This is a genomic window from Photobacterium piscicola, assembly GCF_046058925.1.
GTDB lineage: Bacteria > Pseudomonadota > Gammaproteobacteria > Enterobacterales > Vibrionaceae > Photobacterium > Photobacterium piscicola.
This window is the reverse complement of the sequence record NZ_CP175535.1, coordinates 230,686-288,356: the sequence shown is the minus strand read 5'-3', so window position 1 is coordinate 288,356 and position 57,671 is coordinate 230,686. Positions and strand designations below refer to the sequence as shown.

At 36.6% G+C, this 57,671-nt stretch carries 47 protein-coding genes and 1 pseudogene (1 of these 48 running past the window's edge); 39 read left to right on the top strand and 9 right to left on the bottom strand.

Annotated elements, in window-relative coordinates; translation table 11 throughout:
* Positions 1-326 precede the first annotated feature (326 nt).
* The 9 genes from ACJZU6_RS16010 to ACJZU6_RS15970 are packed head-to-tail and all read left to right on the top strand — an operon-like array spanning position 327 to position 7,219.
* Positions 327-725, top strand: a complete 399-nt coding sequence (locus ACJZU6_RS16010; protein WP_408901377.1) for an ATP synthase subunit I — start codon at positions 327-329, stop codon at positions 723-725.
* Position 726: 1 nt separating this feature from the next.
* Entirely contained in the window at positions 727-1,494 is a 768-nt protein-coding gene (gene atpB, locus ACJZU6_RS16005; RefSeq protein ID WP_080155448.1) for a F0F1 ATP synthase subunit A, read from the top strand.
* Positions 1,495-1,545: 51 nt separating this feature from the next.
* Positions 1,546-1,782, top strand: a complete 237-nt coding sequence (gene atpE / locus ACJZU6_RS16000; RefSeq protein WP_036791577.1) for a F0F1 ATP synthase subunit C — start codon at positions 1,546-1,548, stop codon at positions 1,780-1,782.
* A gap of 52 nt (positions 1,783-1,834) precedes the next feature.
* A complete protein-coding gene (atpF, locus tag ACJZU6_RS15995) occupies positions 1,835-2,305 on the top strand; it encodes a F0F1 ATP synthase subunit B (protein ID WP_080155449.1) in 471 nt (156 codons plus the stop codon).
* A 14-nt stretch (positions 2,306-2,319) separates the two neighbouring features.
* Positions 2,320-2,868: a F0F1 ATP synthase subunit delta gene (locus ACJZU6_RS15990; RefSeq protein ID WP_080155450.1), complete on the top strand. Its 549-nt coding sequence runs from the start codon at positions 2,320-2,322 to the stop codon at positions 2,866-2,868.
* Between the two features lie 12 nt (positions 2,869-2,880).
* Positions 2,881-4,422 carry a F0F1 ATP synthase subunit alpha gene (gene atpA, locus ACJZU6_RS15985; RefSeq protein ID WP_080155451.1) on the top strand — a complete coding sequence of 514 codons (1,542 nt, stop codon included), beginning with the start codon at positions 2,881-2,883 and terminating at the stop codon, positions 4,420-4,422.
* Positions 4,423-4,479: 57 nt separating this feature from the next.
* Positions 4,480-5,352, top strand: a complete 873-nt coding sequence (gene atpG, locus ACJZU6_RS15980) for a F0F1 ATP synthase subunit gamma (protein ID WP_080155452.1) — start codon at positions 4,480-4,482, stop codon at positions 5,350-5,352.
* Positions 5,353-5,373: 21 nt separating this feature from the next.
* Positions 5,374-6,759 (top strand): F0F1 ATP synthase subunit beta, encoded by a 1,386-nt coding sequence (atpD, locus tag ACJZU6_RS15975; RefSeq protein WP_080155453.1) that lies wholly within the window; start codon positions 5,374-5,376, stop codon positions 6,757-6,759.
* A gap of 16 nt (positions 6,760-6,775) precedes the next feature.
* Entirely contained in the window at positions 6,776-7,219 is a 444-nt protein-coding gene (locus ACJZU6_RS15970; protein ID WP_408901376.1) for a F0F1 ATP synthase subunit epsilon, read from the top strand.
* Between the two features lie 182 nt (positions 7,220-7,401).
* On the opposite strand, the gene ACJZU6_RS15965 is transcribed toward ACJZU6_RS15970, so the two are convergent.
* Positions 7,402-8,391, bottom strand: coding sequence for a helix-turn-helix transcriptional regulator (locus ACJZU6_RS15965; RefSeq protein ID WP_408901375.1), 990 nt, complete (start codon positions 8,389-8,391; stop codon positions 7,402-7,404).
* Between the two features lie 185 nt (positions 8,392-8,576).
* Here ACJZU6_RS15965 and ACJZU6_RS15960 point away from each other — a divergent pair, with 185 nt between their 5' ends.
* Complete coding sequence (locus tag ACJZU6_RS15960) at positions 8,577-9,338, top strand: EAL domain-containing protein (RefSeq protein WP_080155456.1); 762 nt, start codon at positions 8,577-8,579, stop codon at positions 9,336-9,338.
* Between the two features lie 399 nt (positions 9,339-9,737).
* Here ACJZU6_RS15960 and ACJZU6_RS15955 read toward each other — a convergent pair whose 3' ends face one another.
* The 3 genes from ACJZU6_RS15955 to ACJZU6_RS15945 form a co-directional block, all read right to left on the bottom strand.
* Positions 9,738-9,998, bottom strand: a complete 261-nt coding sequence (locus tag ACJZU6_RS15955) for a hypothetical protein (RefSeq protein ID WP_408901374.1) — start codon at positions 9,996-9,998, stop codon at positions 9,738-9,740.
* Positions 9,999-10,579: 581 nt separating this feature from the next.
* Positions 10,580-11,341: a helix-turn-helix transcriptional regulator gene (locus ACJZU6_RS15950; protein ID WP_408901373.1), complete on the bottom strand. Its 762-nt coding sequence runs from the start codon at positions 11,339-11,341 to the stop codon at positions 10,580-10,582.
* 1,513 nt (positions 11,342-12,854) lie between these two features.
* On the bottom strand, positions 12,855-15,122 hold the full coding sequence (locus tag ACJZU6_RS15945; protein ID WP_408901372.1) for an Ig-like domain-containing protein: 2,268 nt from the start codon (positions 15,120-15,122) through the stop codon (positions 12,855-12,857).
* A gap of 309 nt (positions 15,123-15,431) precedes the next feature.
* Here ACJZU6_RS15945 and ACJZU6_RS15940 point away from each other — a divergent pair, with 309 nt between their 5' ends.
* The 7 genes from ACJZU6_RS15940 to ACJZU6_RS15910 all read left to right on the top strand — a co-directional run bounded on the left by ACJZU6_RS15940 (position 15,432) and on the right by ACJZU6_RS15910 (position 25,421).
* Positions 15,432-16,013, top strand: coding sequence for a hypothetical protein (locus tag ACJZU6_RS15940; RefSeq protein ID WP_408901371.1), 582 nt, complete (start codon positions 15,432-15,434; stop codon positions 16,011-16,013).
* Positions 16,014-16,091: 78 nt separating this feature from the next.
* Positions 16,092-16,637: a hypothetical protein gene (locus ACJZU6_RS15935; protein WP_144396125.1), complete on the top strand. Its 546-nt coding sequence runs from the start codon at positions 16,092-16,094 to the stop codon at positions 16,635-16,637.
* Entirely contained in the window at positions 16,634-19,432 is a 2,799-nt protein-coding gene (locus ACJZU6_RS15930; RefSeq protein WP_080155461.1) for a CS1-pili formation C-terminal domain-containing protein, read from the top strand. The genes ACJZU6_RS15935 and ACJZU6_RS15930 overlap by 4 nt, the downstream gene beginning before the upstream one ends.
* Before the next feature lie 2 nt (positions 19,433-19,434).
* Positions 19,435-20,154, top strand: a complete 720-nt coding sequence (locus ACJZU6_RS15925) for a hypothetical protein (RefSeq protein WP_065194313.1) — start codon at positions 19,435-19,437, stop codon at positions 20,152-20,154.
* Positions 20,117-21,208, top strand: a complete 1,092-nt coding sequence (locus ACJZU6_RS15920) for a hypothetical protein (protein ID WP_408901370.1) — start codon at positions 20,117-20,119, stop codon at positions 21,206-21,208. The genes ACJZU6_RS15925 and ACJZU6_RS15920 overlap by 38 nt, the downstream gene beginning before the upstream one ends.
* Before the next feature lie 654 nt (positions 21,209-21,862).
* A complete protein-coding gene (locus ACJZU6_RS15915) occupies positions 21,863-22,954 on the top strand; it encodes a NapC/NirT family cytochrome c (protein ID WP_408901369.1) in 1,092 nt (363 codons plus the stop codon).
* Positions 22,955-22,967: 13 nt separating this feature from the next.
* Positions 22,968-25,421 (top strand): molybdopterin guanine dinucleotide-containing S/N-oxide reductase, encoded by a 2,454-nt coding sequence (locus ACJZU6_RS15910; protein WP_080155465.1) that lies wholly within the window; start codon positions 22,968-22,970, stop codon positions 25,419-25,421.
* A 613-nt stretch (positions 25,422-26,034) separates the two neighbouring features.
* Here the strand turns inward: ACJZU6_RS15910 and trpS are convergent.
* Together trpS and ACJZU6_RS15900 are read right to left on the bottom strand one after the other, a co-directional pair.
* Positions 26,035-27,066, bottom strand: a complete 1,032-nt coding sequence (trpS, locus tag ACJZU6_RS15905; RefSeq protein ID WP_408901368.1) for a tryptophan--tRNA ligase — start codon at positions 27,064-27,066, stop codon at positions 26,035-26,037.
* A 429-nt stretch (positions 27,067-27,495) separates the two neighbouring features.
* Positions 27,496-27,717 carry a GntR family transcriptional regulator gene (locus ACJZU6_RS15900; RefSeq protein ID WP_080155468.1) on the bottom strand — a complete coding sequence of 74 codons (222 nt, stop codon included), beginning with the start codon at positions 27,715-27,717 and terminating at the stop codon, positions 27,496-27,498.
* A gap of 1,041 nt (positions 27,718-28,758) precedes the next feature.
* Here ACJZU6_RS15900 and ACJZU6_RS15895 point away from each other — a divergent pair.
* From ACJZU6_RS15895 to ACJZU6_RS15825, 15 genes and pseudogenes are all read left to right on the top strand, one after another.
* The gene (locus tag ACJZU6_RS15895) at positions 28,759-30,222 is read left to right on the top strand and encodes an MFS transporter (RefSeq protein WP_080155469.1); all 1,464 of its coding nucleotides are present in this window, start codon (positions 28,759-28,761) and stop codon (positions 30,220-30,222) included.
* Positions 30,223-30,466: 244 nt separating this feature from the next.
* Positions 30,467-32,329, top strand: coding sequence for a potassium transporter Kup (locus tag ACJZU6_RS15890; protein WP_408901367.1), 1,863 nt, complete (start codon positions 30,467-30,469; stop codon positions 32,327-32,329).
* 107 nt (positions 32,330-32,436) lie between these two features.
* Positions 32,437-33,903, top strand: a complete 1,467-nt coding sequence (locus ACJZU6_RS15885) for an ATP-binding protein (protein WP_408901366.1) — start codon at positions 32,437-32,439, stop codon at positions 33,901-33,903.
* Positions 33,896-34,591 (top strand): response regulator, encoded by a 696-nt coding sequence (locus ACJZU6_RS15880; protein ID WP_408901365.1) that lies wholly within the window; start codon positions 33,896-33,898, stop codon positions 34,589-34,591. The genes ACJZU6_RS15885 and ACJZU6_RS15880 overlap by 8 nt, the downstream gene beginning before the upstream one ends.
* Positions 34,592-34,716: 125 nt before the next feature.
* The gene (locus tag ACJZU6_RS15875; protein WP_107275948.1) at positions 34,717-34,989 is read left to right on the top strand and encodes a hypothetical protein; all 273 of its coding nucleotides are present in this window, start codon (positions 34,717-34,719) and stop codon (positions 34,987-34,989) included.
* 1 nt (position 34,990) lies between these two features.
* Positions 34,991-35,098, top strand: a pseudogene (locus ACJZU6_RS15870) (twin-arginine translocase TatA/TatE family subunit); the annotation flags it as partial.
* 214 nt (positions 35,099-35,312) lie between these two features.
* The gene (locus tag ACJZU6_RS15865) at positions 35,313-35,654 is read left to right on the top strand and encodes a hypothetical protein (RefSeq protein ID WP_408901364.1); all 342 of its coding nucleotides are present in this window, start codon (positions 35,313-35,315) and stop codon (positions 35,652-35,654) included.
* Between the two features lie 261 nt (positions 35,655-35,915).
* A complete protein-coding gene (locus ACJZU6_RS15860) occupies positions 35,916-37,631 on the top strand; it encodes an NAD-dependent malic enzyme (protein ID WP_080155475.1) in 1,716 nt (571 codons plus the stop codon).
* 369 nt (positions 37,632-38,000) lie between these two features.
* On the top strand, positions 38,001-38,420 hold the full coding sequence (rbsD, locus tag ACJZU6_RS15855; RefSeq protein WP_327762157.1) for a D-ribose pyranase: 420 nt from the start codon (positions 38,001-38,003) through the stop codon (positions 38,418-38,420).
* Between the two features lie 95 nt (positions 38,421-38,515).
* Positions 38,516-39,838, top strand: a complete 1,323-nt coding sequence (fucP, locus tag ACJZU6_RS15850) for an L-fucose:H+ symporter permease (RefSeq protein ID WP_080155478.1) — start codon at positions 38,516-38,518, stop codon at positions 39,836-39,838.
* A gap of 53 nt (positions 39,839-39,891) precedes the next feature.
* A complete protein-coding gene (locus ACJZU6_RS15845; RefSeq protein WP_408901363.1) occupies positions 39,892-40,908 on the top strand; it encodes an aldose 1-epimerase family protein in 1,017 nt (338 codons plus the stop codon).
* Between the two features lie 172 nt (positions 40,909-41,080).
* Positions 41,081-41,998 carry a ribokinase gene (rbsK, locus tag ACJZU6_RS15840; protein ID WP_408901362.1) on the top strand — a complete coding sequence of 306 codons (918 nt, stop codon included), beginning with the start codon at positions 41,081-41,083 and terminating at the stop codon, positions 41,996-41,998.
* Between the two features lie 32 nt (positions 41,999-42,030).
* Positions 42,031-43,038 (top strand): substrate-binding domain-containing protein, encoded by a 1,008-nt coding sequence (locus tag ACJZU6_RS15835; protein WP_408901361.1) that lies wholly within the window; start codon positions 42,031-42,033, stop codon positions 43,036-43,038.
* A gap of 213 nt (positions 43,039-43,251) precedes the next feature.
* On the top strand, positions 43,252-44,199 hold the full coding sequence (locus ACJZU6_RS15830; RefSeq protein WP_408901360.1) for an alpha/beta hydrolase: 948 nt from the start codon (positions 43,252-43,254) through the stop codon (positions 44,197-44,199).
* Positions 44,200-44,499: 300 nt separating this feature from the next.
* On the top strand, positions 44,500-44,796 hold the full coding sequence (locus tag ACJZU6_RS15825) for a SemiSWEET transporter (protein WP_408901359.1): 297 nt from the start codon (positions 44,500-44,502) through the stop codon (positions 44,794-44,796).
* A gap of 87 nt (positions 44,797-44,883) precedes the next feature.
* Here ACJZU6_RS15825 and ACJZU6_RS15820 read toward each other — a convergent pair whose 3' ends face one another.
* Positions 44,884-47,982: a chondroitinase family polysaccharide lyase gene (locus tag ACJZU6_RS15820; RefSeq protein WP_408901358.1), complete on the bottom strand. Its 3,099-nt coding sequence runs from the start codon at positions 47,980-47,982 to the stop codon at positions 44,884-44,886.
* A gap of 278 nt (positions 47,983-48,260) precedes the next feature.
* Between ACJZU6_RS15820 and ACJZU6_RS15815 the strand changes: the two genes are divergently transcribed.
* The 7 genes from ACJZU6_RS15815 (at position 48,261) to ACJZU6_RS15785 (ending at position 56,256) form a co-directional block, all read left to right on the top strand.
* Positions 48,261-49,550, top strand: coding sequence for an anaerobic sulfatase maturase (locus tag ACJZU6_RS15815; protein WP_408901357.1), 1,290 nt, complete (start codon positions 48,261-48,263; stop codon positions 49,548-49,550).
* 70 nt (positions 49,551-49,620) lie between these two features.
* Positions 49,621-51,240: a sulfatase gene (locus ACJZU6_RS15810; protein ID WP_408901356.1), complete on the top strand. Its 1,620-nt coding sequence runs from the start codon at positions 49,621-49,623 to the stop codon at positions 51,238-51,240.
* Between the two features lie 85 nt (positions 51,241-51,325).
* On the top strand, positions 51,326-52,885 hold the full coding sequence (locus ACJZU6_RS15805) for a DUF2264 domain-containing protein (protein WP_080155486.1): 1,560 nt from the start codon (positions 51,326-51,328) through the stop codon (positions 52,883-52,885).
* Positions 52,886-53,001: 116 nt separating this feature from the next.
* Positions 53,002-53,856 (top strand): tagatose bisphosphate family class II aldolase, encoded by an 855-nt coding sequence (locus ACJZU6_RS15800; RefSeq protein WP_045036245.1) that lies wholly within the window; start codon positions 53,002-53,004, stop codon positions 53,854-53,856.
* Positions 53,857-54,047: 191 nt separating this feature from the next.
* Positions 54,048-55,028 (top strand): sugar kinase, encoded by a 981-nt coding sequence (locus tag ACJZU6_RS15795; RefSeq protein ID WP_408901355.1) that lies wholly within the window; start codon positions 54,048-54,050, stop codon positions 55,026-55,028.
* A complete protein-coding gene (locus ACJZU6_RS15790) occupies positions 55,015-55,659 on the top strand; it encodes a bifunctional 4-hydroxy-2-oxoglutarate aldolase/2-dehydro-3-deoxy-phosphogluconate aldolase (RefSeq protein ID WP_408901354.1) in 645 nt (214 codons plus the stop codon). Before ACJZU6_RS15795 ends, ACJZU6_RS15790 begins: the two co-directional genes overlap by 14 nt.
* Before the next feature lie 9 nt (positions 55,660-55,668).
* Positions 55,669-56,256: a DJ-1/PfpI family protein gene (locus tag ACJZU6_RS15785; protein ID WP_080155489.1), complete on the top strand. Its 588-nt coding sequence runs from the start codon at positions 55,669-55,671 to the stop codon at positions 56,254-56,256.
* Between the two features lie 142 nt (positions 56,257-56,398).
* Here the strand turns inward: ACJZU6_RS15785 and ACJZU6_RS15780 are convergent, their stop codons facing one another.
* Together ACJZU6_RS15780 and ACJZU6_RS15775 are read right to left on the bottom strand one after the other, a co-directional pair.
* Positions 56,399-57,082 carry a type 1 glutamine amidotransferase domain-containing protein gene (locus ACJZU6_RS15780; protein ID WP_327766586.1) on the bottom strand — a complete coding sequence of 228 codons (684 nt, stop codon included), beginning with the start codon at positions 57,080-57,082 and terminating at the stop codon, positions 56,399-56,401.
* 268 nt (positions 57,083-57,350) lie between these two features.
* Positions 57,351-57,671, bottom strand: the final stretch of a protein-coding gene (locus ACJZU6_RS15775; protein ID WP_080155491.1) for a YebC/PmpR family DNA-binding transcriptional regulator. 402 nt of this gene lie beyond the right edge of the window; the window shows 321 of its 723 coding nt (coding positions 403-723); the start codon falls outside the window, past its right edge; it ends in the stop codon at positions 57,351-57,353.

Below are 57,671 nucleotides of genomic sequence, written 5' to 3'. Positions count from 1 at the left end.
TTGTTTGCATTTATTTTAATGGCTATCGCAAAATTGTTCACGTAGATTTCATAACACATTCGGTAGGCCTAAACGTATTGAAAAATAAGCCTATTAGTGAAAATACTTATTATATATAACTTGGTTTTATATATTTAAGGAAGTGCAAAATTAATATTTTATTGTGATATGAAAATATTTGAAATATATATTCAGTTTTTATACAGGCTCAATGTGTAGCCTGATATAAACAGAAAATAATTAATGATTTTATATTTTCTGTAATAAACATTGCAAAACTAAGGAGTCATAATAATTACGATACAGTCGGTGTAGAGGATTTAAATATGAAAGCAGACTCAGGTTGTAACGATATTATTTCTGCAGCAAAAAGCATATTACTCGGACAGTTAATACTTGGATTTTTATTTATAATATTAATTTGTATTACAAAAAATACGTTTGGTGTGAAATCTGCAATTATAGGTGTGGCGATTGCGATTATTCCTTCATTGCTCGGACTTGGTAGTGCGGCATATAAATTGAAGATGAATAGAGACATTAGTATCAGATATTTAGCCAAGCTTAACTCATTAGTTAAATGGGTTTATACCGCGTTAATGATACTCGCTGTGGTTCGTTTTATACCCGTCGATAACAAAATTATGCTATTGGCGTATAGCGTTACATTTTTAGGGTGCTTTTTAACTCCGATACTTAACAAACCTCAATTTAGGATGACGTAAGGTGGAATCAGTAACTACCGCTCACGATTATATTGAGCACCATCTAACATTCTTCACTGTGGGTAAGGGTTTTTGGAGCATTAACATTGACTCCATGCTCATGGTTTGGTTGTTAGGTTTACTGTTTATCGGTGTCTTTCGATATGTTGCTTCACGAGGAACCAGTGGTGTTCCGGGTAAGTTGCAATGTTTCATTGAGATCACTTATGAATTTGTAAATGACCTTGTTAAGGAAATTTTTCAAACTAAAGATAAGTTAATAGGGCCATTGGCTTTAACTATTTTTGTTTGGGTTTTCTTAATGAATACCATTGACTTACTACCGGTTGATTTTATTCCAGCACTTGCTCGTCTACTTGGTTTTGAGCATTTCCGTGAATTACCTTCAGCGGACGTCAATGTGCCGATGTCGATGGCGCTTGGTGTATTTATGTTAATCATAATTTATACACTAAAAGCAAAAGGACTTAGTGGCTTTATTAAAGAACTCACTACACAACCTTTTGAAAGTCCATGGCTTTACCCTGTGAATTTAGTTTTGGAGTTAGTGACATTAATATCAAAACCAATTTCTCTCGGTCTTCGGTTGTTCGGCAACATGTACGCAGGTGAAATGATTTTCATCCTAATAGCATTGATGCCGTGGTGGATGCAGTGGGCACTTAGCGTTCCATGGGCATTATTCCACATTCTTATTGTGTTCCTTCAAGCCTTTATCTTCATGGTACTAACCGTTGTGTACCTTGCGATGGCAACAGAAGAACATTAATAAACTAAGTTCGATTTACGTTTTAACTATTTAATAATTTTGGAGTCATTCATGGATATTGTAAGTGCAGTTCTTTATGTTGCTGGTGCACTACTGATTGGTTTGGGCGCTGCAGGTGCGGCGGCTGGTATTGGTAACTTAGCAGGTAAATATCTTGAAGGTGTTGCACGTCAACCTGATCTTATGCCGATGTTACGTACGCAGTTCTTTATCATGATGGGTCTTGTCGATGCGGTTCCTATGATTGGTGTTGGTATTGGTCTTTACATCATCTTTGCTGTGGCTTAATAGCTAAAACTACCGTTATTTATCATAACGTTATTTAAATAGTGAGGATGGTATGAATTTAAATGCAACCATGCTTGGTCAAGCAATCTCCTTTGTGATTTTTGTTTGGTTATGTATGAAATATGTCTGGCCGCCGCTTACTGCGCTAATAGAACAACGCCAGCGTGATATTGCAGATGGGCTTATTCATACTGAAAACGCAGCGAAAGAACTTGATATCGCAAAAGCGAATGGTGCCAAAGTTCTTGAAGATGCGAAGAAAAGTGCGAGTGAGTTAGTTGAGCAAGGTAATAAGCGTCGAGCACAAATTATCGAAGATGCCCATGCAGAAGGCGAGAAAGAGAAAGCCCGTCTTGTAGCGCAAGGTCAAGCAGAGTTAGAAAGCGAACGTAATCGCATTCGTCAGGAACTACGTGCTGAAATGTCCGATATGGTCATTGAAACAGCAGAGAAACTGATTAATCGCAATTTGGATACTGATGCTAACCGCGATCTCGTTAATAAACTTATCACGGATATGTAAGCGGAGAGCACATTATGTCAGATCCACTAACCATTGCTCAGCCCTATGCCAAAGCTGCATTTGATTATGCAGTTGCTAATCAGGCATTGGAACAATGGGAGCAAATGTTGACCATCGCAGCAACGGTTGCTAGTCAACCAATCATTGCTCAACAGATTGAAGACAGTGAACAGTTTGGTGCTAACGATTCAGCAGCGTTTACTGACATGTTCTTGGGCGTTTGTGAAGGTCTACTGGATGAACATGGCCAGAATCTGATCAAAGTAATGGCTGAGAATGGACGTCTAAATGTGATCGTTCAGGTTGTTGAATTGTTTCGTGAGCTTAAAGATGATTATGAACGCATGGTTACTGCGCATGTCACCACAACTGAGCCATTAAGCATTCAACAACAAGCCAATTTAGTACAGGCGCTGCAGAAAAAATTAAATCGTAGTGTTGAGCTTGATTGCCACATCGATGAAACGCTAATAGGCGGCATACTGATCAACGCTGGAGAACTGGTGATTGACGGCACGCTTAAAAGCTCTATCAACCGACTCGCAACGAGCCTTCAGGCGTAATAGGTAATAGATATGCAACTAAACTCGAACGAAATTAGCGATTTAATTAGACAACGAATCGCAACCTTCAACGTGACAAGTCAAGCACGTAACGAAGGGACTATCGTCTCTGTAAGCGACGGTATTATTAATATCAATGGTCTTGCTGATGTTATGCAAGGTGAGATGATTGAACTTCCTGGCAACCGTTATGCGTTAGCACTTAACTTAGAGCGTCACTCTGTAGGTGCGGTAGTGATGGGCCCTTATGCTGACCTTGCAGAAGGCATGAAAGTAACAGGTACAGGTCGTATTCTTGAAGTTCCTGTAGGTAAAGGTTTATTAGGGCGTGTAGTTAATACCCTTGGCCAACCTATTGATGGTAAAGGCGCTATTGATAATGACGGTTTCGCACCGGTAGAAATCATTGCTCCAGGTGTTATTGACCGTAAATCGGTTGATCAGCCTATTCAAACAGGCTACAAAGCAGTTGATGCAATGGTACCAATCGGCCGTGGTCAACGTGAACTTATTATCGGTGACCGTCAAACAGGTAAAACAGCGATGGCGATTGATGCCATTATCAACCAGAAAGATTCTGGTATTTATTCTGTTTATGTTGCGATTGGTCAAAAAGCGTCAACTATTGCGAACGTAGTACGTAAATTAGAAGAAAATGGCGCCCTACAAAATACTATCATCGTGGTTGCTTCTGCTTCAGAAGCTGCAGCACTACAGTACCTAGCACCGTATGCTGGTTGTACGATGGGTGAATATTTCCGCGACCGCGGTGAAGATGCACTAATTGTCTATGATGATTTGTCAAAACAAGCAGTAGCTTACCGCCAAATTTCACTATTGCTTAAGCGTCCACCAGGCCGTGAAGCCTTTCCTGGTGATGTTTTCTACCTTCACTCACGTCTACTAGAGCGTGCATCACGTGTAAATGCTAACTATGTTGAGCGTTTCACTAATGGTGAAGTAACAGGTAAAACTGGTTCATTAACTGCGCTGCCAATTATCGAAACTCAAGCAGGTGACGTATCAGCTTTCGTACCCACTAACGTAATTTCAATTACTGACGGTCAAATTTTCCTTCAGACTAACCTGTTTAATGCAGGTTTACGTCCAGCGGTAGATCCTGGTATTTCAGTATCGCGTGTAGGTGGTGCAGCTCAGACTAAAATCATCAAGAAGCTGTCAGGTGGTATTCGTACCGCGCTAGCACAGTACCGTGAATTGGCAGCATTTGCTCAGTTCTCATCTGATCTTGATGATGCAACACGTAAGCAGCTTGATCATGGTGAAAAAGTAACGGAATTGATGAAGCAAAAGCAATATGCACCGATGTCAGTTGCGGAGCAAGCACTTGCTATTTTCTCTGCTGAGAAAGGGTATTTAAACAACGTTGAGTTATCTCAAATTGGTGTGTTTGAAGAGGCATTAATGGCGTTTGCTAAGAGCCAACATGCTGAGTTGCTTGCATCAATTAATGAATCAGGTAATTACAACGATGATATCGAAGCAAGTCTGCATCAGCTTCTAAAAACATTCGTTGATACGCAGTCGTACTAAGTAACGAGAATACTTTCCGTCCAAACGACGCAGTATGAATGTAGATAGGAGCTAACCATGGCAAATGCAAAAGAGATCCGCACTAAAATCGCTAGCGTACAAAATACGCAAAAGATCACTAGTGCAATGCAAATGGTTGCCGCAAGTAAGATGCGTAAAGTTCAACATAACATGGAAGCTACCCGCCCTTACGCAGAGAATATGCGTAAGGTGATCGGACACTTAACTTCCGGTTCGTTGGAATATAAGCATCCCTATCTTGAAGAGCGTGAAGTAAAACGAGTCGCTTACATCATCATTTCCTCAGACCGAGGATTATGTGGTGGTTTGAACATTAATTTGTTCAAGAAAGCCATGGCCGATATGCGCCAATGGCGAGATCAAGGGGTTGATGTAGATACCACCTTGATCGGTTCAAAAGCAATTTCGTTTTTTCATCGCTTCGGCAACGTAATTGCACAAACATCAGGTATTGGTGATGAGCCAAAATTAGAAGATATTTTAGGCCCGGTTAATGCCATGTTGGAGTTTTTCGACGAAGGCAAAATTGACCGCTTGTTCCTGGTTTACAACCAATTTGTAAACACCATGGTGCAAATGCCAAAGGTAACCCAGCTGTTACCTAACCCGGAACTTGAAGAGACTGCATCTGAAGATGCGAATAAAGCAAGTCGCTGGGATTATATCTATGAACCTGATCCTAAACCGATCCTCAATGAATTGATGCTTCGTTATATCGAATCACAAGTCTACCAAGGCACCGTTGAGAGTATCGCTTGTGAACAAGCAGCACGAATGGTTGCAATGAAAGCTGCAACAGATAATGCGGGTGAGCTGATTAATGATCTTCAGCTTGTATATAACAAAGCCCGTCAAGCAGCAATTACCCAAGAGCTAAGTGAAATCGTAGCTGGGGCACAAGCCGTTTAAACAGAATTTTAAGGACATCAAATGAGTATTGGTAAGATTGTCAAAGTCATCGGCGCTGTCGTTGACGTTGAATTTGATCAAGATAGCGTGCCTCGAGTATATGATGCGCTTACCTTAAGTGATAGTGAGCATGCAGCATTAGTATTAGAAGTGCAGCAGCAAATTGGTAGCGGTGTTGTTCGTTGTATTGCAATGGGTTCATCAGACGGTCTTCGTCGTGGTTTAGAAGTGGTTAATACTAATGCGCCAATTTCTGTACCGGTAGGTGAAGAGACCCTCGGCCGTATCATGAACGTATTGGGTACCCCAATCGATGAGTGTGGTGAAATCGGTGAAAAGAAAAAATATGCTATTCACCGTGCTGCACCTTCATATGAAGATCAATCAAACAGCTCTGAATTACTAGAAACTGGCGTTAAGGTAATTGACCTTATTTGTCCGTTTGCGAAAGGCGGTAAAGTGGGTTTGTTTGGTGGTGCGGGTGTAGGTAAGACCGTTAACATGATGGAGCTTATCAACAACATCGCCAAAGCACACTCAGGTCTATCAGTATTTACCGGTGTCGGCGAACGTACTCGTGAAGGTAATGACTTCTACTTCGAGATGAAAGAAGCCGGAGTGCTTGATAAAGTTGCCATGGTTTACGGTCAGATGAATGAGCCCCCAGGTAACCGTCTACGTGTAGCGCTAACTGGTTTAACTATCGCAGAAAGTTTCCGTGATGAAGGCCGTGATGTTCTTTTATTTATCGATAACATCTACCGTTACACACTTGCGGGAACGGAAGTATCTGCATTGTTAGGCCGTATGCCATCAGCGGTAGGTTACCAACCAACATTGGCTGAAGAAATGGGTGTACTACAAGAGCGTATTACCTCAACTAAAACAGGTTCTATCACCTCTATTCAAGCGGTATATGTACCAGCCGATGACTTGACTGACCCATCACCAGCAACAACCTTTGCTCACTTAGATGCAACCGTTGTACTGTCTCGTAATATCGCTGCATTAGGTCTATACCCTGCGATTGACCCATTGGATTCAACTTCACGTCAGCTTGATCCATTGGTTGTTGGTCAGGAGCACTATGATGTTGCTCGTGGTGTGCAGACAGTACTTCAGCGTTATAAAGAATTAAAAGATATTATCGCTATCCTTGGTATGGATGAGCTATCTGAAGAAGATAAGCAAACCGTATCGCGTGCACGTAAGATTGAACGTTTCTTAACGCAGCCTTACCACGTAGCGGAAGTATTTACCGGTCAAAAAGGTATTTTCGTTTCTCTTAAAGAGACTATCGCAGGCTTTAAAGGTTTATTAAGCGGCGAGTATGATGATATTCCAGAACAAGCATTCTTGTACTGTGGTGGCATTGAAAATGTACTTGAAAAAGCGAAAACCTTATAAGGCTTGAGGAGGCATTATGGCTATTGGCGTTACCGAGAACACGTTCCAGCTTAATATCGTAAGTGCTGAAGGACCGTTGTTCTCTGGTCCAGCTCACGCGCTGGCAGTTTCAGGCTCCGATGGTGAGTTGGGTATTCGCCCTGGTCACTCTCCTTTATTGAGCCGACTAAAACCTGGTGTAGCAAGCTTTGTCACAAATCTGAAGGATCCTGAAGAAATCCTTTATATTTCTGGCGGTATAGTTGAAGTTCAGCCCAACGTAGTAACTGTACTTGCCGATACGGCAATGCATGGGAAGGACATCGATCAAGCCCGCGCTGATGAAGCTCGTCGCGCCGCTGAAGAAAACATCAACAGGCATGCTGATGATGTTAACTTCGCAATGGCGGAAATGGATCTGGCAAAAGCAATGGCACAATTACGTGCAGTTGAATTGACCCAGAAACAGATGCGTCGTTAAATCAGTTGGAATAAAACGCTAACCGTGTGTTATGGCTAAATCACCATAGCGATAACATGTGGTTATTGTCTTATGCTTACTGGTTCCCGTCTCTATAGGTCTCCAGCCTAATACCAAGGGACAAAGTAATAGATATACAGGATGTTATTTATTATTGGTGAACGTAAGTTTACCGTCACTATCTAAAGCCCCTGCTCTGTACCGAGAGCAGGGGCTTTTTTTGTGTTTTTTAATGTTTGAGCGTGAATTGATGTTTCATAGATCTTGTTTAATAGTAGAGGATTATTTTTTTCTAAATCGTAATAACATTTTAGACAAAAGAATAAAAAATCTTTATTCGTTAATAATTTTATAGCGTCAATTTTTATTACACATAAGAATTTCAAATCCATATGTTCATTTAACACCGAATCAGGCTCAGTAATTGTTGCTACTGCTTCAAAGCCAAGGGAGAGTGCTAATTTTAAAAAATAGTCAGTACGAACATAAGAAAAGACATATTTTAGGCTGTCATTTTTAATAAGAGTATCAAATAAGCATAAGGAACATAGTCTATAAAAATCTCTAGTTGATGATATTTGTTCTAATAATAAAATGCTATTTATTTCACCATCAATGTTTTTTTTATATAATTGGCTCCAGCTATCATAATGACCATAAGTAAATATTTCGTTATTTGTATATAAATGTATAAAAAAAGCTTGCACTTGATTATCTAAATACCAAGTTCCTATATTGATTGGCCATTTATCGATTAGAGAAAGATACCCAATGTCTTGTTTTTCTAAAAAATCAGTTATATTTTTACCAAGATTATGTTTTTTATTTGAAAAATCAAAAGATATTTTTTTTGAGTTATTTAAACTATTTATTTCCTTATATCTATTAAGTTCTATTCCAAATCTAATGTTCATTGATTTTTCTATTTTGGTCTTTATATTAAAATCATTAATTGAATATATATAGGGTACAAGTAGCTTTAGCTTTCGCATAATTCTTACTTTTTTTTCCAACGAAGGTGAGGTTTTTTCATTCTCCCAACGACTTAAAGTAACCACATCTAATTTAGATAAAAAATCATCATTTAACGTTAGTATGTCAACAAGATCATTTTGAGATAACTCATTGTCATTTCTGTGTTTTTTTATAAGCGTAATAAAATTATCTTGCACTTTTTACCTCTAACATAAGATAAGCATAGTATTAACATAAGTAATATTAATGCTAATTACATGTGAAAATCAAATGTTTTAGTTATAATTTATAGCATTAAATTATCTCTTAAATTAAGGATGCTATTACGATGCGATATGCATAAGGGTAAGGTGTGTTTACTAACTCTAATGGTTGATTTTATATGTGTAGTCAAAAAATTGTAATAACAAAAGATACTATAATTGATGGTCTGAGTAATAATTTTTTCACTAATAATTATCAACCAATTTATAATGTAGAGGATAACTCACTGAATGGTGTTGAAGTTTTATTAAGATATAAAAGCCCATGTTTAGGGGATGTCAGCCCTGATATTTTTATCGCAAGTGCAGAACGAGATAATTTAATTAGTGAACTTTTTTTCTTTTCCGCTAATCAAGCGATAAAGGATTTAACCTATAACAATAGGCTAAAAAAAATATCTATTAATATTTCTCCAAGTACATTAAATGTTCCTTACCTATACCAGTGGTTAGATAATAAATGTAAAGAAAATTGTATTCCAAACAAAAATATAACGTTAGAAATAACAGAAAATGTTGAATATATTGAAACAAAAACATCATTAGAAAATATTGAAAAATTAAATTTTCTCGGCTTCGGCCTATCTATAGATGATTTTGGTACTGGATATTCTTCTTTGTCTCGGTTAAGAGCCATACCATTCACTGAGCTGAAAATAGATAAAATGTTTATTGAAAACATTACTACAAATTATTCAGATAGAAAAATAATAGAGCATTTAGTTGATTTAACACAAAGCATGGGGTTACAAACGGTTGCTGAAGGTATAGAAAATTTAGAAACCTATCGCATAGTTAAAGAGTTGGGTGTAAATTTATGCCAGGGTTATTTCTTTCATAAACCAATGGCTATAGATGATATTTTAAATGTATCAATCTAGCTATATTTCAATGCTCAATTGAAAAACAAAACAGAGTTAGACTTTTAGCTTTAAGTCGTTTTTAAGTTGCCAAGTAAAACTGTACACCTTTATAGGTGTTTACATTAAGCTGCTGCTTCCATCATTACTGGCAATAAGTAGTTGTTATAACTATGACTCCGCTTGATACTGCAATATATTTGAGCATGTCCCTTTCTGCTTCTGCATAATTATTTGGGCATCTACTCTGTTTTGAAACTTCTCAAAAATCGTTCCATTGGGGCATTATCCCAACAATTTCCTCGTCGACTCATATTTTGAGTTAATTGGTATTTCCACAATGTTTACTTGAATTGAAGGCTGGTGTAATGACAACCTTGATCTGAATGAAATATCACATTTTATAGTCGGCCACGGCTTTCATAAGCCATTTGAAGAGAAATCACTGTTTGGGCTATCTGAGTTATGCTTAACCCACATTATTCGAGCAAATAGATCCATAACAGCGGTTAAATATAGCCATTTATTACCCGCCCAAACGTACGTCACATCGCCATACCAAACTTGATTTGCCGCTTTAACATTAAATTTTCTATTTAATAAGTTCGGGGCTATTTTAGAGACGTCATCAGATATTTTATATTTATTCGGCTGGTTACTTATAATACTGGGCTCTTTCATTAAGCTAGTAGCTTTATAATACCCTCTTGGATTAGCTGGTTAGCTATTGTCCTTGCACCCGCAGAGCCTCTACTACGAGGTATTTCAAATAGCTTACATCATGGTTTTTTTCATTATGTACGCCATTTTAATTTTAAGAGTATTTTATCTTATTTAGGTGTACAAGTTCATTAAGCCATAACATTTATTAAAATTAGTAAATGTAAAACAGTGTAACTTTTATCTCATTTTAGATGAGGGGAGGTATTGCTCTGTTGTTGTTTTTATAATATATCTAATCTAAAAGTTAATGACAAATGAAAAATAAAAAGTGCTAAGTATATAATACTTAGCACTTTTTTATAGTTTCTATCATATTTACCACAACGTATGTAATTCAAATGACAACCATTTTTGAAAATGGCTTATTATGTATGGTTAATATTTTAATTGTTAGTTAATTTAACATTTGAAGTCGTCTATCTGAGCTAATAACTGAGGGGTTGTAATTTTCAATTCAGTGCGACTTTGTAAGCAAAAGAACAAGAAGTCTTTATTTGATAATAACTTAATGGCATCTATTTTAATTACTGTTGTGTGCTTTAAAATAACTTCATTGCAGGGGGGGGGGCTGATAAATCACCCATGGTAGTAATTATATCCCCGCCAATAGCTAAAAATAACTTTAAATAACACTTAGTATTTGCAAATGCAAATACATAGTCAATATGGTTGTTATTTAAAAGTGTATTGAATGCACTTAATAAGCATAATTTGTAAAAAATTTTCGTTGAAGTTACCTGCTCAAGAAGAATGATTGAATTTATATTATTGTAATTGTAATTGTAATTGTTATATATGTTTTCGTTAACAAATGCATGAATGAAAAATGCTTCTGTTTTCTTATTTAAAAACCAGTGTCCAATACTTAATGTTGGGGAAGGATCTATGTTGATAATTTCTATAGTTTCAGGCATTAAATATTTTTCTATATGCGCATGTAAGTTTTTCTTATCTGAAATGTGCTCAAATTGTATATTCTGTGTTGTATCGATTCCGTTGAGTTTTTTATATCGCTCATATTCAATTCCAAAATGGATGTTAAGTGATGCATCTATCTTAGTAGTTTTGTCAAATCCACGTATACTATCTATATATTGAGTGAGCAGGTTAAGTGTTCTCATAATATTCATTTTTTTTTCAATCGATGGTACGGTTTTACCATTTTCCCAGCGGCTTAATGTAACCGTATCTAATTTTAGTAAAAAATTATTAGATGAAATAAACATATCGACAAAATCATTTTGAGATAAATTATTATCAATTCTATATTGTTTAAGTAAACTTTTAAAATTATCTTTCATACCCGACTATATCTTAAGATGATTAAAAAGGCGCTTAGGATGCTATGAGTGCATATAAAAAGCAAATGTTTTATTAGATAATATTATTTAATATTTTCGATTGGATATTTTTTATCTATATAATGTAATGTGATTTTTATTTTTATCTAATTAATAATAGCATCAGTTATTTGATGTGTTTTAATATGCTATTACTATAGGGCTTGTTTTTTGAGAAAATAAAAAAGAATTTTGTTTGTTGTTGATTTCTTTGTTTTTTATCAATGTACTGAGTGTTTTTTAATAAGAGTTGAATTATGTTTATAAAAATAATGTAGTATATAATATGTATCTTATCTGTATGGTTTTATAATAGTAGATTAATATATAAATGAAGATAAGGATTTATGGGGTGATTTCTTTGAGGTTAATTATTATGTGTGCCAAAGGCATCATTATTAATAAATTATACTTTAAATGAACTTATTGAATAATTAGTATCCGAAATTTTTATCGTTGAGTATATTTGTTGTCACATTAGATAAATATGTACTATATATTTATCCAATGATATTATGGTCATGAATTATAGCTGTATATGGTAATGGAAAAGCATGAGCAAATTCAGGCTTGTAATGGTATTGATTTATTATATTGTTGAAATTTATAGAAATAAAGAGATAGATATTGCAACACAATAGATGTTATTAAAATGATAATAATATATTATCGTTTGTGACGATGGATATTACCACTTAATATAAATACTATAAAGGTAATGCAATTAAGTTGCGAAATGAATAATTAAACTAATAAATAGTCATCTAAAGAAAAATCCGAGAATATTTATATTCTCGGATTTTTTTATGGATATATTTAATATTATTAATGACTGAAATACCGTCTGATTTATTACTTTTAGAGTTAATGGGTGACGTTTACGCATCTTAACTGAATATAACGATGAGAGGGGTGATGGGTCGAGCAATGATATATTACAAATAGATATGATATGAATAATTCGGCACGTTCAAGAGCTATGACAGCTGAGCTGATGAAAAATTGTGGTTAATTTAAAAATGCTATGAATGTTAGCAGTGATGTGGACTTTGAATGAGTTGCTGCTCTTAGTTTGAAAGATTCAATGGAATCTTTTATTAGTGGAGTCTCTGAACTAAGTCTACTTGACTAATTTTGTTCAAAAAATGAATTTAACTAACTAACTAACTAACTAACTAACTAACTAACTAACTAACTAACACCAGTCATCAGTACGAATACTAAATTAATCATCTGCCATGCATAGTAATCGTCGGTCTCATTTATAATTTATTAGTTATCAAGTGTTAGGATTTAGTTTTAATGGCAGTTCATTGGTATCATATTTTTATTTCCTTGGTTTTTTATTTAAATTTTTCTATAAATAAAAAAGCCGTTCACCTTAAGTGAACGGCATATAAAATATATATTTCAATAGATTATGGTGTTATTTTATTTTAAGTAAAACGAGATAATATCACTCTTGGCTTTTAAGTTAGTTTTTTGACCAACATGAAGGAAAAGTATACGTTTCTGGAACATACGCTGATTGTTGAAGAAAAGTAGTCGTAGTAGTTGATTGATTTACATATGTTGTAACCTTTGGATCTGCATTTGCATACCCTAATCCGTAGTTTCCTACATATTCGGTTCTACCATCCTGTTTCCACATCCATTCAACAAAATCTTTTGCAGGACGATATTCAGCCGATGGTATTAAGAATGCTGTACGAGTTGCAGTTCCACGCTGTGGTTTGATATTATTAGCACCAACTACCCAATTATCTCTTCCATCAACTTTAAGCTTCGACATGGCATCACAAGCAAGCTGCAATTTTTCTAACCAATTTTTTCTATGACTATACGTTGTATTCTTGTCACCCCATCTTATTGTTTGAAATTTAGTTATTCCTTTTCCAACCTGCTTGCTTCCAAGGGAGTGTATCTTTTCTTTTTTCATACCTAATATGGTTAACATATTATTCGATAATGCAGTTGAGAATGCTTCAGTACCACTAGCATCATACCCCTTCTTTGGGTGTAAGATTAAAATACAACTTAATTCATCGGCTACTGGTGGGGTAACGGTTAGAGGGCATAGCGAAACTCCTAAAATAAGTTTAGTTTTAGTGCTTGGTGCAATTATATCTGATATCTCTAGTGTTGCAGCAATAGCATGTGCATTACTTTTTTTTGTTACAGTAATGGTATTACCGCTAATTGATACTGATAAATATGTTGAAGCTAAGGCGGTATCAATTAATATACCATCAACACTTAAAGCTTCAAATTTGTACGTCAGATTATAATCATCGGCTGGAAGGAAAATGGAATCACCTGCTGTTTTTGACGTAATATAAATTTTTGTTGGTGTGTTAAATAATCCACTATAGTAAGGGTCCAAAAATTCCCATCCATGAGCAGTAAGATCATTCGTACATGAAAAATAACCGTCAGAAACAGATGCTGTACTGCCTGTTTCAAGGCTTATTGCATTAGCATCATGGGTTAAGTATTTGATGCCACTATGCCAACGATAATCAGTTTGGAATATTGGCATATCCGCTAATACATTGGTTCGCATCGCCTTTAATTCAGCAAGTGATGCTAATTTCATTCCTTTTGTTTTACAGTAAGCTTCTGCCAAATCTTTGCTGAAAGTTGGATATAAACCAGTGTAACCAGTAAATCCTAGCTCTTTATAGGAATCAGTATAAACGCCATCAATTACTGATAATTGGTTGAAAGTTAATGGGGGAGTGAAAGTAAGGTTCTGAACACTATCAACTATTGATTTATATTCATTAACATCAAATGTTAATAGACCAATGCCATACCCACCATTATGATCTGAAACTATATAAGTAATAACTTCTTTTCCTGATGAACCTGGTGTATAGAGGAAAGAGTGAGGAGAATCAATAATTACTCTTCCTGTTATTGATTTTGTGTCAATTAGTTGAATATCATCTCCATCAGGATCAGATATATAAGACGATATATCAATAGGAATATCAACTTCTCTTCTATCTAAAGCATCTATTCTTTGATCTAGTGCTATTGGACTATGGTTACTTTCTTGACCTATGGCGATATAAATAATACCTGGTCTTGCTATGTTTTTAATCGAATCAATTTCAGTGTAGAAAATTCTTACCGTACCAGTTGTTGCCGCAGGAGCTTGATATTTTATTGATGATGCATCTACACCTGCAATCATACCTATATCTGAAGAGCCTGTATCACCAATTAAATAGACAGATGTTGGATCAATCTCAAAACCAGATTCAATTAATAAATCTTTACTATTTAAAGTTAATAAACCACCTTCTATTACAGTACGTGAAACGGGAGGAAGAAAGTCTCCTCGAGTATAATCTTTTGTTACAACAACCTGAACGATAGCTTCGCTTGTTCCTTTATATTGTGATGATGCTGGTTTCACATTATATTTAAAGCGACAAACATTTTCGCTATCAGTTGTGGTGACCTTAAATGTTAAACCTTCTATATCATTTTCATTGAAAGAACACTTATTATCAATGCTTTCAACACTTTCTATTATTAAACTTTGGTTATTTTCTGCCGTTACTTTGTTTCTAAGATCTACAACTTGTGTATTTTTTATTGGAGCAAAAGTTAGTAAGTCCTGAGCATTTATTGCGACAATTTCTTGTGGCAATTGTTCTTCATTTTCACCACCACACCCTATAAGGAATAGTGGTAATAAAATAAAAATTAAGCACTTTTTTATATTAAACATGTAGCCTCACTTATAAATAAAGCTGATTCAAAAAAGAGTGAACGGAAATCTGTTCCCGTTAGTATAAATAAGTCTTAAATTATTATTTATACATTAAATATCATCATGGTTAACGAAACATTAAATAGATGCTGGCGCGATTATAATTAAACCTATCGATCCTTATTAATAGCAATTTTTAATCCCTATTTTTTTAAATGCTATTAATTCTGTTTCTTATTGATATTAATATGTGATTCATCGGTTACATGGTGTAACTGAATAATTAAAACGTTTAATAATATAAGACGTTTAACGGAGTTAGTCTCAATGAATAAATTATTATTAGCAACAGTGTTGGCAGCGACATTTGGTTTCTCTGCAGTATCTCAAGCGGCTGTACCAGCTACTATTCCAGCAGCAGCAGCAACAGCACCTACACCAGGAGCTGGTGATGTTTCATCTGCTTTTCTTGAGTGGAGCGGTTTTGCTAAGGTTATTCCTGGTAACGACATCGTAATTACTGGTGCTCGTTCTGGTGCTGTTGAAGACGGTGTTCTAACTGTTAAAGGCGATGGTACGTTTGAGACAAAAACACCTATCATTCTAGAGTCTCGTTTGTACTGGGATCAAGGTTCAGGTTCTAAAACGGCTGGCGATTTATTCGCTACAAACTGGACAGTGGATGCTGATGGTATCACTGCTACTTGGGGTGCGAACTCTACAGCAGGTATGGATATTAAAATGACTGATATTGCATCAGGTACAGAGCTAACGTCTAAAGCTGGTGCTAACGGAGTTTCAACTGTTACTCTAAGTGTAAACAGTGTATCGCCTGTAACTTCAGCTACGCCTCTGAACTTGCTTGAGCCTCTAGTTGTAAACGCTAATGTTCTAGCTACAGTAGCATAATATAATATTAAGATTAGGCATCATAGATGCCTAATCTTTTATTTTATCCAGCTGGTTAATGATTTTCAGGAGTGTCTTTTGTCTAAAGAAATGTTAATAGTGTTAATGTGCACTTTTTTTGCTAGTAATTGTTTTGCTAAGACTGAATTTCCTGTTGATTTTCTACTCCAAGCTGATGTAACACCATCTGCCGCAGGGTTTAAAATTAAATCAGTTGTGATATCGCCAAATAATTTTACTGTTATTTATGATGAAAGTCATGAACGTTTCCACGATATTAATTCTACATTAACTGTTAATACTGATATACCTTCAAGTCGACTTGAAAGTTTTTATTATGATATTAATCTTGTGGAAAACAATGCTTCTTGTTTACTACATAATGGGAAAACTATTTATTATGAACCGCCAGTATTAGCTATGACTAATAATGTGGGGGATCTCGTCGAAGTGAATAGTCGCAACCCGTTATTATGGCAAGAGTTTGATGATGTTGTGTCTGGAACACAAGCTAGTGTAAAAAAAATTAATCTTTCCTTTTCAAAAATACCTGTCACTGATTTTATTAATAATTATAAATATTGTGAAGGTAAAATGACGCTAATGGTTGGGCTATCGATATGAGAGAAAGTCATCTAGTATTAACTGTCTTTTTTTTATGCCTATACTCATCTGTGGCATATTCTGATGATTTGAAATATGACAACATCCCTGATGAATTTAAGGAAATGTTTAATGAGGAGAACAAAGTTGTAAAAGTTGTTTTTCCTTCTGGTGATTTTGGAAAACAAGCGTTAATTAGTTCATATAACAAAGTACGGTTGAATAAAAACGATAAGTTAGCAATTGATAATTTCAAAAAGCTATTGAAAAATAATAATATTAAAGAAAAATATGTAAGTAAGATATTATCTGATTTGCTATCTAACGAAGGGATAATGAACACAAATGAGTGTCAAGGAATACCAAGTTCTTGTATTGTATCTACAGATAGCTATGCTTTTTTCTATAATATTGACTCTAATATATTAAGAGTGTTTCTTTCTGAAAATATACTTAAAGAAAAAAAATCAAAAGTAGTATATGCATCAAATATAAATAATAATAATGCATTGATTAATAGTTCTTCTGTTTTTATTAATCAGTATGATGATGATACATCTTTAAATATATCAGATAATTTTGTTCAAGGATTTAAATATGGATATTTACGTTCTGATTTTAATATCAATACTAATAATGATGATGTATTTGATCTCAATGAATTATCTTATAGTGTAAATAAAGATAATACTGAATTAAAAGCTGGATATTTTTCAGATAATAATTCAATGAATGCAACAGATGTAATAGAGTCATTTACAGATTCTGATACTGTTGATATTTCTTTTGGCTCATCACGAAATCTGCTTATAAAATCGAATCAAGCATATAAGAAAGTTAATATTTATGTGCCTTCTGCTGGGTTATTATCCATACAAAAAAACGGTACGTATATTAAACAGTATGCGGTAAAAGCAGGCCAGCAAGAAATTTCATATAACGATTTACCCTCTGGTGTTTATGAAATTAGAGTTACAGTTAAATCAGGGAGTAATACATTCTTTGATAAAACATATAATATATATAATATAAAGTCAGCAATGTTATCAAAAGGCGATTTTGATTATCGTGTTCAGGTTGGTATGTTAGCTAATGGAGAGAATAATGAAGGGTACAACAATGATTATGATTCTCATAATGATGAATACGATGATGATTATAATGACTCTATTTATTCATCAGCTAAACTAGCATACGGATTATCTGATGGTTTGATTCTATCTGGAGCTATCACGTTATCAGAAAAGAATGATGTTATATTTCAGTCTGCGGTTGATTATACGTTCATTAATGGTTCTCAAGTTACCTATAATAATAAAATTTATAGTGAGGGATCTAATTTAAATTCTGTTAATTTATATTCATCATGGATTAATATAGGTTATGAGGAATATCATTTTGATGAAGATGATAAACTTGCTTGTTTTACTGAAAGTTGTAGCTCTCGAACCAATATTAATATAAATAAGTCCATGTTGTTAACTGGTTCTTTATCGACAGGATTGTACTATAATTATTATAAATATGAAGAAGGTAGCAATACATCTATAACTAATAACTATAATTATAATTATAATTCATCTAATAATTTTGATTTTGATATAACGTATAACAAAAATGATGGTAGAGTTAGTAGATATAACCAATTTGATGATGAATTTCAATTTAATTTCAGATATACAATAAATTTTGATAATAATAGCCAATTGTCTTTTAATACTAGTGCACAAGAAGATCAATTTAATGATTTTACTTCTGAATTTGATACTGGAGATTTATTACCTGACGATAATATTTCTTTTTCAGCATTAGCTAGGACTGCATTTGTAAAAGATAGAGATCAAACTAATGATACATCTTTAGATATTATGGGTGATTATCAAAATAATAATTTTGATGCGAATTATTATGGCTCTATATCAACAACAGGAACTATTCAGCAAAATATTGCATTTAATAATACTCAGGTAATTAATTCTGATGGTATTGATTTTACAAGAGAACGATCAGAAGCTTATCTTAAGTTAGATATTAAAAAATCAGATGATATTAAAGATAATGACACATATGGTATTCTTACTATTGAGCAAGATAATCGTCGTAAATATGATGTTAAGATTAATCAGAATAATAAAATCGTACCGCTAAAGTCATATTCTCAATATGACAATAAAATTGATACTGAATCATCATCTTTAGAAAATACAGGTAAGAATAGATCCAGCTTTTTTATTCATCCTGGTAGTGTAATGACGACTAATATGAATTTAACTAAAATTGTTTCTTTTGTTAGTGGTTTTAAAGATATTATTGATAAAGATATTTTAGACGTTGAATGTGTTGGTGAGGGTTGTGTTGATGTTGAAAATATTGACGGTAACATTTTTAAAATTGCAGTTAGATCTGGACAGCCTTTTGTTTTAAAGAATAAAGAAAAAGTATTAACTTGTTTAACACCTCAAGTTCGCGATATTAGTGTATTAAATATAGGTATGAATTACTGTATTCCAGAGGATAATGATCAACTGTTAGTTATAAATGATCCTCTAACTGGAAAAGACATGCGTTATGTTTATTTAGGTATATTTGAAACTAAAAATAAATGGCGATATGCATCTTTAGATAAGGATAATCAATACAATATTATTGAGAAGAAATTTGGAGATGATAAGAACTTAGTTTATGTATCTTATGATCAGGAACAAATAGTAAGTAATGATATAAAAGAAAAATTATCAGACATCATGTTAACGGCTGACGTACCGAAAGATACAATTTCGAATTATGTATTATTATTAAACCAGGATTGGAATTAGAAATGAAAAAATTGATATTATTAGTGTTATTATTTCCTTCAATATCACATGCAATTGCTATTGATACGATGCTAAAAGTTTCTGATGAACATGGTGCAGGCGTTTATACAGTTACAAATAATCAAGCTGATCCTGCATTTGTTAATGTTAAGTTGTCTAAGGTTGAAGTTAAAAGTGGCAAGGTGGTTAAGACACCTTATACTAAATCTAATTTATTAGAGTGGGATGCAACATTAACTCAAAATAAATTTATCCTTGACCCATTAATGGCGAAAAAAGTAGGTGTGAGAGCATTATGTGCTGAAGGCTGTAATCCTGATCACGATACTGTTTTTGCTGTTCAATTTACACCGACACCTTATTCTAAAAATGGGAAAATGAAAGGTGTTGCTATAAGTTATGGCTATGAAAGCATATTTGTTATTCCTGCTAAGAATAAAAAAATATCATATTCAATTGAAAAAAAGAATGAATATGCGCTACTTAAAAACACAAGTAATACAACTTTAGAAGTATTTTTTAATCAATGTTCTGCTATGTTTAAAGCAGATTGCAGTACTAAAGTTATTATGCTTCCAGGGAAAATAAGAAAACTATTATTACCTAAAAATGCAAGAAAAGGCATGATTGATGTATTTATTTCATCAATTGATGATACTTTTTATAAAAAAGAGGTTGTTGCAAATGATAAGAAAGTTATTTTTAATAAAGTTATTAAATAATAAAAAACTTTTATTATTAATAGCGATGTATTCTTCAAATTGTTTTTCTTTTATTCTCGATGGTGAACTGACAGGTAGCGATCTTAAATTTAAAAATGTGGTTTCTAGTGTTTCCTCTGCTAGTTATAAAACATTAGCTAGCTGGGAGCCTGAAACTAACTTATTACCAGCAACTTCTTGGTCACCGGGGTTTAAATACGAGAGTAAAAATATCAGCTTGGTAGGGCCTAGTGGTGTAAAAGTCAATATCAGTGATGCAATTACGATTGTTGGCCTTGAATATAAAGCAAGCAATACATTAAAGGAGGACACTTTAAAATCACCAATAACTAAATGTGATTCGTTTGGAATTAGTGGTAGTACTACTTTTGTTGTTAATTCAACGGGTTCTACTGTATGTTCTGGTTCTGTTTTAAAAAGTAATAATGCAATGCCTTATCATTTTATTCGGCCTATATTATCTATCGATAAAACGAAAATAATTGATGCTTTTGATAATTTACCTACAGCAGATAGACGAGAAGGTATATATAGTTTTAATTTTGGATTTACATATCCTTATGGTTTTGTTATGCCTTTATCTGGAGTCCAGACGTGGCAAAATAAATTTAAAAACTTAGTGATTAATATAAATTACAAACCGGGCTATTTGATGGATGTTCGATTAGAAAAGCCTGGTATACACAAGTTTGATTTTGATATTAGTAAAACAGACAGTGCTTTTCTCGAAGGGATTGCAATGTTTAATGTTATTGCAACGGGGTCTTTTTCTACTGGGTTAGTCTTAAATATACCTACGGGTAATGATTTTAATTTAAAGCATATTAACGGAAAGTTAGGTGCTGCAGATATTCCATTAAATATTGTTTGTCCTAAATGTGATGTTCAAGAGCTAGTAAAAGATGGTAAAGAGCAAGTATCAACGATTAAAATTAAAGTTAGCGGCTCTAAAGTTAAATTACCAATTTTAGTTAAAATAAAAAAAGAAAGGCAAGATGTGGCCCTTGGACGATATTATGGTAATTTTACATTTACTTTTGGGTTAGATATATAATTAAGTTTATTTTTATTTAAATACGACTAGTAGATATTGTTCTCTATGAATTATTTATAGTTAATACTTTCAAATGAATAACTTTTAGGTAACGGTGTGTCAATAAAAAAGCATCAATTAAGAAAGCGGGTAAATAAAAGATTCCAAGCGGCCTATGATACGCATGGGTATTTATCGTTATGTTCTATTATTAATTCAAATTTACAGAAAAAAAGAAAGCAAAAAAATACTATAAAGCCTAAGAAAATATATGCTTTTAAGCAATATGAAGAAAATAGGATACATATTAAATTATTACCTCAACAACTAAATATTGCAATCTATAAGAAAGCATCAAATAGCTGATGGTAATAGTTGTGAACAACCAAGCCACAATAGGCAATATATCGCCTATTGTGGCTTGGTTATTTATTGGAAAATATATATTAATTTTATAGAGTTAAATTTTAAAATACCTCGCGACACAATGCATTAAGGCTATTGTTTACAAATAAGTCAATAAAAGTAATTTGCTATTAATAAAATCATCAATTGTGAGGGCTAAATCACAGTTATGAATGATAAAAGATAGTTTATGAGTATATATGTAACATTAGTCGGTAAAATCCTTTAAATAGCCACACATATAACAAGGCTAACTAAAGGATCATACTTATGAAAAAACGCTATATTGCTCTAATTGCTGTTATCGGCATTATTATTGGTTGGGTAACCTTAGGGGGTACACAAGCTGTACTTCATGCAACCTCTAGCACTGAATTTTGTGTGTCGTGCCATACGATGCAAAAACCACTCGCTGAATATCAAGGTTCCGTTCACTTCAGTAATCAAAAAGGCATTCGTGCAGAATGTGCAGACTGTCATATTCCTAAAGATCCTATTGATTATTTAATTACCAAGGTTCGAGCTTCTAAAGACATCTATCATGAATTTGTTACCGGTAAAATTGATACAGATGCCAAATATGAAGATCATCGCTTAGCAATGGCTGAAACAGTATGGGGACAAATGCGTGAAAACGATTCAGCTACTTGTCGTTCTTGTCATAGTCTTGATGCGATGGAAACCTATGACCAATCAGCAAGTGCACAGAAAATGCATTTATATGGTAAAGAAAATAATCAAACCTGTATTGACTGTCATAAAGGTGTTGCCCACTTTGCACCGCAAGCTACGTTAGATACCTCCGCTTTTGATCACCTTTTTGACATGGCTAAAAATACTAAAGCAGACGCAGTAAAAGTTTATCCAATTGAAACCATTAAAATGGCTGATCTTGCGACGATTAATCCAACCGTTGAATTAACCACTGTCGCGCATAAAGATAACCAGCGTACGGTTATGGTTTCTGGTTACCAAATGAAAGGTGCAGAATCTGTTATCTACATGGGTGAGGGTCAACGTTCAATTATCGCGACCTTAACGGATGCGGGTATTAAAGCATTAAAATTAGGTGAGGCTAAAACTGACGCTTACGGTAATCAATGGCGTAGTGCTGAACTAACGGGCACAATTGATGCTCCTGTTCTTGCTTCTAATCAACCGTTATGGGATTACGCAGAAGAATTGGATAACGTTTACTGTGCAACTTGCCACGCTAAAATTCCTGCGAATCACTTCACTGTTAACTCTTGGGGCCCTGTTGCAAAAAGCATGGGTGCACGTACAGATATCTCTGAACTAAACCTTGAGATCTTAACTAAATTCTTCCAAAACCACGCGAAAGACGTGGCAACTCATCAATAAGGGAGTGGTGACTATGACTACTATTACTCGTCGCGGCTTTTTAAAAGGCGCAAGTGCATCTGCTGGTGCATTAGCGATCACCTCTATAGCTCCATTATCGGTTAATGCTACTACGCTTGGCCGTACTGATTCATTGGTGCTAACTGCTGGTCGTATGGGGCCTTTGCTTTGTGAAGTTAAAGATGGCCAATTGGTATCGACTAAAAATGGATTAGCACAAACAGTGCCCAACAGCTTGCAACAAACGGGGCCTTCTCAGGTTTATACTAAAGCGCGTGTTAAGTACCCAATGGTGCGTAAAGGCTATTTAGCAAACCCAAGTGCTCCTCAAGGTGTACGCGGTAGCGATGAATTTGTGCAAGTATCATGGGATGAGGCTTATAAGCTGATCCATGAGCAACATATGCGTATTCGTAAAGCTTATGGCCCTGAGTCTATCTTTGCTGGTTCTTATGGTTGGCGTTCAAGTGGTGTCTTGCACAAAGCGCAAACATTACTTCAGCGTTATATGAGTATGTCGGGTGGTTATGCGGGTCACTTAGGCGACTATTCTACGGGTGCGGCTCAAGTTATTATGCCGCACGTTGTTGGCTCGATTGAAGTTTATGAACAACAAACCACTTACCCTGTAATTCTAGAAAACAGTAAAGTGGTTGTATTGTGGGGTTTGAATCCTATCAATACGTTAAAAATTGCATGGTCTTCAAGTGATGGTCAAGGTCTTGAATTTTTCCATCAACTTAAGAAATCAGGCAAAACTGTTATTATCATTGACCCAATGCGTTCAGAAACCGCTGAATTTTTTGGTGATAAAGCCCAATGGATTGCACCTAACCCGCAATCAGATGTGGCAATGATGATGGGTATTGCTTATCAGTTGATCAAAACACAACAACACGATACTGAATTCCTTGCTAAATACACCGTAGGCTTTGAGCAATTTGAAGCCTACCTCATGGGTAAAGAAGACGGCATCGAGAAAACACCACAATGGGCTGAAGCTATTTGTGGCGTTCCTGCAAAACAAATGGAGCTTCTGGCTAAAATTTTCAAAGAAAACCGCACCATGCTTATGGCTGGCTGGGGTATGCAACGCCAGCAACACGGTGAGCAACGTCATTGGATGCTAACGGTACTTGCTTCTATGCTTGGTCAAGTTGGCTTACCTGGCGGTGGTTTTGGTTATTCATACCATTATTCTAATGGTGGTAATCCAACCCGTGACGCTGGTGTATTACCTGCAATGTCGCCATCTCTAGGAACAAGTTCTGCAGGTGGTAATGATTGGGCTGTTCAAGGTTCGGTTACAGCTTTCCCTGTCGCGCGTATTGTTGAGTGTTTGGAAAAGCCGGGTACAGAGTACCAACATAATGGCCATACTCTAACGTTCCCTGAATTAAAGATGATCTGGTGGGCGGGCGGTGCAAACTTTACTCATCACCAAGATACCAACCGGTTGATTAAAGCATGGCAAAAACCTGAATTGATCGTTATTTCAGAACCATACTGGACAGCGGCAGCTAAACACGCGGATATCGTGCTACCTATTACGACTTCATTTGAACGTAATGATCTGACGATGACAGGTGATTACTCTAATCAGCATCTTGTGCCGATGAAGCAAGTGGTTGAGCCACAAAACGAAGCGCGTAGTGATTTAGATGTATTTGCTGATATGGCAGAACACCTAAAGCCCGGCGGTCGAAATGTGTATATGGAAAACAAAACGGAGATGGAATGGCTGCGTGATTTCTATAAAACTGCTCAAAAAGGTGGCCGTAACGCACGTATTCCAATGATGAATTTCTCGAAGTTTTGGGAAGCGAATAAGCTTATTGAAATGAAGTGGAACGCGAAGAACGCTGAGTTTGTACGGTTTGGTGATTTCCGTAAAGATCCCATCATGAACCCACTAGGCACACCAAGTGGTAAAATTGAGATCTTCTCTAAAACGATTGAAAGCTTTAAGTTAGATGATTGTCCTCCACACCCAGTATGGATGGAGCCAACCGAGTGGATGTTTAATTACAATGATGGTGAATTGCAGTTAATGACATCACACTCAGCACATCGCTTACATAGCCAATTTAACTATGCTGATCTTCGTAAACAATATGCGGTACAGAACCGTGAACCTATTACGATCCATCCGGAAGATGCAAAAGCCCGTGGTATTAAAGATGGCGACTTAGTGCGCGCCTACAACCAACGCGGCCAAGTTTTGGTTGGTGCTTTTGTTTCTGATGGTATTAAAAAAGGCAGCGTATGTATCCACGAAGGTGCATGGCCTGATTTAGATCCTAAGACGGGTATGTGTAAAAATGGTGGACCAAACGTATTAACGATGGATATTCCAACATCACGTTTAGGTAATGGTAACTGCGGTAACTCTGGTGTGGTCAAAATTGAAAAATTCACAGGTGTTGCTCCAACATTAACAGCTTTTACACCACCAAAAAACGGTTAAAAATATAAGAAGAATTAAAAGGCTGAATATAAAATATTCAGCCTTTTTTATACCTAATAAAAAATAATGTAAAGTAGGAGTGAGCTATCCTAAAAAGTATTATTATATACTGTTATAATTGAGTGGTTAATTATATTTAATTAATGGCAAATTCTTTTCGATATTACATATGATAATCTTATGATTTAAATTTAATTGATTTATTTAAGTGAAGTGGATTTATACGATGGATGCTTTTCCTAAGCATTATATTTGCATGTTATTGGAAAGGTTTTTTTTAAAATTTATAATGGTATTTTTAATCTGAACGAGCCATACTTAATATATAATTTAACGACAAAAAATATATACATGTATAGCGCTCTGATTAGTATATTCATTATTAATATTTTATTGGGTTTTTTTTATTGGTTTAAAAGAATAAATGATAGCCAGTATGAACTATTAGGAATGGCTATTTTCCCTTATAGCTTCTTTATTATATTGGGTTTAAAAAAGATCAAATCATATATTGTTAATAATCGAGATCTATTAAAGTAGTATCATTCTTATTGATGAAGTTAAAATTTTATCAATAACCCTGCCTAATTAATAGGCAGGATTATAAAGAAAATTAAAACAAATTTAGACCAAAGGCTGTTTTAATATCGGTTAAGACTTGTTGCGTTTGTTGATTAGCATGTTCGGTTCCTGCTTTTAGGACTTCAATGAGATAATCTTGGTTATTTAAATAATCACTACGACGTTTGCGTATTGGTGATATTAGATCTTGTAAACATTGTTCTAAGATTTTCTTGGTTGTTCCATCACCTAAACCTCCTTGGCGATATTGCTGCTTTAACGTTTCAACATAAGCCCCATCTGGGTGGAAAGCATCAAGGTAAGTAAACACAATATTACCCTCAACGCAGCCAGAATCTTCAACACGGAGATGATTAGGATCGGTATACATTGATTTTACTGCTTGTGAAATCGTCTTACTATCAGCACCTAATGTGATGGTATTACCCATTGATTTAGACATTTTATTTTTACCGTCAGTACTTGGTAAGCGAGCGACTTTGCTTAATAGCGGTTGACATTCCACTAAAATATTCTTACCTGCAATAGTATTTATTTTTCTAACAATTTCATTGGTTTGTTCAAGCATTGGTAATTGGTCATCACCGACAGGGATTAAGCTTGCGCGAAATGCTGTAATATCAGCTGCTTGAGATATTGGGTAAGTTAAAAATCCAGCAGGAATAGAACGGCCGAAGGCTTTAGACTGAATTTCACTTTTAACGGTAGGGTTACGTTCTAAACGTGCAATCGAAACAATGTTGGAGTAATACATGGTTAATTCAGCGAGAGCAGGAATCGCTGATTGTAGACAAATAGTGGTAAGTTTAGGATCAATGCCAACCGCTAAATAATCAGCGACAACATTAAGAATATTGTCTGCGACCTTTTGTGGATTATGGCCGTTGTCAGTAAGACCTTGCATATCTGCCACTAAAATATTTTGTTGATATTGATGCTGTAATTGAACGCGTTGTTGTAATGATCCAACGTAATGGCCAAGGTGAAGTTGACCTGTTGCACGGTCACCTGTAAGAATAATCGGTTGATGTTGATCTGGTGTGATGGATGCCTGAGTGTTCATATGTTTCTCCGAAAAAGTGTGGGGCCGGAGAGGTGAGGAAATACGGATAAGATTAGGCGTATTCATTTGCAACCTTCCGGCGACAAAATGAAATAGAAATAAAAAGATAACTCTATATCAGCGCCGCTCTATGAAGAGCGCCACCAAAAGAAAAGGGGTGAGATAGTACGTGTTATCTTTTTCATGCAATGAACGTATCAAAATAAAGCAAATGAAACAAGTGGTTTCACTGGATAAATAAATGACGTTTTTTATTGATTGTAAATCTAACTTATTTGGTTGTTGAACGTAATGAATGGCTAACAATGGTTCTCTATATAAAGATATTTTTGTTATGGAGCAGACTGATAGTTGATGGTTATGACTTTATCGATGAGTTCTATTTATTTTAATGTGTCTGTTGGCATTCCTTTGCTCGTAGTTTTAGGATCACATTAAAAACCAGCCTCGGCGCTCTTTGCGGTAGATAATACCTTGAGATTCTAATTGTAATAGTGCCTGCTTTACAGTTAATCGGCTGGCATTAAAAATATCACTTAACTCTCGCTCTGATGGTAATCGTTTTGATTGGGTTGCAAATAAACCGCGATCAATTTGTTGAAGTATAGTGTCACAAATTATTGAGAGTTGTGATGGTTGTTGTCTACTCATTGTTGCCTTTGGTTATCATTGTTAATACGGTGCTTAATAACCAATATCATAGCAATGGTATGTCATTATTGTGTCATTACAGTTGAGGTTATTTGTTGTACCAACGGAATAAATCTCGTATGAACACTATTATTTATTCTAAATAGACGGTCTATTCATTCAGGTTATGCGTTTATTTTTATTATTAATGTTATATATGTTTTTTTTGCAATAGTGATAATACAAATAGCGGCACTATTAAATGACGATGAATACAATATTAGTATCGGCATGAGTTCATATGGCGAACAAGCAGTAACGGTTATGGGGACTAAATTTAGAGTTAATGAGAGTATCACTGTTGGATTAACATCTTATTATGATTCCAACATGATTTGGTGCGTCTGTCGGTGCTAATTGGTCTTTAACTAACATCATTCTTCATCGTAATTATAAGAATTAATGGATAATTTGTGTTTAATTTTTTTCGATTAAAAACATTTAGTTACGATTAGCGTCTTTGAATAAGATATCCGCTAAAGTAATGGTTATTACTTATAATAATGGTTACTAGGTGAGGTATTGTCTTTTCATTATAATTATATAAATAGATTGTATTTTTTATTAACAAAAAAGAGGGTTATTTTCACACTTGATGATTGTTTTTTTATCAATCAAAATGATAAATGAGAGGTTATTTAAATTAATTTGCATTAAAAAATAACAAATATTGCTTAATTATTAGTTAATGCACCCATAATAAATAGTATTTTATATTTTATTTTTGATCTTTACATATAAAATAAATCTAAATATTTGCATGAAAAAGCTATTTTCATTATTTTTTGTTTTTGTTTAATGTGATGATTTAAAAGGTAAATACTGGTGTTTTTTAATTTGTTTTACCTTCGAAGAAGAAACAATTCAGCCCTTGGTGCATAATAACGATTAATTACACCTAGAAAATAAATTTCATTTTTGGTTGTGATATATGTTTATATACTGCCAACTTTAATACTGATATTCGTCTGAATTAAGACAATAAGCATTGTTGATTTTAACATGAATCAAAAAATAGAGATTCAACCGCAAAATACGATCCAGAGTTATATTGATGAAATATCAACAAGTAACTTAGTTACTAGTAAATATTCAATGTCAATGACACGTGTGCAATGGCGAATTTGGTTATTAGCAACATTTGGTAAGTTTTTTGAGGGTATGATCGTTTTTATGATGGGGTTAACCCTACCATTATTAACCCTACAATTTCATTTAACAGAGCTACAGAAAGGTATAATTAGTTCCTCGATTCTGTTTGGTATTTTAATTGGAGCAAGTGCTCTGGGTGGGCTATCTGATCTTTATGGACGTAAGAAAATGTTCATTATTGAGATGGCTTTACTCTCTATCTGCTTGATAGGTATGGCGACAAGTCACTCTTATTTAAGTCTTTTAGTATTTAACTTTGGCATTGGCTTGGCTTTAGGATGTGACTATCCTACGGCGCACTTAATGATATCTGAAAGTATTCCATCCAAAAATCGTGGTAAGTTGGTTTTGGGTGCGTTTGCGTTTCAGTCTATTGGTGTTTTGTTTGGTATTTTAACCGGTATTTTTGTATTGACGTATGTTAACGATATCAATGCATGGCGTTTAATGTATATTATTGCTTTGATTCCATCATTAGCGATTACGATTGCACGTTTCTTTATTCCTGAAAGTGCGCATTGGCTTTTGTCTAAAAATCGTAAAGCTGACGCTGAAACATCACTTAAGCGGTTATTACATCGTTCGCAACAGTCGTCAATGCCAATTGTAGATACACCGTGTGACGAGGTTGAATTAACCTCTTGGTTACATGGATACAAACGGTTATTTAAAGAAAAATATCGCGCCAAAACAATTTTGGCATCGGTCCCTTGGTTTATTCAAGATCTTGGTACCTATGGTATTGGTATTTTTACGCCAGTGATTCTTGCGTCAGTGCTTGATCCTCATAAAGCAACTGGGGGCGATGCACTACATAACACGATTGCTAATACAATTTATTTAGCAAAAGGTACTGCTGTTATTGACTGCTTGTTAATTGTTGGCGTTATCTGTGCGATTATTTTTTCTGAATCTGTTGGCCGCATGAAGCTTCAGATTTATGGTTTTATTGGTTGCGCTATTGGTTTGTTGTGTGCAGCAATTTCAGTGAAATTGCATGGTGATTATCAAATGTACATGTTGTTTTTAGGTTTTATGTTATTTAATTTCATGAATAATTTAGGTCCTAATGCACAAACCTATTTGATATCGGGTGAAGTTTTTCCAGTAAAAATCAGAGCTAAAGGGGCCGGTTTTGCTGCATCAATTGCTAAATTTGGTGCTATTTTAACGGCTTTCTTATTTCCGATTCTATTACATGGAATTGGTGTGTTTACGCTCTTATTGTGTTTAGTGGTCACGTCATTGCTTGGCGCATGGGTAACACATAAGTACCGTTTTGAAACATCAGGCAGAAATATTGAAAGTATGTAAACACTGATATCATCCTATTTATTTTAAAGCATCAGCCAATGGCTGGTGCTTTTTTTATATTTATACATTGTTGATGGTTACTACAAGCTGTATGAATAACCATCAATCTTTATATTTTATTTATATTCTGTGCTTGAAAATATACCCTAACTTTATATTACCCTTGTTAATCTGCTCGCCTTATTAAATGAAACAAGGCTTTATGTATTGCTGTTATAAAAAGCATGCATATATGTAACATGTTATGCAAAATCAAAAACAGTCATTATTAGTACTTACGTGCTTATCTGTTGGGATTGTATATGGTGATATTGGTACTAGTCCATTATATGCATTTAAAGCGATGTTTAGTGGCTCACATGCGCTAATTATTGATTCTGCCAATGTGTTTGGTGTGCTATCGCTTGTCTTTTGGACGTTTGTTATTACTGTCTCTATCAAATATTTGGCTGTTGTTACGCGAGCGTCTAAGCGTGGTGAAGGGGGAGTGTTAACGTTAACGGCATTAGCACATAGTGCAGCCCCTGAGTATAGTAAAAAAATCATTATCTTTTTAGGCATGCTTGCCGCTGGTTTTTTCTTTGGTGAAGCCATCATTACACCTGCGATGTCGGTGCTCTCTGCGGTTGAGGGAATTACCGTTATTAATCATGATTTACAACCGCTGATCATTCCGATTACCATTACTATTATCTGTGCTCTATTTGCGATTCAAAAATATGGCTCCGGCAGTATTGGACGTTTGTTTGCGCCTGTCATGCTGTTATGGTTTAGCTGTATAGGTATACTTGGATTTATCAGCATTGTTGCTCATCCTCAAATTCTATTAGCATTAAATCCATGGTATGCATTAACGTTTGTGATTAACCATGGTATCAAGACACTTTTTACTTTAGGTGTGGTCGTGCTGGCAGTTACTGGAGTTGAGGCGCTTTATGCTGATATGGGGCATTTTGGGATTAAGTCTATTCGTCTTGCTTGGTTTTTTATTGTGATGCCGTGTCTAGTGTTAAATTACTTTGGCCAAGGGGCATTAGTGCTGGCGAATGCGAGTACTGCTTCAAATCCTTTCTTTTTACTTGCGCCAACAATACTACGTCTACCGTTAATTATATTAGCGACGTTCGCAACAGTAATCGCTTCTCAAGCTGTGATTTCCGGGATTTATTCTTTGACTCGCCAAGCGGTACATTTAGGTTATTTGCCTCCAATGCGAATTTACCATACTTCACATCAAGCACAGGGACAGATTTACGTACCATTAGCTAATTTATTATTGTTTATTCTTGTTATTACAGTGGTATTGGCCTTTGGTAGTTCTGAACGCTTAGCCGCAGCTTATGGTATTGCTGTAACTGCAACCATGTTGATTTCATCGATATTTACGTTAGTTGTTGCGCGTCATTTGTGGCAGTGGTCGCGGTTGATGACACTACAATATGGATTATTGATGCTGACTTATGATGCTTTATTATTTATAGCGACATCATTAAAGTTTATGGATGGCGGCTGGCTACCATTAACGATTGGTTCAATGGTGTTTATATTGATGGTGATTTGGTATTTAGAACGGCAGCGGTTGGGATCACTTTTAAAACAGCCATTATCAGCAGAAGCAATGGTAAGTGAACTTGAGCAAAAGCCGTGGACACGAGCTTCAGGAACGGCGGTTTATTTTTCACGAAATGAAGCTCAGGTTCCGTCATCATTAATCAATAATCTGAAATATAATGAGGTTTTACACCAACGGAATGTGTTATTAACATTTAAATATCCAGATCAACCACGAGTGCATCCTTTAAAACGGATGGAAGTGACACAGTTATCGGCAACTTTCTGGCAAATGATTGTCTATGTTGGGTATCAAGAATCACCGGATATTGAACAAATTTATACGGTTTCTCGTAGTAATGGTTTTACGTTACATTCGACGGATACATTATTTTTTATGTCATCAGAGCGAATAAAAGTAAAACCAACTTCATGGTGGCATGATACAAAAGCGCGGTTATTTATTTTGTTAAGTCGTAATGCGTTACGTACGTCAGAGCGATTACATGTACCGTCTGATAGATTGATTGAAATTGGTGTTCATGTGGAAATTTAGTTATGTAAAGAATAATAACGCTTATCTTTATAATTGATTAATAAAGATAAGCGTTTTGTTGTGTGTCATATAAGATTGAATTGAGATTGTGAAATAATGAGAAATAAATGAATAACACGTTGTCATGGTTTGATGTAGCAAAAGCCAGTGTTTTATTATTATTGTATATATTAGTGACGTATTTTGGGGTCGCGTTTCGCGATGTTATTATTGAAACTGATACTGCAATGTTATTGCTATTATTAAATATTATCAGTGGTTTTTTGCTTCGAAAGCGAATGGCATATGTCATTACCGCGGCGAGTATTGTTGCTTTTCATTTCTTTGTGTTACCGGAACATAATTCATTTAAGTTTCAAAACTACCAACATATTATTACTTTTTCGGTGATGGCATTTAGTGGTGTATTTGCAGTTCGAATAACACAGTCGCAGCAACAAAAAATACGAGAAAATAAAATTTTACGTGCTGAGCTGAACAGTAATTATAATTTAGCCTCTGTACTTGCGGCATTAAATGAAAGTCATGCTATTGCTAAGGCATCGATTATTCATCTCGAACAGCATTTACATATGCGGGCTCAGATATGGTTATTCTCACCGCAACTACACTGCTTAACCACACATGAAAAGCTCAGTGACATATTCTATCAACCCTTAGTTGAACGTTTTATGAGTCGCCAACAACAACACGTTGAATATATTTCTCCTACCTTGAGTCTACATCCATTAGATGATCAATCTGGCATGTTTGGCGTGTTAGTGATTGAGTCATTATCAGAGCAAGTCTTTAATCCTATTTTGAGTACATTGATCAGTTTGTCGCTAGCCAGATCAGAAGCAAATGCGGCGTTAACTGTAGCGAAAGAAGCCACACAGTTAGAGCAAATGCGCAATACATTACTCGCGGCGGTATCTCATGATTTAAAAACCCCATTAGGGGCTATCATTGGTTCTGCTACGACATTAAGCGATACAACATTGCATTTACCCCAACAAACCCAACACGAGCTTTTACAATCGATCGCAGAAGAGGGTTATAGCTTAAATCGCAGTTTAACTAAGCTGCTTGATATTAGTCGTTATAGTATTAAAACATTAATCCCTAAGTGTGACTGGGTGGAGCCTGAAGAAGTGATTGGTAGTGCAATTAAGCGTGTTGAACAGGTCATCAAATCACATTCTATTAAATTAAGTGGCGATACTATTTTAGTCTCACTTGATTACACCTTAATTGAGCAGATTATTGCTAATCTTATTGAAAATGCGGCAAAATATAGCCCTGCTGGAAGTATAATTGATATTAAAACCGATTATCGGCGAGGGCATTTTATTATTGAAATTGCGGATCGTGGGTGTGGTGTTGCTCCTGTAGATCGACTACGTATTTTTGAACGCTTTTATCGCTCCGAGCAAGTCAAAGTAAAAGGGACAGGTTTAGGCTTGGCTATTTGTCAGTTAATTGTTGCCGCTCATAATGGCGAGATTAGCGTATTATCACGATCGGGTGGTGGTAGCCTCTTTGTGGTTAAAATTCCTTGTGAAAAATATGAGTTAACGGATATTTATGAGTAATGATAGTAAGATTTTAATCATTGAAGATGAAGCACCTATTCGTCGATTTCTTGATATTTTAACCACAGGACATGGTTATCAGGTTAAAACGGTTGAGACAGCGCAGGAAGGTCTGAAACAAATCACGACTTGGAATCCACATCTACTATTATTAGATCTTGGGTTGCCAGACGCTGATGGGCTCGACTTTACTAAAGAATTGCGTTTATGGACTGAAATACCGATTATTGTTATTTCTGCCCGTGATAAAGAAGCGGATAAAGTACTCGCTTTAGATGCTGGTGCGAATGATTATTTAACTAAGCCATTTGGTAGTGAAGAGTTACTGGCGCGAATACGAGTTGCATTACGGATGAGCGCCAACACCAGCTGCGAAGAGGTGATTCAATATCAGTTCGGTGACGTTATCTTGAATGTTGCCATGCAAACGGTGACACGGTTTGATGAATCAATTAAGTTAACGCCCAAGGAATATAAGATACTAACCTTGTTAGCTAAGAACATGGGTAAGGTGTTAACCCATAAGCAAATACTAAAAGAAGTGTGGGGCGGTAATTATACTGAACATGCGCATTATGTTCGAATTCATATAGCGCAATTACGCCATAAAATAGAAGCGTCACCCGCGCAACCACAATATATAATTACTGAAAATGGGGTCGGTTATCGCCTTATTAATGATGATTAAGTGGGTTAAATAACACTAACAGTATTTTATTTATAAAAATTTTATATTTACCCTAATAATCCTTACATAAACATTAGATTAAAATTTATACCATCAAATTAGCCCGACTAATTGAGGATAATAATGTGTTTATTGAAGTGAAAATTGCTCTTGCTGTGGTTTTTTTTGTATGGATGTTAACCCGTAGTCTTTACAACAAAGCGACGTGGTTACAATTGACCATTGTTGGTTTACAGATATTTTCAGTGCTACTTTTACTTGAATTATCTATTACCCATTATTTCCCTGAATTTATGGAAGCTAAATGGTTGATTGGTATCTTTTTTGCCGCTGTTTTTGTTATTGCTGCTGCTAAAGAACGTTACCTATCTAAAAATGAACAACAAGAGATTAATTAAAATGAGTGAAATTAGTATTGGTAAGTTACTGATCGTTGCTGTGATTTTTATTTTATTGTTTGGTACTAAGAAGTTGCGTACATGGGGCAGTGATTTAGGTTGCGCAGTAGCGATGTAACGCTCTTAATTTTACCAGCTTGACCTTCCCCTCGATGTAACCTTTATGATGCAACTCAAGCATCGTTAATAGTGAATAGAGGTCAAGATGAGCTGTTGTAATAAAGCCCCAAAAGGCGGGGCAAGCTTGGGGTTATTATTGAAGTTTATTGCTGCGATTTTTGTATTGTTGTTAATTGCATCTTATTGGCAATAAGGTCAAACGAATGAAACCTTCAATCGTTATACAGCCTCATCATCGTTGTTGTTATATCACAGGCTCCAATGCGAGTATTGAAGCGATGTTAGCCATATTGAAGGCCAACCAATATATTCGATCTGCGAAAGTGAGTTCATCACATAAATTGCAGTTGATTTATGATTTTAGATATATTGAATTTCAGCAGATATTGACCATTCTCAGTATTGTTGATGTTAATTATAAGAATGGTTTTTTTCAGCGTTTAAAATATCAACTTTATAGTGATGCCGATCTACAGGCACGTGATAATCTAAAAATTACGCCTTTTTGTTGTGATAAAGTCGCGATTAGGCGCGAAAATCTTTAATACTGAATAAAAGTAATCATCGTGATTGATCAACAAATTCAAGTGATATCTTATTGATTAGTTTCTTTGTATAACAAACATATCATTTTCACGTTTTTTAACTATCAATATGGTTAAAAATGCGGCTGTTCACATTTTTATAAAGTGGTTGGATATACACTTAATTTTATATTATGGCTTTATCATTACGAATAACAGTCGTTATGGTTATCTGTGATCATAAAGTGTGTGGGCTATTGTTGTTATACACGGAGATAGAATATGACTATCGGTAAGTACCTCAGATGGAAAGATTCGCAAGGGAAAGTGTTTCGTCCTGTGTCATTAACGGGCACCGAGTTACTCAATGATCGCACTTTAAATAAAAGTACGGCTTTTACTCAAGAAGAGCGCGATGCTTTTCAATTGACGGGATTATTACCCCCGCGAGTACAAACGTTTGATGATCAACTTAACCGTGTCTATGACGGCTTTAGCAGTGCTTCCACTGATATTGAAAAATACCTCTTTTTACGCTCACTTCAAGATCGTAATGAAACCCTTTTTTATGCGTTACTCTCACGTCATGTAGAAGAAATGACCCCCATCATTTATACCCCAACGGTAGGTAAAGCTTGCCAAGAATTTAGCCATCGCTATCAAAAAGCGCGTGGGCTATATATTACCGAAGAAAACGTAAGTGCAATGGGTGAGATGTCTCGTCATTTTATGGGCAAAGATATCAAAATTATTGTTGTAACTGATAGCCAAGGTATTTTAGGTATTGGCGATCAGGGGGTTGGCGGTATGGGGATCCCGATTGGTAAGTTATCACTTTATACTTTAGGGGCAGGGATCCACCCCGCACATTGTTTACCGATAGTATTAGATGTCGGTACTGATAACCAAGAGTTGCTTGATGATCCTATGTATTTGGGTATTTCACGTAAACGTCTTCGTGGTGATGCCTATAAACGCTTTATTAAAACATTCGTACAACAAGTTAAACGCCATTTTCCAAAAGCAGTATTGCAATGGGAAGATTTTAGTAAAGCCAATGCGTTTGATAATCTGAGTGATTATGAAGACAGCTTGCCGTCGTTTAATGATGATATTCAAGGTACGGGCTCAGTTGTATTAGCGGGTATTTTAGGGGCATGTAAGATAAAGCAAGAGCGCTTAGTGGATCAAACTTATGTGATCTATGGAGCTGGCGCTGGTGGCGTGGGGGTTGCTGATCAGATTTATGCTGGGCTACTAAAAGAAGGCTGTACTCATCATTCTGCGCGAGCGAAAATTTTTATTCTCGACTCTCAAGGTGTGGTGTTTGATGATCGTGATGGTTTAGATGATTATAAACGTCGTTATGCTAAATCACGTTCAATTTCTGCTGGGTGGCATGCCGCTGAGTTGGGTAAAATAAGTTTAACCGAGCTTATTAATAATCATCCTGTCACGGTATTATTAGGTGCAAGTGGTATTGGTGGCGCGTTTATGGCGGAACATATTCAAAAGATGATGGAATACACACCACGACCGATTATATTCCCACTCTCTAATCCTACTGCTAATTGTGAGGCTATCCCTGAAGCGATTTATCATTGGAGTGATGGACAAGCGATCGTTGCAACGGGCAGCCCGTTCTCTGATGTTGAATATAATGGCCATCAATACCGTATTGGACAAGGCAATAATGTATTTATTTTCCCTGGGGTCGGATTAGCGTCGATTGTGTCGCAAACGGAAAAAATCACTCAAGATATGTTTACTACGGCATCTTATGCACTTGCTGAGTGTGTGAGTGATGAAGATATTGCTAGAGGTTGTATTTACCCTCGTATTAGTGCGTTGAAAGCAGTGTCTGTTCATGTGGCTCATTCAATTTTAACTCAGATGCAAGCAACGGATGCTTGTTGCCATTTACGAGATAAAGATTTGAAGCAAGCATTATCTGAGCATATGTGGGAACCGGTATACTTACCTTATCGACGCGTATAAGCACGTTATTTTATAAAATATTCAGATAAAGAAAGCCATATTCATGATTGGATATGGCTTTTTTATTTTATAAATCATTATATTAGTGTTTTTATGTTATTTGGGACTTATCCGTTGTTATATCTCATGGCTTTATTATTTTATCGAAACGTTTCGATGGTGAAACTGTGAGCCAAATAGATATTTTGGGTCTTTTATTTGCGTTGAAAGCGATCATTCTCACACCTTATCTATTTCGCACTGGTGAAATTACTGAGGCCGTTTATTATTCACATCGAAACGTTTCGATGTGTTTTTCTGTCACTTAAAAATATCAATTCTAAGACAGAAAATTTGAGCGGTATAACGTGTAACGAGAAGGTCTACCAAATGAAAAAAACGACGCTAATTAATGCAGAGCTTTCATACCTTGTGGCAACACTAGGACACACAGATGAAATTACTATTTGTGATGCAGGCTTACCGATACCTCAACATGTGAAACGCATCGATCTTGCGTTAACTCATGGCGTACCAAGTTTTCTTGATACCGTGAAAGTAATGCTATCTGAATCACAAATTGAAGGGGTTATTATGGCCGCTGAGTTTGCTGAAGTCAGTCCTGAGCATCATCAAGCATTGTTAGCTATTTTAGATCAAGAAAGTACAACAACAGCTAAACCGATTCATATCTCATATTTATCTCATGAGGAATTTAAGCAACGCACAGCGCAAAGCCGTGCGGTTGTGAGAACAGGAGAATATACACCGTATGCCAATGTTATTTTCCAAACCGGTGTCGTTTTTTAAGCGCTAAAATAATTTTTATCGATGCCTTGTTTTATGACAACAGAGAATAAATACCATGCTCTTTGATTAGAGTGATTATTTATGGAAGATAAATTATGTTTATTAAGAATAATACAATTCAACATGCTGATGGTTTTTTAAATAGAACACCGATATTCCAATTTTTATTATTATCATCAGTTTTTGCGCTTTGGTCTGCGGCTGCTGCTTTAAATGATGTATTGATTACGCAATTTAAATCAATTTTTGATCTGTCTAATTTTGCTTCCGCACTAGTACAGTCAGCGTTTTATGGCGCTTACTTTTTAGTGGCTATTCCAGCCTCGATGGTTGTGAAAAAAACCTCTTATAAATTAGCGATTTTATTAGGTTTAGCATTGTATATTTTTGGCTGTTTGATGTTCTTCCCTGCATCTCATGCCGGTACATATACCATGTTCTTAGCCGCAATTTTTTGTATTGCGATTGGACTATCGTTCCTTGAAACATCATGTAATACCTACTCTGCAATGATTGGTGAGCCTGAGCGTGCAACATTACGTTTAAACGTTTCTCATACGATCAATGCGATGGGCTACATTATTGGTTTATTACTGGGTAAACATTTAATTTTCCAAGAAGGTGTTGATGTTGGTCATATGATGGCAACGTTAACTGGTCCTGAACTTGAAGCATTTAAATACCAAGTATTACAACAAACATTAGAACCGTACAAATGGCTAGTCGGTGTGATAGCAACTATCGCTATCTTAATTGCGATTACTGAATACCCTAACTGTAAAGCAGCGACAGACAGTAAAGATAATCAGCCATCGTTTGGTGAGACATTGTCTTACTTAATGGGCAATAAACGTTTCTTTAAAGGTATTGCGACTCAGTTTGCTTATGTTGGTATGCAGGTAGCAGTATGGTCATTCACCATTCGTTTGGCGTTAGAGTTAGATCATAATATGGTTGAGCATGATGCGGCTAACTACTTATTGTATGCCTTCATTATGTACTTCTTAGGTAAGTTATTAGCAAACTACTTATTCACTAAAACGGCACAAGAAAATGTATTAATGGGCTACTCAGCAATCGGCTTTCTTTGCTTGATGTATGTCACCTTTATTCCTAATTTCAGCGCTGTTTGGGTTGCAGTGGGTACGTCAGCCTTGTTTGCACCTTGCTGGGCTACAATTTTTGCTTCTACCTTACAATCTGTTGATACACGTTACACAGAAACAGCGGGTGGTTTTGTGGTGATGTCTATTATCGGTGGTGCGGCTATTCCTGTGATTCAAGGTCTACTTGCCGATAATATTGGTCTACAGTCTTCTTTCATTGTAAGTGCATTGTGTTTTGCTGTGGTATTTGTTTACTTCATGAATGAGAAGAAATACAAACAACAATTCAATTTTGTGGCTGCTAAAGCGTAATGTTCTGTTATGACCACTCACTCATGGGTGGTCAGTTTTTGGAGGAATTAAATATGTTTACCTTACCGTTATATAAAGAAAATTTCACGAAACAGAGAACCTTGATCGCTCAGTCTGAACATTTTGAGATCCATAGCTTTCTATATAATTCAGGTGTGCATGCTGTTGAAATTAAAAATGCAAAAGGGCATTTAGTCGTATTACCGTTTATGGGACAGATGATTTGGGATGCCCAGTTTTTGAATACTGATTTGTGCATGAAAAATATGTTCTCTGAACCAAAGTTTGCCAAAACAGTCGTTGAAACTTATGGGTGTTTTGCTTTTCATGCTGGCATGATTCGTATGGGGTGCCCATCGCCACAAGATGATCATGTATTACATGGCGAAATGCCTTGCGCAACAATGGATACTGCGTGGTTAGAAATTGATAATGATAGTGTTGTTATCAAAGGCTCTTATGAATATGTAATGGGATTTGGTGATCACTATTTAGCGACGCCTTCAGTGCAGTTGAATAAAGATGCCAGCCTTTTTGATATTAACATGGCGGTGAAAAACCTTGCCTCTGTGAATATGCCGTTGCAGTATATGTGTCACATTAACGCCACATATGTTGAAAATGCAGTGATGACGCAGAATATTCCAGACAGTGCTTTAATGTTACGTGAAAGTGTACCTGCGCACGTACAACCGACATCACAGTGGTTGGCATATAACGAAGGTTTGAAAACATCAGCACCGATTTCAATATTAGATCAACCAGAAATGCATGATCCTGAAGTGGTGTATTGCATGGATGATATTGCTCGTTATGTTGATAAAGCCGTATTTAAGATGCAGATTGATGCTGATAAGTACCTGCAAACTGAGTTTGATACCCACGACTTTAATTGTGCGACGCGATGGTTATTGTGCAGTGGTGATCAACAAGTTGCGGCATTTGTATTGCCTGCAACGTGTCGACCTGAAGGTTTCTTAGCCGCTAAAGAGAAGGGTACTTTGATTTATCTTCAACCGAATGAAGAGCGTTGTTTTAGCGTACGTACGGGTATTTGCCAATCGTTCTAAATCGTTATCAATGAGAGTTTACTCTCTCCTAAATGTTATTTAACGATGATAGGAGAGAGTAAAATGGATGCTTTTGATTTTTTATTTTAATAGTTTATTTAACTAAAAATTAAAATCATCCATTTTTGTTATGTTCTACTAGAAAGGCTCATAAAGAGTCGAGGAAAATCCTATGAATAAGTTAGTGGTATTAGGTAGTGTTAACGCTGACCATGTTCTGCAAGTCCCTTCTTTTCCACGCCCAGGCGAGACGCTTCACGGTCGTAATTATCAAGTTATTCCTGGGGGAAAAGGGGCTAACCAAGCGGTGGCTGCTGCGCGTTTACATGCAGATATCGGCTTTATTGCTTGTGTAGGAGATGATTCATTTGGAATCAATATTCGTGAAAACTTCCGCATGGATGGCATTGATATTACGGCCGTAAAAATGGAGCCGAATTGCCCCACTGGTATTGCAATGATTCAAGTCTCTGATTGTGGTGAGAACAGTATTTGTCTTTCTGCTGAAGCGAACGCAAAGTTAACAGCTAGTGCAATTGAAGCTGATTTAGATCATATTCGTGATGCTGATTATTTATTGATGCAATTAGAAACGCCGTTATGTGGCATTGAAAAAGCGGCGCAAGTTGCTAAAGACGCAAATACTATTGTGATCTTAAATCCGGCACCAGCGCGCGTATTGTCTGATGAATTATTAGCATGTGTGGATATGATCACCCCCAATGAAACCGAAGCTGAAGTGTTGACTGGGGTAACGGTTATTGATGCTGAAAGTGCACAACAAGCGGCGAATATTCTGCATGCAAAGGGAATTAAAACGGTAATGATTACCCTTGGCGCTAAAGGTGTATGGCTAAGTCAGGATGGACGTGGAGATATTATTGCAGGCTTTAACGTTGAAGTGACTGATACAACGGCGGCGGGTGATACGTTTAACGGTGCATTCGTGACTGGTTTGTTAGATGGTTTAGCTTTAGAATCAGCAATCAAATTTGCTCATGCGGCGGCGGCTATTTCCGTGACGCGTTTTGGTGCTCAAACATCAATTCCAACCCGTAAAGAGGTTGAAGATTTTCTTGCACAGCAATAAATAAACGTAATTATTCACCAAGGATCAACAACATGGCTACGATGAAAGATATCGCAAAATTAGCTGGGGTTTCTACATCCACGGTGAGCCATGTTATTAATAAAACCCGCTTTGTTAGTGATGAAATATCAGAGCGGGTTAATAACGCGGCAAAAGAACTGCATTATAACGGGCCATCAGTGTTGGCGCGTAGTTTTAAAGTTAATCGCACTAAAACATTTGGCATGTTGGTGACAACATCAACTAATCCATTTTTTGGTGAAGTCGTCAAAGGTGTTGAGCGTAGTTGTTATCAAAATGGGTATAGCCTTATTTTGTGTAATACCGAAGGTGATCACCAACGGATGCGTGAATCTATCAATACCTTATTACAAAAGCGGGTTGATGGGTTGATCTTAATGTGTTCATCATTAGAAGGTGAACGTATTGATGTCTTTGAACAATATCCTGATATTCCCGTTGTAGTCATGGATTGGGGACCGATGTTGTTTATTAGCGACAAGATTCAAGATAATTCTCTACGGGGCGGCTATATGGCAACCCAATATTTGATTGAATCAGGTCATGTTGATATTGGTTGTATAACCGGACCATTGATTAGACATCAAGCTCAAATGCGTTATGAAGGTTATAAACGAGCGATGAATGAGGCGGGTTTAACCTTTCATGCTGAGTGGATCATTGAATCCGATTTTGAATGTGAAGGTGGCTATGATGCCTTTATGAAAATGAAGCAACATGGTGTGCTACCAAGTGCTATTTTTGTCTCTAATGACATGATGGCATTAGGGGTGATGAATGCGGCTAATGAGTGTGATATTCGTGTTCCTGATGATTTATCTGTGATTGGTTATGATGACATTCATATTGCTAAATTTATGTCGCCAGCGTTGACGACTATTCACCAACCAAAGTATCGCTTGGGGCAGGCCGCGGTTGAAACCTTATTAACCCGTTTAGATCATCAGGCAAGTGCAACACAAGTGATTCAAATTGAGCCTACATTAGTGACTCGAAACAGTGTCAAAATAGTCAATTAGAATAAGTAATAGCTTCGACTTTATCAAGCTAATAATAAGTGAGTAGATTACCGTTAGATGATAAGTTTCCCCGCTTGTCATCTTTTTTTTATCTTACATAGCATGATGTTATCTCAATAGATTATAATTTAACTATCGCTATTTTTTTAGATAGCGCTGAGATTTAAAATAGCATACTCAATAAGCGGTACTTTGAGAGAGGCGAGATAATCTATGCGCAAAGTAGATGATTCACTTGCAGTCTGGTTACAGGCGTTTAATCATGAATTAGCCGCTACAATGATTGCGGGTGTTGAATTTAGTACGATCAATGTACGAGCAGGGCTAGCGACCATAACTCGAACATACATTACTGAGATACCACATATAGATATGGTCGTTGATGACATTATCGAACATGTTCCTATTCGTGTTTACCACCCTCAACCTCAAGTAGCCTTACCTGTATTGGTGTATTTACATGGTGGTGGACATGTTGCGGGCAGCCTTGATGTTTATGACCCTATTTGCCGTAAATTAGCCTTAGCTTGCCAGTATATTATTGTGGCGATTGACTATCGTCTAGCTCCCGAATATCCCTATCCCGCTGCGATTAATGATGTGCGATTGTGCTTACAACATCTTTTTTCACGACTTAATAATATGGTGGTTAATTATATTCCCTACCTTGCTATTGGCGGTGATTCTGCTGGTGGCGCTCTGGCGGCAACCGTGTGTGCGAACGTACAAAATGACGAGGTACACATTAGTAAACAAGTGCTTATATATCCTAGCCTTGATTATACATTGTCTTCACCTTCGGTGATGATGAATGGTAATGATTATTTTCTTCAGATAAATAAAGTGCGATGGTATTTCGATCAATACTTTCAAAATAACCAAAATCGATACTCGGCATCACCATTATGGCTACCAGTATGTGCGAATTTCCCTGAAACATTAGTGATTACGACTGAGTTTTGTCCGTTACGGGATGAAGGCATTACTTATTATAATAAATTACGTCAGCAAGGTATTGAGGCGCAACATTATCATGTATCTGATATGGTACATGCATTTTTAAATTTAGAAAATGTGGTACCACAGCATTGTCGGCAATTGTATACCGTCATGGGGCAATTTCTAACAGCAGAGAGAGGCATGATAAAAAGCCGTAAATAAATGAATTAATTACGGCTTAGTGGTTGGGTAATAGTTGCTTCATTATTCAAATATTGACTCTAGTAATAAATATAAACCGCGTAGTAAATCCATCTAACACCTTCCATAGTTTGGCTATATTTCATCATTTTCTTCTTATCCAGAATAGTGTGATTGCGAAGTAAGTCAATGGCTGTTGCTGTAAAAAAGTGCATATTGTGAATCTTAATCACGATTTGTTATTAATGAGTAACAACGGGTGTTTTAAACTGTATTTTTTGAATACTATTAGGTTATCAATAAAATACATAAGGATAGCCAATGATTCCTCATCTTAAACGTTTAGCAAGCGCATTTGAACCGTTTATGTTGTTAATGGGTATCGTAGGGCCTTTAGCAACATTACCGCAGTTGTTTAAGTTGTTCTTTTCTCATACAGAACACGCATTGGGATTATCATTAACCACATGGGTACTTTATGCCCTGTTAGCAGCATTATGGGCTGTATATGGCTTTGTCCATAAAAACCCCCCGATTTGGGTTGGGAATAGCTTGGGTTTTTTAATGGATATGGCAATGGTGATTGGTATTTTTTGGCATACTGGCGGCACGTTTTAATTTGGTATTATGGAATGCAAAAAAGCCCTAGAAAGCTTTGATCAAATCTTATTAGGGCTTAGTTTTATTTAAATTAGCGTATGACAATTATATTTTTGATAGGTTAAAGAGCAATGGTATAGCATCGACTGTTGTAGTGGTAATTTCAGTATTGTCGTCATTATATGTGATGTTTACGGCGTTATTTGGTGTCGCTAATTGCCATTTATCCTTCAATGTAAATTTTGTTATGACGGGCTGTGAAAGACTATAGCGCCAATCTCGATCATAAATACTGACTTCAATTTGTTCGCCATTAGCATCTATTTGTTCAGGGTCTTGGCCTTTATACAGCGCTAAATCAGGATTAACGACACTGAGGTTTAGTCGATGCCCATTTGAATGTTCTTGTAATATAATTTGTGATGCTGTAGCGGCAGATAAGAGGTGTTTTGCTGTTTTAATTGTTGTCGGCTCAAAGAATGCATAGGCTTCAATACCATTTGTACTTTCAACTGCATGCACTGAGTTATCTTTTTGAATAACACGATATTGTGGTTTATCTTTTGTTTTTGCTTCAATTACTATTGCGTATTCATAGCTTTGATTTATCGGTGTTATACCGTGATTGATGACTGCAGTTGCAAATTGACCGTGGGTTTCTTTTGCGTCATCTTCATCGTTAGATATTTGCTTGTCATAACTAAATAATAACGGTTGTGCGGCTGTGGTCGTTATATAGTAACGGTTACCTGCGGGATCTTGTAAGGTAATATCGCCATCGAATGATTGAGTGTTTTCCAATTGATTAATGCTAGAACCGTTAACTTCAACAGGAGATAAATCACTAATATTATGTTGGAATAACGTAGTTTGGACAGGATTATTAATATCATCATTGTTAATATTAGAGCCTAACGCAATTACCGTATTATCGAACATAAAGTATGATTTATTGGCGATGAAATTTTGTTGATTGTATTTCTTATGGCCTTGTAATTTAACCGCAAACATCGCCGTATGATCGTTGAGGCGATTTGCGCCAGAATAGGTTTGTGTTGATAACAACATTTCTTCAATTCCAGCTCCGGGCAGCTGCGTTAAGCTGGCTTGTAGTTCGGTATTGTCTAATTGTACTGTTGTTGTTCCTGGATAACGATTCCAATTCCAGCCATCATGACTAAATGCTCGCTTCTTAATATCTGATGGTGTGATTTCAAGTTGACCATATTGCAGATAGCGACCATATAAATTGTTGGCTGCATAGGTTTCATTACCAACGAGGTAGCGGCTAAAACCACGCGCTGTCAGTAACCAAGAGCTTTGAGGTGTCTTGGTATTTTTTCCTCGCATTACCGCCATTGAAGCATAGTTCATAGCCCATGTTCCTGTGGGTTCAACTTCAGCCTTAATCCCTTCAAATGTAGGCTTATTGATAAGATTGGCATACGCAGCTGCTAATTCTTTATCTATCGGTTTAGTTTTATCTGGCGATCCCGCTAATGCTAACCATTTAAAAGGAATTGAGGTGATTTTTTGTTTGCCATCAGGATGACGTCCACTTAATACGATTGGAATATAACTATTTTTAGTATAAATACGCATTTTTAATAGTGCATCTTTAATACGTTGATGGGCTGCGGTTGTTATTTGATAAGGGCTAGCACTTAAACCATAAATAGCGGCAGCTAATCCACCAAAAGCATCTTTACCATATGCTGGATAATGTTGTGAATGATGGAAAATACTGCCATCAACTTTAAAGCCACCACCTAGGCCATCTGAAGCCAATAGTGTTTTACTTAGCCATTGTTGAAGCTGTTCTAGCATGAGATGACGTTCATTTTGATCTGGCAGCAATAAAAAGCTTTTTATCATCCACTGAAGTTGTGTATTGAGTATGTCAACATTAGAGGCCGTGATCTCTTTATCTTGTTCATAAATACGGCCAGTAGCATTAAACCACATCATTGCTTGTTGTGCTGGTTGCAATAATTGATGCTTAGCTAATAAATGACGGCTAATAAATAATGCATCAAAAAATTCCTTCGTTTGGTAACCAACATGGGTGATTATTTGCTGCCCTGAACCGCCTTGCCATCCTTGATCTAATGCGTACTGTAGTGCTTGTATAAACTGATCTTCAAGTTGTTGACGGTTAATATCTGACAGCGAGTCTGTTCGTAAATATTTCGCTGTTTCCAACATTGCTTTACCTAAATCACGGATATTTGCTGTATCTGTTAAGGGGGCTAATGTTGGGCTACTAACGATCCCTGTTTTTAAGAAATTTTGGCGTTTAGGATGATCTAATGGTTTTCCTTGCCAGCTACCATCTTGGTTTTTGTTGATTAAAAAAGGTGAGTATTTAGCAAGATTGTCATCAATTTTTGTTTGAGGTATAGAATCGGTAGCTTTGATATTTAAATGGTGATCAAATTGTTGATATAAATTAGCTGTGTCACCCGTAGTATCATTAAATTGTACATTATAGGTAAAGGTTGGCTGGTGTTGTTTTAGCATTTGGTCATACATTAATAATGCGGTCCAGTTTTTACTCGCCATATTAACTACCCCAGAATTAACATAAGGTTGTTGGATATCAGCTGTTGGCCAACGATTATCAACAGGGACTGAAACCATTATTTGGTCTAAATACACTGTGCCATTATGATCTGGGGCTAATATTTGTAATCGATCCATACTTGCTGTTGCTGCTCCCTCCATATCACGGAAAGGAACGGCAATTCCACGCCAACCACTAAAATTTAAGCCATATTTAAAATGAGCTTTAATGCTGTTTTCATTTCCAAATTTAAATATAAGCACTTTATTTGATGGTTTTTCGTTATATATCCACGCCATAAATGTTTGTGGATTTATATCATTTTCTTTTTCTGGTGAATAACCAATATCTTGATGAAAAGTAAGGTTATTACCTGAGGAATACTGCCATTTTAATGCGTGTTTACCATCTTTAAAATGAAGATTAGAAATTGTTAATGGTTGAGTAGCATCCGTCGTAATCGCGGCAGGTACTTTGTCTTCAAAGAAGTACATATATCCACCAGGTTCAAGCTGTGCGCCTTTACCATTAAGGCTATCGTGAGTGGTGTTTATATTTTCATTATTACAGCCAGATAATGCCAATATAATACTTAGTGTAATTAAGTGTTTTTTGTTATTAGAAAATGAAAAGGTATTCATTAAGCAAGGCCTCTATTGGTTATATTTTGTACGCCAGCGTAATTAAATAGGCGTAGCAAAAAATTGATCCCCATCATTTTCTATAAGTAAATTTACTTTCATTTTCTTTTGATTTTTCATTTGTGAATAAGTATCACATTTTATTTCATTTTAAATAATGATTTTTTACTTTCGTCTTCTTTCATTTTTATCTATATGTGATCTTTACCTCTTTAATCTTTCGTTTTCTTTCGTATCATGGGTTATCAGTATTTCGAAAGCATTTAAAAAGGTTAACTATGGCGCTGTCTTCATTTCATTCTCAACAAGCACGTTTCCATATGATGGCTAAGCCAACCAGTTACCGTTGTAACTTAAAATGTGATTATTGCTTCTATTTAGAAAAAGAAACGGTTGTGGGTAATGTCAATGATAATCGTTGTGGTTCTGCTGTAAGTGCTCCAGATTCAAGCTCGACGATTTCAAGTAGCGATCAAATGTCAGATGCCACGCTAAAACGTTATGTTAGACATTATATTGCGAGCCAAAATAGTACTGATATTGACTTTTCATGGCAGGGTGGTGAACCCACGCTCGCTGGATTGGATTTTTACCGTAACGTGGTTAAATACCAAGCCCAATATGGCGTTGATAAGAATATTACCAATAGTTTTCAAACTAATGCGGTTGCTATTAATCGTCAGTGGGCGCAATTTTTTGCCAAACATAAGTTTCTGATTGGTGTCTCCGTTGATGGCACACCAGAAGTACATGATAAATATCGTATTTCAGTCAACGGTAAACCAACTTTTGAGCGAGTTAAAAAAGCCATTGAATTACTTTTAGAATATAAAGTTGAATTTAATATTCTTACGGTTATCAATGATCAAAATTGGAATAAAGGCCGTGAGACTTACCGCTTTTTAACTTCATTAGGCGCCCGCCACTTACAGTTCATTCCTATTGTTGAAGTACAGACACAATATCAAGCCAATAGCAGCGGTCATTATTCACCCCAAAAAGACGCACCATTAACTCATTTCTCTGTGCCTGCTGAGGGTTATGGTCAGTTTATGAGTGAAGTGTTTGATGAGTGGTTACAGCATGATGTTGGCACTGTGTTTGTACGTATGTTTGACAGTATTTTAGCGACATGGCTTGGGTATCCTGCCTCTGTTTGTGTGCAATCAAAAGAATGTGGTCAAGCAATGGTAATAGAAGCCAATGGTGATATTTATTCATGTGATCACTATGTATATCCCGCGAATAAACTAGGCAATATTGCCACCACCGAACTGGTTAAGTTAGCTACCAGTAAACAACAACAGCGTTTTGGGAGTGCTAAATCGCAAAAGTTGACTCAACAATGTCAGCAATGTGAGGTTCATGGGTTGTGTTATGGCGGTTGCCCAAAACACCGCTTAGTCAGTGTCACGGGTGAAAAACATAAACAAAATTATTTATGTGGTTCTTATAAGCAGATTTTCCGCCATACCGCACCTGCAATGCACATGATGAGTCAGGCGATTCAACAAGGTGGAACGGCAGCAGATGCTTTGCCTTACTTAGCACAATTACGCTCAGCATAACATTGATTATTAAATTGAATTTTAAGACGTATTGCTGTGTATTACAGCAGTATATTACAAGGAGTATACAATGAATCTGTCCTCGACGAAGAAGACGGTAATTGCGAGTTTTGTGGCCGCGGCTTGCATGGCCTCTTCTGCTGTAGCAAATGCAGCCCCAACAACAGCCACAGCAAAACAACCCAATGTATTATTAGTGGTTATGGATGATTTGGGGACAGGTCAATTAGATTTTGCATTAGACAGTTTGAATAAAAAAACCTTAGCTGAACGGCCTGTGCCAGTTCGCTATCAAGGTGATTTTGATAAGATGGTCGATGCCGCTAAACGTGCGATGCCAACGGTGGCGAGTTTAGCGCAACAAGGCGTAAAAATGACCAATGCTTTTGTGGCTCATCCTGTTTGTGGTCCTTCGCGCGCGGGTATTTTTACCGGTCGTTACCCAACTAGCTTTGGCACTTATAGTAATGATGATGCACTTCAAGGTTTGCCATTAGATATCAAATTACTTCCCGCTCTATTTCAAGAAAATGGCTACAATACTGCCAATATTGGTAAGTGGCATAATTCAAAAATAAGCAGTAAAAATGCCGTTGCCGATAATAATAAAACTCGTGACTATCACGATAATCAGATCCCTGTAACACCAACAGAATATTCACCTGAGAATCGCGGTTTTGATTATTCCTACAGTTTTTACGCCTCTGGTGCCGCATTATGGAACTCACCTGCGATTTATCAAAATGGTAAAAATATTCCAGCACCGGGTTATTTAACCCATAATCTGACCAATGAAGCACTGCAATTTATTGAACAAAGTGGTGATAAGCCATTCTTTATTAACCTTGCCTTTAGTGTGCCGCATATTCCATTAGAAGAAGCGTCACCCGCGAAATATATGGAGCGTTTTAATACCGGTAATGTTGAAGCGGATAAATATTTTGCGGCGATCAATGCTGCTGATGAAGGGCTTGGACAAATTGTTGAATTGCTGAAGAAGAAGGGTGAATTAGACAATACATTGATTTTCTTCTTATCTGATAATGGCGCGGTACATGAATCACCGATGCCAATGAATGGTATGGATCGTGGCTATAAAGGCCAGATGTATAACGGTGGCGTGCGTGTACCGTTTGTGGCCTATTGGCCAAAGCATATTCCAGCGGGTGGCACCAATAATACCTTAATTTCAGCGTTAGATATTCTGCCAACGGCTCTAAGTGCTGCTGGGATTGCGATTCCAGAAGAGATGAAGGTTGACGGTAAAAATATTTTGCCTGTACTTGAAGGAAAAACAACACAGTCTCCACACCAATACATTTACTGGGCAGGCCCTGGCGCGAAACATTACAGTGAAGAAAATGATGCATTTTGGCATGGTTACTGGAAGTGGATCACTTATGAGTCAAATGACATTCCTAGCAATCCAAATCTAGAGAAGCTATCAAAAGGTTCATGGGCAATTCGTGATCAAGAATGGGCATTGTATTTCTATGATGATGGCTCCAATAAAGTGAAATTATTCAATGACAAGCTTGATCCAAGTGAATCAAAAGATCTTGCTCAGCAATATCCACAAAAAGTGAAGCAAATGAAACAAGCTTTTTATGAGTGGATCAAAGATAAGCCAAAACCAGTTGCATGGGGACAAGATCGTTACCAAGTGCTAACGGAATCAGCAAAAGGTTAATCACGCATCACCCACTATCGCACTGCAATTATGTTGATGTTATATCAACATGGCTGTAGTGCGTTATTGTTCATGGAGGATAACAATGATACATGATACTCAAGCGGCTATTTCACTTTCTGAATCGGCGTTAAATACCCCCGCCGATGTTACAGAACCATTACCTTATGTAGCAAAACAAATTCAAGCAACTGAACGCCCCATTATTCCTTATGAGCATCCAACACCGGCAATGTATTTGACGTTATTTAAACAGCGACTTGTGCGTTTAAAAATGAAAGCGGCGACTTACTCTGATCATGATGCTGCAGTGGCGGCCTGTTTTACTAATGATGCGCTGAGTATTGAGAACAAATGCCAATATTTGGTGCGTTATGTTGCACAAGCGTTTGATCATTATGCGGTATGGGACTATAGCCATGCTTATTATCCGGGGCGCCCTAGCCAGCAAAGTGCACGTACCGATGCGATGGAAGGCACGAGTCGAGTGTTACCTACAATAGCTGCATGGGTCAGCCAGCATGGTTCGCAGCCGCTAGAGGGGCTAAATGGTCAGCCATTAGACCTTGTTGCAATGTTACGTAATGCTTTTTTAGCAGGAACCGACCCTCAGCATGCGGGATATTGGGGGGAATTGCATGACTATGATCAGCGTATTTGTGAAAGTGCTGATTTAGCGTTAGCGCTATGGTTGAGTCGTGACCATGTTTGGCAACCAATGAACACGGCTGAGCAGACCCAAATTATTACGTGGTTTAAACAAGTTAACCATTGTCAAACGGTTGATAATAATTGGCACCTTTTTCCGTTGACGGTGCAATTTGTCATTAAGGCATTAACGGGTGAAGACACTATTGCACAGGATAAATACCAACGCATTAAAGCGTTTCATGTGGGTGATGGCTGGTTCCGTGATGGTGCGAAAGGGAATTATGATTATTACAACGCGTGGGGATTTCATTACTCACTCTATTGGCTCGATCAAATAGATTCAAGTTTTGATAGCGGATTTATTCATCAAGCTCTTGCGGATTTTGTCAGTCAATATCGCTATTTATTTACCGCAGAAGGCCTGCCTTTTTTTGGCCGTAGTGCCTGTTATCGTCTTGCCGCCACCGCACCTCTGATTATGGCTATAGATCAACACAGTGAAGCTATTACTGCTGGTGAAGCTCAACGCGCCTTTGCTACTAGTTTGGAATATTTTATTGGCCATGGTGCAATGCAACATGGCGCGCCAACACAAGGGCTGTTTGATGATGATACTCGATTAGTTGATAACTACAGTGGCCCAGCAAGCAGTTTCTGGTCATTGCGAGCATTGAATATTGCATTATTTTGTGGAGATCGATGTGGCTTGTGGCAAGCAGATCCACAACCATTACCCATTGAACAAAGTAATTTTAATGTGGAATTTAAGGCGATTAATGCACAAGTCATTGGCGTTTTCGAAACGAAAGAGGTGGTAGTGATATTTAAAAATGATTATATCACCGAACAAAATCCATTATCTCGTCGTTTAGAGACCCAATCAGCCCGTTCTTACTGGCTAGAAACTATTTTAGGACGAGCGGAAAGGCCGAAGAATAACTTATTGCGTAAAGGCATTACCTGTTATTCATCCAAAATGTCTCATTTCTTTTGATTTCATTTTGTTATTTATTTTCGATTTGAAAGTGTTTATGTGATTCAGATCTTTTTATTTGTTTTTGTTTTCGAATATTATCTAAATCGAAAGTTAACGGAAGGTTTGGGGTTTTTATGTTTTTGGTTTCTTCGCGTGAAATGCTGTTGAAAGCGCAGCTAGGCGGTTATGCCGTTCCTGCTTTTAATATTCATAATCTTGAGACAATTCAAGTTGTACTTGAAACAGCGGCTGAGATGCGTTCTCCCGTTATTCTTGCTGGCACGCCTGGAACTTATTCTTACGCGGGCACTGATTATTTGGTGGGTATTTGTCTTAAAGCGGCAAATATTTATCAAACGCCAATTGCGCTACATATGGATCATCATGAGTCGTTCAGTGATATTCGTACTAAAGTAGAAGCAGGTATTAAATCAGCGATGATTGATGGTTCGCATCATAGCTTTGAAGGCAATATTGATCTCACCCGTAAAGTCGTGCAATTTTGTCATGGTTGGGATTGTTCTGTTGAAGCAGAGCTAGGTCGTTTAGGTGGCCAGGAAGATGATCTTATTGTTGAAGATAAAGATGCACTTTACACCGATCCTGATGCTGCGGTTGAATTTATTAATGCGACAGGCATTGATTCATTAGCGATTGCTATTGGTACTGCTCACGGTATGTATAAAGAGCAACCGCGATTAGATTTTGATCGTCTTGGCATTATTCGTAGTAAAACGGATACACCATTAGTGCTTCATGGCGCTTCAGGTGTGCCAGATGCTGATGTACGTCGTTGTATCGAACTCGGTATTACGAAGGTGAATGTTGCGACTGAACTTAAAATCGCCTTTGCTGATGCTGTAAAACAATACTTTATTGAGCACCCTGAAGCGAATGACCCACGTCATTATATTATTCCGGGTAAAGCAGCAATGAAGAAAATTATTCAAGATAAAATTCGCGTATGTGGTAGCGAAGGAAAAGCGTAATTAGCCACAGACTATAACCTCTCGCCAGGGATGACACAATGTAATGCCATTTCCCCCTTAAGCTGATCAGCTTTATTTGGCATTACATTTATAACTTTGAGTGATGATGTTTTTTGGCCATGATTGATTTTCATATCTCATCGTCATGGCCTTTTTTCTGATAGCGAATAATGGTTAATAGGTGAGGAAAAATGACATTTCCAACTTCAGCAATAAAGCGCAATATTGCCATTTTAGGTGAGTGCATGATTGAGCTGAGTGGTGCGCCTTTTGCAACTCAGCAACAAAGTTTCGGTGGCGATACGCTTAATACTGCGATTTATCTTTCTCGATTGCTTCCTCAAAGTTCCCCTAGTTATGTCACCGCATTAGGCATTGATAATTATAGTAACGCTATGATTGATGCATGGCAGCATGAAGGCATTGATTGCCGTTTTGTGATGCGTGAGCGCGATAAATTACCCGGCATGTACGCTATTGAAATTGATGCCGAAGGAGAGCGTAGCTTTCATTATTGGCGCAATGATTCCGCTGCACGCTATATGTGTGAACATGCTCAGTTTTCGCAGATTATGGCACAATTAAAAGACTATGATTTGATCTACCTCTCAGGGATCTCTTTGGCTATTTTGCCTGAACATGGCAAAATTAAGCTCGTTGAAGCCCTTGAAAAATTAAAAGCTTCAGGTTGTAAAATTGCGGTTGATTCAAATTATCGGCCACGATTATGGAATGGTGTGACCCATGCAAAAACATGGTTATCAGAATTGTATCGCTTGGCTGATATTGCGTTAGTTACCGCTGATGATGAAGATTTATTACGAGGCGAACTGGATACTCCCGCAGACATTATTGCTGATCGCTTGCACCGTTTAGGGGTTAGCCAAGTGGTAGTGAAGTTAGGCAGTAAAGGCGCGATGTGGTCACAAGCAGGTCAAAAAGGCTTGGTTGATGGTAATAAAATTGATGCTGTCATTGATACAACAGCCGCAGGGGATTCTTTTAATGCTGCTTATTTAGCGGCATGGGCCAAAGGTATGCCAATGATTGTTTGCTGTCAGTGGGGAAATAATCTTGCCGCTCAAGTAATTCAGCATCGCGGTGCCGTTATTCCTCTGCAATGTACCCAATATTTAACGGATTTAATGAGTAGTAATTATGATGACAAATGAATGGATTGATCGTTTGCGTGCATTGCGAGTTATGCCTGTCATTCAAATTGAACATGCAGCAGATGCTGTGCCTCTTGCTAAAATATTAGTTGAAAATGGTCTGCCTGCTGCTGAAATTACCTTTCGTACCGCAGCTGCCGCGGAATCTATTCGCTTAATTCGCACTGCTTATCCTGAGATAGTGTTATGTGCAGGCACTGTTTTAACGGTTGAACAAGTTAATGCAGCTATTGAGGCGGGGGCTGATTTTGTTATTAGCCCTGGGTTTAATCCAACCACGGTGAAATATTGCCTAGCCAATAATATCAAAATTATCCCTGGGGTGAATAATCCAAGCTTGGTTGAGCAAGCATTAGAATTAGGTGTGAGCGCACTGAAGTTCTTTCCTGCTGAAGCTTCTGGTGGTGTGAACATGCTTAAATCATTAGTTGGGCCTTATAGTCAGGTTCAGTTAATGCCAACGGGTGGTGTGACACCGCTTAATTTGGGTGAGTATTTAGCTATTCCACAAGTAATCGCTTGTGGTGGAACATGGATTGCACCAACCAAGGCAATTACTAATCATGACTGGGAGCTGATTGCCGGTAATGTACGTGAAGTGTGTGCAATGATTGCTCAGCTGAAGGCATAGGGATTGATGATGGCAGAAGTAAAACACGTGGCAGTACTGCTTGCTGATGGTTTTGAAGAAGGCGAAGCGGTGGTTTTTATCGATATTATGCGCCGTTTGGATATTAAAGTGGATGTATTATCTTGCATGAAAACCACAGCGCTTAATACTTACTTTGAAACTAAAATCAGCGCCGATTATGTGTTAACAGATAAATTTGATAAGACTTATGATGCGGTTATGATGCCTGGTGGACCACAAGGAACTGATAATTTATCCGCTAACGCCAATGTTATTGCTTTTTTAAAGCGTCATATTGAAGCCAATAAGTATATTTGTGCATTATGCTCATCTGGCGCCAAAGTACTTGCTGCGCATCATTTATTACAAGGTCGTACATATACTACCGGTGATAAGTTGGCGGAAAAGTTTGATGATGGTGAGTTTATTAAACAGAAAGTGGTTGTTGATGGGCAGTTTATTACTGGGCGTGGTTTGGGGGTGAGTTTTGAATTTGCCTTTACAGTGGCACGTTATTTATTAGCTGATAACCATGAAAAAGTTGATTGGCAAGCAAACCATATTTATTTTGATCACTGGCCGTTAAATAACGCATAGTGCTATAGTGATAATTATAGAGAGAAAGTAGTAAGCCTAGTTAAGTTAAATAACTAGGCTTTTATATATTTAGCGGAAACTTTTTAAATAACCATCTGATAATAAATTTATTAAAGATAGATCACAATTGAAGGGACATATATTAATGTGCTTTTAATTGACGAATTATCTCTGTCGCAACAGCCTGTGCTGATGCTGGATTTTGGCCTGTGATAAGATTGCCATCGACCACAATATAGCTCTGCCAATCAGGGCCCTGGCTATAATGTGCCCCTTGGTCAGTTAACATATCTTCCAGCAAAAAAGGCACCACAGTACTTAATCCAACCGCGTCTTCTTCACTATTACTAAAACCTGTGACATTTTTACCCGCGATAAGTGGGCTGCCATCAGCATTTTTAGGTGCTTTTAATGCTGCGGGGCCATGACAAACAAGGCCTGTTGGTTTGTGGTGTTGATAACTTGATTCAATAATATGTTTTGATGCAGCATTTTGCGATAAATCCCATAATGGTCCATGTCCACCAGGATAAAATACAGCGTCATAATCAGTTGGATCGATAGTTGATAAGAGTAAGGTGTTGGCTAACTGTTTGATTGCATTTGAATCATTTTTAAATCTAATAACTGATTCTGTTTGCATCTCTGCGGTATCACTTTTGGGATCGATAGGCACTTGTCCACCTAAAGGCGAGGCAAGAGTCACTGTATCGCTATTATCTTTAAATAGATAAAAAGGGACGGTAAATTCATCTAACCATAGGCCTGTTTTTGCTGTGGTTGTACCTAAATTTTGATGAGATGTTAATACGATTAAGATATTCATATTAGTTTAAGCCCTCGTTTAATCATTGAGATTAAAAATACATAATTTAATGCCTGTATTAGTTATAGGCTTAAATAATGTGGCTCACAAGCGTAATAATTACTCTTTTTATCAATATTATATCTAAGGAAAAATAATAAATAATGGCTTGAACATTAGCATTATTATAATTGTAGTGCAGTCAATGTTTTTAATCGTAGATATTATTAAGGGGATAAACAAAAAGGCCACTAAAGTGACCTTTTTGTGAAGAAATGAAAGACTATAATTAGTCAGCCATTTCCGCATTGTGGTAAACGTTTTGTACGTCATCACAATCGTTTAGTGCATCAAGGAATTTTTCAAACATTGCAATGTCGTCACCAGCCAATTCAGTCATTGTCTGTGGTACGAAAGCAATTTCTTCTGAATCAATGATAACGTCAGCCATTGTTGCAGCAAGTGCGTTTTTCACTTTAAAGAATTCAGTGTGTGGAGCGTAAACAGTGATCTCGCCATCTTCACAAGTGATGTCAGTAACGTCTACGTCTTCCATCATTAGATTTTCAAGAACAACTTCTTCGTCAGTACCTTTAAATTCAAACACAGC

Excerpts from the sequence above, each read along its gene's own strand:
- ACJZU6_RS16010 (WP_408901377.1), top strand. The coding sequence starts at position 327 with ATGAAAGCAGACTCAGGTTGTAACGATATTATTTCTGCAGCAAAAAGC.
- atpE (WP_036791577.1), top strand. The coding sequence starts at position 1,546 with ATGGATATTGTAAGTGCAGTTCTTTATGTTGCTGGTGCACTACTGATT.
- atpF (WP_080155449.1), top strand. The coding sequence starts at position 1,835 with ATGAATTTAAATGCAACCATGCTTGGTCAAGCAATCTCCTTTGTGATT.
- ACJZU6_RS15990 (WP_080155450.1), top strand. The coding sequence starts at position 2,320 with ATGTCAGATCCACTAACCATTGCTCAGCCCTATGCCAAAGCTGCATTT.
- atpA (WP_080155451.1), top strand. The coding sequence starts at position 2,881 with ATGCAACTAAACTCGAACGAAATTAGCGATTTAATTAGACAACGAATC.
- atpG (WP_080155452.1), top strand. The coding sequence starts at position 4,480 with ATGGCAAATGCAAAAGAGATCCGCACTAAAATCGCTAGCGTACAAAAT.
- atpD (WP_080155453.1), top strand. The coding sequence starts at position 5,374 with ATGAGTATTGGTAAGATTGTCAAAGTCATCGGCGCTGTCGTTGACGTT.
- ACJZU6_RS15970 (WP_408901376.1), top strand. The coding sequence starts at position 6,776 with ATGGCTATTGGCGTTACCGAGAACACGTTCCAGCTTAATATCGTAAGT.
- ACJZU6_RS15960 (WP_080155456.1), top strand. The coding sequence starts at position 8,577 with ATGTGTAGTCAAAAAATTGTAATAACAAAAGATACTATAATTGATGGT.
- ACJZU6_RS15955 (WP_408901374.1), bottom strand. The coding sequence starts at position 9,998 with ATGAAAGAGCCCAGTATTATAAGTAACCAGCCGAATAAATATAAAATA.
- ACJZU6_RS15950 (WP_408901373.1), bottom strand. The coding sequence starts at position 11,341 with ATGAAAGATAATTTTAAAAGTTTACTTAAACAATATAGAATTGATAAT.
- ACJZU6_RS15945 (WP_408901372.1), bottom strand. The coding sequence starts at position 15,122 with ATGTTTAATATAAAAAAGTGCTTAATTTTTATTTTATTACCACTATTC.
- ACJZU6_RS15940 (WP_408901371.1), top strand. The coding sequence starts at position 15,432 with ATGAATAAATTATTATTAGCAACAGTGTTGGCAGCGACATTTGGTTTC.
- ACJZU6_RS15930 (WP_080155461.1), top strand. The coding sequence starts at position 16,634 with ATGAGAGAAAGTCATCTAGTATTAACTGTCTTTTTTTTATGCCTATAC.
- ACJZU6_RS15925 (WP_065194313.1), top strand. The coding sequence starts at position 19,435 with ATGAAAAAATTGATATTATTAGTGTTATTATTTCCTTCAATATCACAT.
- ACJZU6_RS15920 (WP_408901370.1), top strand. The coding sequence starts at position 20,117 with ATGATAAGAAAGTTATTTTTAATAAAGTTATTAAATAATAAAAAACTT.
- ACJZU6_RS15915 (WP_408901369.1), top strand. The coding sequence starts at position 21,863 with ATGAAAAAACGCTATATTGCTCTAATTGCTGTTATCGGCATTATTATT.
- ACJZU6_RS15910 (WP_080155465.1), top strand. The coding sequence starts at position 22,968 with ATGACTACTATTACTCGTCGCGGCTTTTTAAAAGGCGCAAGTGCATCT.
- trpS (WP_408901368.1), bottom strand. The coding sequence starts at position 27,066 with ATGAACACTCAGGCATCCATCACACCAGATCAACATCAACCGATTATT.
- ACJZU6_RS15900 (WP_080155468.1), bottom strand. The coding sequence starts at position 27,717 with ATGAGTAGACAACAACCATCACAACTCTCAATAATTTGTGACACTATA.
- ACJZU6_RS15895 (WP_080155469.1), top strand. The coding sequence starts at position 28,759 with ATGAATCAAAAAATAGAGATTCAACCGCAAAATACGATCCAGAGTTAT.
- ACJZU6_RS15890 (WP_408901367.1), top strand. The coding sequence starts at position 30,467 with ATGCAAAATCAAAAACAGTCATTATTAGTACTTACGTGCTTATCTGTT.
- ACJZU6_RS15885 (WP_408901366.1), top strand. The coding sequence starts at position 32,437 with ATGAATAACACGTTGTCATGGTTTGATGTAGCAAAAGCCAGTGTTTTA.
- ACJZU6_RS15880 (WP_408901365.1), top strand. The coding sequence starts at position 33,896 with ATGAGTAATGATAGTAAGATTTTAATCATTGAAGATGAAGCACCTATT.
- ACJZU6_RS15865 (WP_408901364.1), top strand. The coding sequence starts at position 35,313 with ATGAAACCTTCAATCGTTATACAGCCTCATCATCGTTGTTGTTATATC.
- ACJZU6_RS15860 (WP_080155475.1), top strand. The coding sequence starts at position 35,916 with ATGACTATCGGTAAGTACCTCAGATGGAAAGATTCGCAAGGGAAAGTG.
- rbsD (WP_327762157.1), top strand. The coding sequence starts at position 38,001 with ATGAAAAAAACGACGCTAATTAATGCAGAGCTTTCATACCTTGTGGCA.
- fucP (WP_080155478.1), top strand. The coding sequence starts at position 38,516 with ATGTTTATTAAGAATAATACAATTCAACATGCTGATGGTTTTTTAAAT.
- ACJZU6_RS15845 (WP_408901363.1), top strand. The coding sequence starts at position 39,892 with ATGTTTACCTTACCGTTATATAAAGAAAATTTCACGAAACAGAGAACC.
- rbsK (WP_408901362.1), top strand. The coding sequence starts at position 41,081 with ATGAATAAGTTAGTGGTATTAGGTAGTGTTAACGCTGACCATGTTCTG.
- ACJZU6_RS15835 (WP_408901361.1), top strand. The coding sequence starts at position 42,031 with ATGGCTACGATGAAAGATATCGCAAAATTAGCTGGGGTTTCTACATCC.
- ACJZU6_RS15830 (WP_408901360.1), top strand. The coding sequence starts at position 43,252 with ATGCGCAAAGTAGATGATTCACTTGCAGTCTGGTTACAGGCGTTTAAT.
- ACJZU6_RS15825 (WP_408901359.1), top strand. The coding sequence starts at position 44,500 with ATGATTCCTCATCTTAAACGTTTAGCAAGCGCATTTGAACCGTTTATG.
- ACJZU6_RS15820 (WP_408901358.1), bottom strand. The coding sequence starts at position 47,982 with ATGAATACCTTTTCATTTTCTAATAACAAAAAACACTTAATTACACTA.
- ACJZU6_RS15815 (WP_408901357.1), top strand. The coding sequence starts at position 48,261 with ATGGCGCTGTCTTCATTTCATTCTCAACAAGCACGTTTCCATATGATG.
- ACJZU6_RS15810 (WP_408901356.1), top strand. The coding sequence starts at position 49,621 with ATGAATCTGTCCTCGACGAAGAAGACGGTAATTGCGAGTTTTGTGGCC.
- ACJZU6_RS15805 (WP_080155486.1), top strand. The coding sequence starts at position 51,326 with ATGATACATGATACTCAAGCGGCTATTTCACTTTCTGAATCGGCGTTA.
- ACJZU6_RS15800 (WP_045036245.1), top strand. The coding sequence starts at position 53,002 with ATGTTTTTGGTTTCTTCGCGTGAAATGCTGTTGAAAGCGCAGCTAGGC.
- ACJZU6_RS15795 (WP_408901355.1), top strand. The coding sequence starts at position 54,048 with ATGACATTTCCAACTTCAGCAATAAAGCGCAATATTGCCATTTTAGGT.
- ACJZU6_RS15790 (WP_408901354.1), top strand. The coding sequence starts at position 55,015 with ATGATGACAAATGAATGGATTGATCGTTTGCGTGCATTGCGAGTTATG.
- ACJZU6_RS15785 (WP_080155489.1), top strand. The coding sequence starts at position 55,669 with ATGGCAGAAGTAAAACACGTGGCAGTACTGCTTGCTGATGGTTTTGAA.
- ACJZU6_RS15780 (WP_327766586.1), bottom strand. The coding sequence starts at position 57,082 with ATGAATATCTTAATCGTATTAACATCTCATCAAAATTTAGGTACAACC.